Genomic DNA, 57,487 nt, shown 5'->3' with positions numbered 1-57,487 from the left:
GAGCGAGGTGGAGGCTTACATCCGCCAGGCGCTGCGGCGGAAGAATCCGGAGCGGGCGCTCGACACCAATGTCGAGTTCTTCACCGCCATCCTGCTCGATGCGCTGAAGATTCCGCGCCAGGCGTTCACGCCGATCTTCGCGGTGGCGCGCGCCGCCGGCTGGACCGCCCATGCGCGGGAGCAGCAGCGGACGGGGCGGTTGATCCGGCCGAGCTCGGCCTATATCGGGCCGAAGCCCTGAGACCTTCGACGCAACGCGCGGCAGCCTCACGCGCTGCCGCGCGTCAGCCCTTCACCACCGTCTTCAGGTAGTTGTAGGCCTTGATGATCTCGATCAGGCGATCCTCGGTGGAGCGGTCGCCGCCATTGGCATCGGGATGGTGCTGCTTCACCAGCGCCTTGTACTTGACCTTGACGTCTTCCAGCGTCGCGTCGGGACCGAGGCCCATGACCTGCAGCGCCTTGCGCTCGGCGTTGAACACCTTGCGCGTCTCGGCCTTGGGGGCCGACCGGGGATCCGGGCGCCAGCTGCCGCGGCCGTTGATCTCGGCGAATACGCTGAACGGATCGGCGGCATCGCCGAGATCGCCCTCGGCGCTGCCGGTGCCGCGCTTGGCCGACGTGTTGGCCCCCATCTTCCAGGTCGGGCGGTGTCCGGTCAGCGCATCCTTCTGATAGCGCGCGACCGCCTCGGCGTTCATCCCCGAGAAGAAATTATAGGACTGGTTGTACTCGCGCACGTGATCGAGACAGAAGTGCCAATACTCGCGCGCGTTCTCGCGTCCCTTGGGCGCGCGATGCGAGCCCTTGTTCTTGCAGTCCGGCCACTGACAGGGCTGGGCCTCCTCGCGCACCACCGGCTGCCGCGCAGCCGCCTTCTTGGGCTTGATGCGGATGGAGTCGAAGAATTTGTTTGAATCGATCGGCATGGCGGACTTTGACTACGCAACGCGAAAAGCTTCAAGTCTTGACATTGCGAATACCTCGGGCGGGGACCGCCGATTGACGAAAAATAATTTGATGCGTATTTCCAGAGACCATGCGGACCCGAGATGCTATCATCAAAAAGTTGCGCGAAGCTTTCACGCCTGAAAGCCTCGATGTTCAGGACGAATCACATCTGCATGAAGGCCATATGGGCCATCAGCCGAGCGGTGAGACCCATTTCCGCGTGTATATTGTGTCGCAGGCCTTCGCGGGCAAGAGCCGTGTCGATCGCCACCGCCTGATCAACGCCGCATTGGCAGCGGAACTTGCCGGCTCGGTGCACGCGCTCGCGCTGCATGCGAAGGCGCCGGGCGAGGCTTGATCCCAATTAGAACGCCGTGCCTGCACGGCGCGGCCGCGTCTCCTCGGTTTCGCCGCGCGGCACCGGTACGATGCGCAGCGCAGTGATGCGATTGCGCTCCCGGCGCAGCACGCGAAACCGGAAGCCGTGAAACGTGAAGCTCTGGCCGCGCTCGGGGATCGAACGCGCCTCGTGAATGACGAGACCGGCAACTGTCGTTGCTTCCTCATCCGGCAGCGTCCAGTCCATCGCGCGATTGAGATCGCGGATCGGCACTGAGCCATCGACGACGACGGATCCGTCCGGCTGCACGCGCACACCCGCGACCTGCACATCCTGCTCGTCGGAGATGTCGCCGACGATCTCCTCCAGAATATCCTCCAGCGTGACGATGCCTTCGACCTCGCCATACTCGTCGACCACGAGCGCGAAATGCGTCTTGCGCCGGCGGAACGCCTTCAGCTGTTCCGACACGGACCGCATCTCGGGTACGAACCACGGCGGCAGCGCCAGTGAAGCAACGTCGATGTGCGACACGTCGCCCTCGGCGGCGCGGATCGCACGCAGCAAGTCCTTCGCATGCAGCACGCCGATGATGTTCTCCGGCGTGCCGCGCCACAGCGGGATGCGTGTGTATTCGGTGGCGAGCACCTCGCGCACCAGTTCTTCCTGCGGCAGGTCCGCATTCACCATCACCATCTCGGTGCGGTGGACCATGACGTCGGACACCTGCAATTCGCGCAGATCGAGCAGGCCGCCGAGCATGTCGCGATCCTGCTTCTCGACCTTGCCTTCATGATGCAACAGATCGACGGCGCCGCGCAGGCGTTCGGTCGGCGACAGGATCGGCTGATTGGCCCCGACCTTGAAGCCGATCAGCCGCATCAGCCCGCGCACGATCGCTTCGATCACGGCGAGCACCGGACCGAGCACGATCACCGCCGCCCGCATCGGCCTGGCGACCGCGAGCGAGACGCGATCCGGCGCGTTGATCGCGATCGTCTTCGGCAGCACCTCGGCAAAGATCACGACCAGCGCGGTCATCACGCCGGTCGCGTAGAGCACGCCGACCTCACCGAACCAGGCGGTGAAAATACCGGTCGCCAGCGCGGAGGCGCCGATATTGGCGATGTTGTTGCCGAGCAGCAGCGCGCCGATCAGCCGTTCGCGCGTGTCGAACAGGCTCGACACCACGTCGGCATCGCGATTGCCCTGCTTCGACAGCCGCAGCATCGAGGCGCGAGAGGCGCCGGTCAGCGCGGTCTCGCTCAGCGCAAAGAAGGCGGAGGCGGCGAGGAGGAGAATGACGACGGAGAGTGTGAACCAGTCCATGACGCCGATGTCGCTCTGGAGGGAGGCAGCCGATGATCCGTTGGCACTGCTCAATACGGCGTAAAGCCCGGGATCAGCTTCTGCTGCGCAATTTGGCCTGGAGAAAGTCGCGGACCCGCGCCGGATCGACGTCGTTCGCGATGACGGCGCGGCCGATGGCTTCCATCAGGATGAAGGTCAACTTGCCGCGCTTGACCTTCTTGTCCTGCGCCATCAAGGCCAAGAGCCGGTCGGCGTCGCCGATCCCCTCCTGGGCAAAGCCGGCGATGTCCTGCAGATGGGTCGGCAGGCCGACCGCAGCAAGGTGACGCTCGATGCGCACGACGTCGTCCGGCGGCAGCATGCCGAGCTCGGCCGAGAACTGCGCCGCCAGCACCATGCCGACGGAAACGCCCTCGCCGTGGAACAGGCGGTCGGAGAAGCCGGTGACGGCCTCCAGCGCATGGCCGAAGGTGTGGCCGAGATTGAGCAGCGCGCGGTCGCCAGTCTCGCGCTCGTCGCGGGCCACGATCGCCGCCTTGGCGCGGCACGAGGTCGCGACCGCGTGCTCGCGCGCGGCGCCGCCTCTGACGATGTCGGCGTGATTGGCCTCGAGCCAGGCGAAGAAGCTGGCATCGCCGAGCAGGCCGTATTTGGCGACCTCGGCATAGCCGGCGCGGAACTGGCGCGGCGACAGGGTATCGAGCACGGCGGTGTCGGCGATCACCAGCACCGGCTGATGGAAGGCGCCGAGCAGGTTCTTGCCTTGCGGCGAATTGATGCCGGTCTTGCCGCCGACGGAGCTGTCGACCTGCGCCAGCAGCGAGGTCGGCACCTGCACGAAATCGACGCCGCGGCGCAGGATGGCGGCCGCGAAGCCGGCGAGATCGCCGACCACGCCGCCACCGAGCGCGACGACCAGATCGTTGCGTTCGATCCTGGCAGCGATCAGCGCCTCGCTGACCTTCTCCAGGCCGGCATAGGTCTTGGAGCCCTCGCCCTCATCGACCACGATCGTGGACGCCGGGATGCCCGCCTCCGCCAGGATCGCCTCGGTCGGCTTCAGCCAATGCGCGGCCACGGTACGGTCGGTGACGATGGCCGTGCGCACGCCCGGCCGCAGCGCCGCGATGCGCTGGCCGAGCGAAGCCAGCACGCCGCGGCCGATGACGATGTCATAGGCGCGCTCGCCGAGCGCGACGTCGACGATGATCGGATCGGAATGCTTCAGAGGTGCTGTCATCGGAGCGCGCCCATCGCGTGCGGAGGATCGGGTTGAACTGGATCGGGTTGCGGTCCGGCCGGCCCCGCCTCGGTCTCCGGTGACGAGAAGAACGCCTGCAGCGCCTCAATGCAGTCCTCGACAACGCGATCATGCGGCACATCGCGCGAGCAGATCGTGAGATCGGCAAGCTGGTAGACCGGCTCGCGCTCGACGAGCAGGCGAGCGACCGTGCCTTCGGGATCGGCGGTCTGCAGCAGCGGCCGGTCGGCCCGCCGCCGGACGCGGCGCATGATCACGTCGGCATCGGCCTTCAGCCAAACAGAGACCGCCTTCTCATGGATGCGCCGCCGCGTCTCCTCGCGCATGAAGGCGCCGCCACCGGTTGCCAGCACACCGGGCCCGTTTTCGAGCAGCCGGGCGATCACCCGGGCCTCGCCGTTGCGGAAATAGTCCTCGCCGCGCGATTCGAAGATTTCCGGTATGGTCATGCCGGCCGCGGTCTCGATCTCGGTGTCCGCATCGACGAAGGGCAGCCGCAACCGCGCCGCGAGCCGCCGGCCCACGGTCGACTTGCCGACACCCATCATGCCGACCAGCACGATCAGCCGCTTGCCGAGGCCTGCGAGAATAGCGGTCTCCGGAGCGGCTGGGCTTACAGCGGGTTGGGACGTGTCGGTCATATGAAGGCTTCTAACCCAGCCCCTGCTGCTTTCAAAGGCATCCTGTTCCGCGACACGCAACCGGTTCTCCCCGCGGACGTCGTTCCGGGGCGCGCGCAGCGCGAGCCCGGAACCCATACCCACAGGATGCTGTGTGAGGCAGGCTGGCTGTTGGCATCTCGCCGACGACATCGTCCTGCGGTGATGGATTCCGGGCTCGCCGCGCTGCGCGCGCCGCCCCGGAATGAGGGAGCAAGCAGAACCGACCTCCGGACGAACGGTGGAGAGCGCCGGACTTGCCAGCCGGGTGCGAACATGTTGGATGAAACTATTCCTTCCCTGGTGGCCCGCGCGACCCCGATGCCCAGCCTGTTCCGCTTCCTGACCGTGATCGCCGTCATCGTCGGCGTGGTCTATGGCGCGATCTACGCGCTGGCGAATTTCGTCAGTCCCAAATCGCGGGAGATGACGGTGACGATCCCGCCGGACAAGTTCCAGAAGAAATGATCCGGCACGCGAGCGCGAACTCAAAAGTCACACGGCATTGATTAAGCATTTTGCGCTTCTCTGAGGTGGCCGGGCGCCGCGATATCGGCCAGATTTGCAGTCACCGCTCGATGTGCCCCGGCGAATACCTCGTAGTGATTCGATCGCCTCGGACGCAGCGGATTTCACGACATGAAGGTCAAGGCCTCCGACGCCAGGCTGATGAGCCTGTTCCTCGACATGATGGCCGCCGAGCAGGGCGCCGGTCAGAACACGCTGGACGCCTATCGCCGCGACCTCACCGATCTCTCCGAATTTCTCGGCGGCAAGGCCAACAGCTTCGCCACGGCCGACACCCAGGCGTTGCGCGACTATCTCGCCGACCTCGATACCAGGGGCTTCAAGTCCTCCAGCGTGGCGCGGCGGCTGTCGGCGATGCGGCACCTGTTCCGCTTCCTGCTGAGCGAGCGCATCCGCAGCGACGATCCCGCCGCCATCCTGTCCGGCCCGAAACGCGGCCGTTCCTTGCCCAAGGTGCTGTCGATCGGCGATGTCGACCGGATGCTGACCAGGGCCAAGGAGCTCTCCGAGGTCGGCGAGGCCTCGCCGGCGCAGCGGCTGCGCGCGCTGCGGCTGTATTGCCTGCTCGAGGTGCTGTACGCGACCGGCCTGCGCGTCTCCGAGCTGGTGGCGCTGCCGCGCACCGCGGCCCGCAACGACGCCCGCATGATCGTGGTGCGCGGCAAGGGCAACAAGGAGCGGCTGGTGCCGCTGAACCAGGCCTCGCGCCAGGCGATGGCCGACTATCTCGCCGCCCTGGATGCGCTGAAGCCTGAGAAGAAGGCCAGTGCGACATTCGGCAAATGGCTGTTTCCCTCGTTCGGCGAGAGCGGCCACCTCACCCGCCAGCACTTCGCCCGCGACCTCAAGGAACTCGCGGTGGCCAGCGGCCTGCCCGCCCGGCTGGTGTCGCCGCACGTGCTGCGCCACGCCTTCGCCAGCCATCTGCTGCACAACGGTGCCGACCTGCGCATCGTCCAGACCCTGCTCGGCCACACCGACATCTCGACCACCCAGATCTACACCCACGTGGTCGAGGAGCGCCTCAAGAGCCTGGTCCGCGACCTGCACCCGCTGGCCGAGACCTGACCTCGCTTCACACCTTCCCGAAACCAAATCCGCCGGCGTGACGCCCGGCCGGCTTGACTTCGCGCCCGTCTGCCCCGAAAGAGCGCCATCCTGCCCGCGATCCCGGCGCGATGCCTGGAGGCTGGGCACCGATCGTACCCTAAGCTCCTGAAGTCGTTCGGCTTCAGGTCCGAAGGCCGAACCGATTTCGTCTCCCAGCGCTCTTCCTTCAGCTCTTCCATGCCGGATCCCATGCGCAGCTACCTCGATTTCGAAAAGCCTGTTGCCGAGCTCGATTCCAAGGTCGACGAACTCCGGGCGATGGCCGCCTCCGGCACCGATATCGGCGAGGAGGTCAGCCGGATCGAGGAGAAGGCCGGCCAGGCGCTGGCCGAGCTCTACGCCACGCTCACGCCGTGGCAGAAGACCATGGTGGCCCGCCATCCGCAGCGGCCGCACTTCACCGACTTCGTGGGCGGGCTGATCACCGAGTTCACCCCGCTCGCCGGCGACCGCAAGTTCGGCGAGGACGCCGCTCTGCTCGGCGGCTTCGGCCGCTTTCGCGGCGAGCCGATCTGCGTGATGGGCCAGGAAAAGGGCGCCACCACCGAGTCCCGGCTCAAACACAATTTCGGCATGGCCCGTCCCGAAGGCTACCGCAAGGCGGTCCGGCTGATGGAGATGGCCGAGCGCTTCGGCATCCCCGTGCTGTCGCTGGTCGATTCCGCCGGCGCCTATCCCGGCATCGGCGCCGAGGAGCGCGGCCAGGCCGAAGCGATCGCGCGCTCGACCGACGCCTGCCTGGCGCTCGGCGTCCCCAACATCGCGATCATCACCGGCGAAGGCATGTCGGGCGGCGCGATCGCGCTGACCACCGCCAACCGGGTGCTGATGCTGGAGCACGCGATCTACAGCGTGATCTCGCCGGAAGCCGCCTCCTCGATCCTCTGGCGCGACGGCACCAAGGCGCAGGAAGCCGCCAACAGCATGAAGATCACCGCCCAGGACATGCTCCGCTTCGGCGTGGTCGACACCATTCTCAAGGAGCCGGTCGGCGGCGCTCACCGCGATCCCGCGGCAATGATCGCGGCGACCGGCGAGGCGATCGCCCAGGCGCTCGACGAGCTGAAGGGCCTCGACGCCGACGCCATCCGCAAGCAGCGCCGGCAGAAGTTCATCGAGATCGGCCGCAAGCTCGGCTGACCGGGCTTGCGCTCGGGCCTCGGCGCTCGCGGTTTTGTGAGTCTTTCCAGCCGTTTGGCCGCATTTCGGCCCCGCCGACGGGGTCTGCTGTTTAGAAGTTGTTGACCAAGGCGGCCGGGGCCAGGTGGCATCGCCGGAGCGCGGGTTGCGAGGCCTGGGGTCAAAGGCTACAATTTTAATCAATGGTTTGACGGCATGACGCAGGGTCGACCCGTGATTTATCCAGCTTTCGGGCCGATCGGGTGAGATGAGACTGGGGTGTTGCGGCATGCGGGGTTTGCGGGGAGCTTTGCTTTGATCAACCGCGCTTTCGTCCGGGTTCTCCTGACCTCGGCGGCGTTGGCCGCCGGTGCGCTGCTGACCGGTTGCAACAGCGATCAGGTCGGACTCGCCACCAACGCCAAGGCCAACCAGCCGGTACCGCCGAAGCTCGTCGCGACGATGGGCGAGAAGGATATGGATCTGCAGTCGCCGATCCTGGTCCGCGTCTTCAAGCAGGAGGCCGAGCTCGAGGTCTGGAAGCAGGACCGCTCGGGCAAGTTCGCGCTGCTCAAGACCTATCCGATCTGCCGCTGGTCGGGCGATCTTGGACCCAAAGTGCGCGAGGGCGACCGCCAGGCGCCGGAGGGCTTCTACTCGATCAATCCGAGCCAGATGAACCCGCAATCGGCCTACTATCTGTCGTTCAACACCGGCTATCCGAACGCGTTCGACAAGGCGCTCGGCCGCACCGGCTCGCAGCTGATGGTGCATGGCGACTGCTCGTCGCGCGGCTGCTTCGCGATGACCGACGAGCAGATCGCCGAGATCTATGCGCTCGGGCGCGAGTCGTTCTTCGGCGGCCAGCGCGCCTTCCAGTTCCAGGCCTATCCGTTCCGGATGACGCCGGTGAACATGGCGAGGCACCGCAACAATCCGAACATGCCGTTCTGGCGCATGATCAAGGAAGGCTATGACGCCTTCGAGGTCACGCGGCAGGAGCCGAAGGTCGACTTCTGCGAGAAGAAATACGTCTTCAACGCCCAGAAGCCGCCGGGCGCGACGCATGATCCGGTGTTCGACGCCTCTGCCAAGTGCCCGGCCTATGTCGTGCCCGACGAGATCACCGCCGCCGTGCGCGACAAGCAGCAGGCCGACGAGGCGGAATATGCCAAGCTCGTCGCCAAGGGCACGCCGGTCGCCAAGCTCAACACCGGCATCGACGGCGGCATGAATCCGATCTTCGCCAGCCGCGTGCCCGGAGCCTCCACCGGCCTGTCCGACGCCGGCGAGGCGCCGGGCCTGTCGCTCGCCAACTTCCAGGCCGCGCCAGGCACGATCCCCGGTCACGTCAACCCGCCGCGCGCGCCCGGCGCCGACGAGGTCGCGATGCCGGCCAGTGCCGCGGAGGCGCCGGTGAGCGCGCCGTCGACCCGCGTGGCGGCCATCAGCGCGCCCGAGAAGCCGAGCTTCATGTCGAGCCTCGCCCGCAAGGTCGGGATCGGCGGCAATGCGGCGGCAGAGAGCACAGCGACAGCCAAGCCCGCGCCGAGCAAGACCGCAGAGGCGAAGCCCGCCGAGACCAAGCCAGCGCCGAAGCCGGTCGCGGCCAAGCCCGCCGAGACCCGGCAGGCTGCCGCGCGGCCGCCGTTCAAGCCGGCCACGAGCGAGGCGCCGGCCACCACCGCTTCGGCCCCGGCCCAGACCCAGACCCAGACCGCGCTGGTCTCCGGCGCCGTCCCGGTGCTGCAGTCGAACTCGTTCGACAGCCGGTTTTCGGGATTCAAGTAGGTAGGACGTCGGCGCCGCCATTTGCGCGACGCCGCCGGCTCGCGAGAACCGGGCCGCATGCATGACGCCACCCTCCCCTGGAGGGGAAGCACCGCGTTCGTGGTGCCATCGTGGTCAACGATCTCAAACTGCATCTGGGGATGCGCGTCTCTGTTCTCGCGGCGCATTCGGCGTCCGAGCGATGCATCGATCTCACCCTCTTCAAGACCGAGGGTGCAGGGAAGGCCGGACCTCGACTGAGGCCCGTGGCCCGCCTGCGAAAAAAATGCAGGCGGCAGGAACCACAGGTCCAGCCGGACGATCCGGCCCTCCCTGCGCGACGGTTTGAACGGCTGCTTCGCGCTCTCCCTGGGGACCGGGCTGTCTTGCCCCCATCACCGGCGAGATGCACGAGGCATCATCAGCCGGCTTGACCTCAGCGTCGGGAGGCCAGGACCACGCGACTTGACCGTACGGACCGGTGTTGTTCGTCGGCGCGATCAAGTCACGCTGCAAACCGGCCCGCCCATCACATCCCGCACTCCACGCTTCGTGACGACCGCGCAGCGCCCCTCGTCGATGAGGCGGGATGGAATGAATAGATCACGAATTTCCGAAATTGCGAAGCGGAATATTTTTGCTCACGGGACTGGACAGCCCAAATCAGCCTGAACGCGCAGGCGAAATCCGGTTTTCCGCGCCAGAGACTTTGCGGCGGATCGGGGGAATGACGCGCCCGCATTCGCGACGAGCAGCAGGACCGAGTCGCCCGACGGGCAGACACGACAGCATCGCCCAAGGCCGCACGAAGGCAGGCCGGTTGACGTTCCGGGCATCATGTCATATTAAAAGTTACATGAGACCCAACAGCCAGTTGTCCGGCATCCTCCATGTCCTGCTCCACATGGCGGAGCACGACGGTCCGGTCACCTCCGAGGCGCTCGCAGCGATGATGCAGACCAACCCGGTCGTGATCCGCAGAATCATGGCGGGGCTCCGGGACAGCGGCTATGTGCGCTCCGAGAAAGGCCATGGCGGCGGCTGGACGCTCGCCTGCGATCTGGCGGCCGTCACCCTGCGCGACGTCTACGATTCGCTCGGACGTCCGTCGCTGTTCGCGATCGGCCATCGGAGCGACAATCCCGACTGTCTCGTCGAGCAGGCGGTCAATGCGGCGCTCGACACCTCCATCCAGGCGGCCGAGACGTTGCTGCTGTCCCGTCTTGGCGCCATCACGCTGGCGGCGCTGAGCGCTGATTTCCACGACCGCCTCGAACGACGCAAGCGACCTCGCAAGGGAGACATTTGTCATGCCGGCTGACATTGCCGACGGCGCTCAGCAGTTCATCCGCGCGTTTTCCGATCCCGAATTCGTCGCGCGCTACACCGATGGTCCACGGCGCTTCGTGCCCGGTCTCGACGGGCTGCACCGCATGACGGCGGTTCTGCTGGCCGAGCGGGCGCCCGACCATGCGCGGGTGCTCGTGCTGGGCGCGGGCGGCGGGCTCGAGCTCGATGCGTTGGCCGAAGCGCACCCATCGTGGACCTTCGTCGGGGTCGATCCGGCGCCGCAGATGCTGCGACTCGCCGAACGCACGCTCGGCGCGCGGATCAGCCGGGTCGAACTGATCGAGGGCACCATCGACGCTGCGCCGGCCGGCCCGTTTGACGCGGCGACATGCCTGCTGACGCTGCATTTTCTGGCAACGCCGGAGCGTTTGCAGACAGTCCGCGCCGTGCACGACCGACTCCGCCCTGGCGCGCCGTTCGTGGTCGCCCATAGCTGCCTGCCGAAGGAGCCGACTGAGCGGGCTCTGTGGCTGGATCGCTACGCGGCCTATGCCGTTGCGTCGGGCACGGACCCCGAGCAGGCAAGGACGATGCGCGCGACCGTCGATGCCAGCGTCAACATGCTGAGCCCGGAGGACGATGAAGCGATCCTACGTGACGGCGGCTTTCGCGATGCCCGTCGCTTCTTTGCTGCGCTGACTTGGCATGGCTGGATCGGCCACGCCTGAACGGCGGCTGAGCATCACACCGATGCCCCCCTGAACGATCGCGATCAGGGCCTGCTAATGAGTTGCCCGGCCTAAGCGGGCATCCACGTATTCCCTCCCTGCGGCCACTGAAGAGGTGGATGGCCTGGCCTTGCGGACAGGCTTCGCGCCGGAGCCCTGCCACCTCTCAGCTTGCGTGACGTCGCGCACGGAGCGCGGGGACGCGATCTGCGACAAACGGCGCGTCACCCGAGGCGAGGTGACGCAACCGAGAGGAGCAGGTCATGAGCTTTTGGGATGATATCGGAGATGCCGTCAGTTCCGCCGTCGACGACGTGAAGGACGTCGCGAAGGATGTGGCGGGTGCGGTCGGCGGCGCGGCGGGCGCCGTGGTCAACACGGTCGAGCACGTCGCCGGCGATGCGGCGCATGCCGTGGGCAGCGTGGTGCACGGCATCGGCGCGCTCGGCGGCGAAGCCATCCATACCGTGGGCGGCGTGCTCGGCGCGATCGGGCATGGCGCCGAGGCGATCGGCGGCGGCCTGCTTCACACCGTCGGCGACGTCGCGTCGACCGTGGTCCATGTCGGCGGTGACGTGCTCCACACCGGCATCAACGTGGCGGGTGATCTGGCGTCCGGAGTGAGCGATCTCGCGCACGGCAATATCGATGGCCTCGTCAACGACGTGAAGCATATCGGCGGCCACATCGTCGACGGCGGGCTGAACGTCGCGGGTGACGTCGCCCATGGCGCCCTCGACGTCGCCGGCGACCTCGCGCACACCGCGGTCGGCCTCGGCGAGGCCGGGCTGGAGGCAGCGGGCGCAGTCGGCCACGGCGCGCTCGACATGGCCGGCACCATCGTCGGAACGGCCGGCGAGGTCGGCATGGACGCGCTGGACGCCGCGGGCGCGGTGGTGAAGGGCGGCTTCGACGCCGGCGTGGCGGTGGCTGACGGGGCCATCGGCGTGGTCACCGACACGGCGTCGGCGGCCGGCCACCTGATCGGCGGACCGATCGGCGAGGCGATCTCCGGCATCGCGCACGGCGCCGATGCGGTCGGCACCGGAATCGTCGACGGCGTCGGCCATTTCGTCGGCGAGGGTCTCAACGGGCTGGCGCAGACCGCGGGCGATTTGAGCCACTCGCTGGGGCAGCAGCTCGACGCGATCGGCCACGATCTGGGCTCGCTGGTCAACGACCTCAGCCATGGCGATCTCGGCGCTGCCATCGGCGATATCTTCAAGCTGGCGCAGGACGGCTTGCGCAGTGACGGCATCGCGGTCGCCCATGGCGGGTCCGAGGGCGGCAGCCATGGCGGGTTCTGGGACTCGATCGCCTCGGCGATCCAGCACGCGGGCGACAACGCCCAGGGCGGCGAAGGCTCGGGGTTGGGCTCCGGATTCGGCTCCGGTCCGCTGCACGGCGAAGGCTCGTCGCACAACCCGATCATCGTCGACAATTTCGGCGACCATGGCCACCCCGGCAACACCGGCATCGTGCCGCCGAATTTCGATCACGCGCCCGTGGCCGTGCACGATGCGCCGCACGCCGACTACAGCCACATCGTCCAGATGGACGATTCGCATCACTTCGCGATGCATGGCTGAGGCAAGCAGGACATCCCGCCGTGACCGTCACGGCGGGATGTCGCGTCAGGACCGATCGGCGCTCTGCTGGACGATGGCCGGCGGCGCGCCGGTCGCCTGCGCGCGATCACGCGGCAGGTGATCGTTCATTGCCGAGAGTGCGCACAGCGCCAGCGAGCCCCAGACCGCGGCGCTGAAATACAGCGACATCCAGGCGATCTCTTCCTTCCAGTGCTCGAACTCGTGGGTGACGGTCCAGCGGGTGGCGGAGTCGCGCAGGCCGGCGAGCGGATGCAGCAGCGGCGTGCCGGCGGCGCGCTCGATGCGCCAGCGCTTCACATACATCGGGACATCGATCACGACGAGGAAGGCGAGATAGCAGGCGATGCCGACGAGGCCCGCGATCAGCAGGCCGCGCACCACGCCATCGAACTCCGGCAGCAGCCGGCCGAGCCCGATGCCGACGAGCAGGAAGGCCACCGCCCACAGCGAGTTCTCGATCGCGTTGTAGAGGAAATTCCGGGTGACGACAGCGTACCAGGAACAGATCTCGGCGATGACGATCAGCGGCACGATGATACGGGCCATGTTCACCGCGGTCTCGGCATCGGCGATGGCGCCGAGCTGCGCGAGGATGATGGCCCACTGTGCCGCGAAGGCGATCTCGGCGATGGTCGCCACGGTGCGGCCGACGAACACGCTCGACAGCCAACTGTCGACCAGGCAGATGCGCTGCACGTCGGCGCGCGGCAGCACCGAGCGGAAGGCGCAGCCGAACACATAGGCCGCCGACAGCGCCAGCATCGAACCGGTCTGGGACGCCTGCCCCGCCGAACTGCTGCCGCCGTTGAGCTGGCGGTACAGGATGAACCAGAACACGATGTTGGCGAGGCTGACGAGCGTCAGCATCGCCCACCACAGGGCGACCGGGTTCGACAGGGCTCGCGACTGCGCACGCATCCGGGCACTCCAATTTTCATGTGAACGACATGGGATCGTATTAATTTCGTCATGGAGCGGCAACCCGTTCCGGCCACGGAAGGCGCGCAAAAGGCCGTGTGCCGGGAGGGAGGTCGGCAACCGCGCGGCGGCCCCATCCCATGCCCTGCACGGCCAGGAACTTCCGCCCTTCCTCGCCGTTCATGACGCGGCTGCGGCGTCGCGCCGCGGCCTGTCATCATCAGCCTGGAGCCGCGCAATGGCCGCAGCCCGCCATCTGCAGCGCGCGCCGCTGCTCACCTTCACCGCGATCGTTGTCGGCCTGATGGGCCTCGCGCTGCTCGCCGGCGGGGCGTGGCTCGCCGCGATCGGCGGCTCACCGTATTACCTGGTCGCAGGCCTCGCGCTGCTGGTCGTCGCGGTGCTGCTGTGGCGGCGGCATGCGGCGGCGCTGTGGATCTATGCGGCGCTGCTGCTGGGCACGATGATCTGGGCGATCTGGGAGGTCGGGTTGGATTTCTGGTCGCTGGCGCCGCGCGGCGACGTGCTGGTGCCGCTCGGCGTCTGGCTGCTGCTGCCATTCATCACGGCGCATCTGGTGGGCGACATGCGCGCGGCGCGCTGGGGGCTCGTGGCCGTGCTTGCGGTGGCCGTGGTCGTGCTCGGCGCCTCCTTGCGCGGCGATCGTTTCGGCGCCGATGGCGCGCTGCCGCAGACCGCGGCGGCGACGGCCGGCACCGATACCGCGCCAGCCGAGGCGCAGGCGGACTGGACCGCCTATGGCGCGACCAATTTCGGCACGCGCTTCTCGAGCCTGAAGCAGATCACACCCGACAATGTGAAGACTCTCAAGCTCGCGTGGGAATTCCGCACCGGCGACCGCAAAGGGCCCGACGATCCCGACGAGTTCACCAACGAGGTCACGCCGCTGAAGATCGGCGATCTGCTCTACACCTGCTCGCCGCATCAGATCGTGTTCGCGCTCGATGCCGCCACCGGCAAGCAGCGCTGGAAGTTTGGTCCACAGATCAAACATCACAAGAATTTCCAGCACATGACCTGCCGCGGCGTGGCCTATCACGAGACCAAGCCGGGCGCGGTCGACGTGTCAGGCGCGGCGGCCCCGACGGAATGCGCCAGGCGCATCTTCCTGCCGACCAATGACGGAAGGCTGTTTGCGCTCGACGCCGACAGCGGCAAGCCATGCGAGGGCTTTGGCGAGCACGGCCAGATCGATCTCAAGGCCGGCAACGAGATCACCACGCTCGGCTTCTACGAAGGCACCTCGCCGCCCGTGGTCACCGACAAGGTCGTGATCATGGCCGGCGCCGTGATCGACAACTACTCCAACAAGGTGCCGTCGGGCGCGATCCGCGGCTTCGACGTCTACACGGGCAAGCTGCTGTGGGCGTTCGATCCCGGCAACCCCGATCCCAACGAGATGCCGTCGGCCACGCATCACTTCACGCCGGGCTCGCCGAACGGCTGGAGCGTCGGCGCGGCCGACGAGGCGCTCGGCCTGGTCTACATCCCGCTCGGCTCGAGTTCGCCGGACATCTGGGGCGGCAACCGCTCGGCCGACAACGAGCGCTATGATTCGGCGCTGGTGGCGCTCGACATCGCCACGGGAAAATTGCGCTGGTCGTTCCAGAATGTGCATCATGATCTGTGGGACATGGACATGCCGTCGCAGCCGAGCCTGGTCGACATGCCCGGCAAGGACGGCGTGGTGCCGGCGATCTACGTGCCGGCCAAGACCGGCAACATCTTCGTGCTCGATCGCCGCGACGGGCATCTGCTGGTCCCCGCGCCGGAGAAGCCGGTGCCGCAGGGCGCTGCGCCCGGCGACCGGCTGTCGCCGACACAACCCTTCTCCGAACTGAGCTTCCGGCCGCGAAAGGAGCTCTCGGGCGCGCAGATGTGGGGCGCGACGATGTTCGATCAGTTGGCGTGCCGCATCATGTTCAAGCGGCTGCGCTACGAAGGGCCGTTCACGCCCCCCTCCGAGCAGGGCACGCTGGTCTATCCCGGCGATTTCGGCATGTTCGAGTGGGGCGGCATCGCCATCGATCCCGTGAAGAAGATCGCGATCGCCAATCCGCAGTCGATCCCGTTCGTGTCGCGGCTGGTGCCGCGCGGCAAGGACAATCCGGCCGAACCCAACGCCGCGCATCCGCCGGGCACCGAGCTCGGCGTGCAGCCGATGTACGGCACGCCCTACGGCGTCTCGCTCGGCATCTTCCTGTCGCCGCTCGGCATCCCCTGCATGGCGCCGCCCTGGGGCAGTCTCGCCGCCATCGACCTCAAGACCAACGCGATCGTCTGGCAGCACCGCGTCGGTACCATCCGCGACCAGGCGCCGCTGCCGCTGCCGTTCAAGCTGGGCGTACCGATGCTCGGCGGCCCGATGGTCACTGCGGGCGGCGTCGCCTTCCTGACCGGCACCATGGACGACTACATCCGCGCCTTCGACGTCAAGGACGGCCGCCTGCTGTGGCAGGACAGGCTGCCGGCCGGCGGCCAGTCGACGCCGATGACCTACGAGGCCGGCGGCAAGCAGTATGTCGTCACCGTCGATGGCGGCCACGGCTCGTTCGGCACCAAGCTCGGCGACTATGTGCGGGCCTACGCGCTGCCCGGCAACGTCGCCAGCAAATAGTCCTGCGTGTTCCAGCTCCGCAAAGAGTCGTGCATGGCGTTGGCAGTTTCGTCACGATGTCCCAGGTTCCATGGCGAAACCCAGCGCCGGCGGCCGGCGGCTTAATCATCGGCTGTCCAACCTCGTGCATGACTCAACGCGGGCAGAGGTGCTGCCCGCGTTGACGCTTCGCTAACCGCGATTCCGCGCGCGCCAAAACCCGTCCCGCCGCGGAGCGTAGCTGGCTGCGTGAGGTAAATTGCCGATGTTGACGATTCTGTCCTGCCTGCCCGCCGATCATGATCTGCGCTACGTCGCCGCCGCGCTGCTGGTCTGCGTGCTCGGCTCCCTGCTGTCGATGCGGCTGCTGGCGCGCGTCCGCCGCAACACCGGCCTGCGACGCTTCCATCTGCTGTTCCTGGCCGGGCTGGTCGCCGGCGGCACGGTCTGGACGACGCATTTTGCCGCCATCCTCGGCTATGACGCATCCGGCAACCGTTCGTTCGAGGCGGGACTCACGTTCGCTTCGCTCGGCCTCGCCGTGGTGTTTTCCTGGCTGGGCTTCTTCATCACCACGCGAACGCAGCGCGGCCCGCTGATCGAGGCCGGCGGCGCCGTGTTCGGGCTGGGCATCGCCGCGATGCATTACACCGGCATGGGCGCGCTCAATCTCGACGGCATCCGAACCTGGCACGCGCCGGCGATCTGGCTCTCGGTCGCGCTGGCGACGGGCTTCGGCGCCGTCGCCGCCAACCGCATCGCCCGTCCCGTCACGCGGTTCTGCAAATATGGCAGCTCGCTGGCGATGGTGCTCGCGATCCTGAGCCTGCATTTCACCGGCATGGCTGCGCTGACCTTGGCGCCGATGGCCGGCATCGACGCGCCCGTGCAATCGCTGTCCGACAGCGTGATGCTGATCAGCATCGTCACCGGCATCGGCCTGATCATGGCGATGGCCGCCTCGGCCTATATGATCGATCTGCAGGCGGCGCAGGAGGCTGTCGAAGGCTATCGGCAGCTCGCGTTGCAGGATCCGCTGACCGGCCTGCCCAACCGCAACGGCCTCGGCCATCGGCTGGCGCCGCTGCTGACCGACGGCGACGAGACGGCGCACCTGGTGGTGCTCGCGATCGACCTCGACCGCTTCAAGGACATCAACGACGCGCACGGCCATGCCGCGGGCGATGCCGTGCTGACGATGATCGCTCAGCGTATTGCATCGACGCTGCAGCCCGGCGAGTTCCTGGCGCGGATCGGCGGCGACGAGTTCGTCGCGGTCAAGAGCGAGATCTTCGCGCGCACCGAGGCGGCGAAGTTCGCCGAGCGGATGCGCACGCTGGTGCTGGCGCCCGTCGAGTGGGAGGAACGCAGCCTCTCGGTCGGCTGCAGCATCGGCATCGCGCTGCATCCCGACCACGGCCTCACCGCCGACGAGCTTCTCACCCGCGCCGACCTCGCGATGTACCGCGCCAAGAGTCTCGGCCAGGGCAAGATCTGCACCTATGAGCCGTCGATGGACGAGGCCAGCCGGCGCCGCGCCGAGCTCGCCATCGACCTCAAGCGCGCGCTGGTGCGCAACGAGTTCGAGCTGCACTACCAGGTGCAGAACGACACGCAGAGCGGCGGCATCATCGGCTTCGAGGCGCTGCTGCGCTGGAATCACCCGGTGAAGGGCCGCGTGCCGCCGAACGATTTCATTCCGATGGCCGAACAAACCGGGCTGATCGTCGACATCGGCGACTGGGTGCTGCGCACCGCCTGCGCCACCGCCGCGAGCTGGAGCCAGCCGTTCAAGGTCGCCGTCAACGTCGCGCCGATGCAGCTCAACCACGACCTGCCGAAGCGCGTCGCCGAGGTGCTGCGCGAGACCGGATTGGCGCCGGAGCGGCTGGAGATCGAGCTGACAGAAACGGGCATCATCGCCGACCGCCAGCACGCGCTACAGGTAATGCAGGCGCTGAAGGCCATCGGCGTCACGGTGGCGATGGACGATTTCGGCACCGGCTACTCGTCGCTGTCGACGCTGCAGGTGTTTCCGTTCGACAAGATCAAGGTCGACAAGAGCTTCATCCAGTCGGTCGAGACCAGCGTGCACGCCGCGGCGATCGTCAAGGCGACCCTGCTGCTCGGGCGCAGCCTCAACATCCCCGTGCTGGCCGAGGGCGTCGAGACCGAGCAGCACCTCGCCTTCCTGCGCGAGGAGGGCTGCAGCAGCGTGCAGGGCTTCCTGTTCGGCAAGCCGATGCCGCAGGAGGCGATCAGCCGGATGATCCGCGACGTGCCGACAGCGCCGGCGCGCGCGCCTGCCAAGAGCGCTGCGGCTGCCTGAGCAGGCGGACGTCTCAGAAAGTTCGGATGATCTTGAAATCGAGCCCGTCGGCCGCGGCGAGATGCATCGCCATGCCGGCGCGGCCCTGCCGGATCGTCACCTCGCCGCGCGCGCCGGAATAGACGATGTTGCGGCCGGCGGCAGCGAGCGGTCGCAGGGACAGCGAGCCGGCGCGCTCGGCGGCGGCCTTCAGGAAGCGCAGGCCCTCGTAGTTCGACTGGCCGACCGATCCGACCGGCGGCGCTTGGGCGCCAAACATGGCGGTGTAGCGGCTCATGAACGCGTCATTGGCCTTGGAGCCGATGCAGCTGAAATAGCCGGAAGAGGTATACAGATTCTCGGTGTTGTCGGCGCCGATGCCGAGCAGCACCGTTTCGTCCACCGCGCCGGCGAGACGCAGCGTGGTCGCGGCGAGACCCGACTCGCCGAAGGCGCGGTTGAAGGTGATGCTGTCGGTGCCGATCAGCGAGACCAGCACGACATCCGGCCGGGCGGCGCGGATGCGCGCCAGATGCGCCTGGTGATCATCCTCGCCCACCGGCACGAACTCCTCGCCGACCACCTGGCCGCCGGCCTCGGTGATGTAGGTCTTGGTCTGAAGATGCGACTGCCACGGCCAGACATAGTCGCTGCCGATCAGGTACCAGCGCCGGGCGCGCTTGTTCTCCGCCAGCCAGTGGATGGCAGGGCGCGTCTGGCTGTGCGGCGTCTCGCCGATCGCCATCACGCCGGGCGTGCGCTCGCCGCCTTCATAGACCGGCGTATACACATAGGGGATGCGGCCGCGGGTGAGCCGGCGCAGCGCCAGCCTGACCGCGCTGATATGCGAGCCCGTCACGACGTCGATATCGTCGAATTCGAGGGCATCCCTGGCGCGCTCGGCCACCTCGGCCACAGGGCCGCCGGAATCGTAGAACGACAATTCGATCTCGCGGCCGAGGATGCCGCCGCGGCGATTGATCTCGGACACCGCCAGCAGCGCGCTGTTGGTCGCGGCCGGCCCCCAGATGCCGGGCGAGCCGGAGAAGGTGAGGAAGTTGCCGATGCGCAGCCTGCTCCGGGAGCCGCGCCGCTGGAGATGGTCGGGATCGAAGGGGGCGAGTGCAGGAAGGCCGGCCCGCCGGGGCGGGCTCCTGAACAGCAGGGATGGCGGCAGACCGAAACGCCCGGCCGTGACAGATCCTGTCGAGAGCACACCCACTCCTTGGCCGCAACCGTGTCTGGCCCATTGTGGGCCGGCGGTCATACGCCGTCAAAATCAGCACGCGTTCGGCAAATATCCTATTCGAAAATGTTGAATGTTCAAGAATTGGGATGCATATAGATCGGGCAGCAACTGCCGGACATTCATTCAAGCCGGGACCGCAAGCGAAGTTCATCGTGGCCAAACCGCCCCATCCCAACACCCCCCTCACCGAACATCTCGCCTATCTGCTCGCGCAGGCCAACCGGGAGATCAACCGGCAGCTGGAATCGCGCCTCAGCACGGAAGGCGTGCCCGTCGAGCAGTGGCGCATCCTCAAGGTGCTCTCGGACGGCGAGGGACACTCGATGGGCGACCTCGCCGACGCGGTGCTGCTGAACCACCCGACCCTGACCAAGATGATCGACCGCATGGTGTCCGACTCGCTGGTCTACCGTCGCCAGGACGCCCACGACCGCCGCAAGGTGCTGATGTTCATCAGCGACCATGGCAAAGCGCTGTGCAAGCGGCTGAACTCGCTGGCGGCCAGCCAGGAAGCGCACATCCTGGAGAACTATGGCGACAAGGCCACCGGCGAGCTGAAGCGGCTGCTCGAGAATTTGATCGACGCGGCGAGCTGAGGAGGCGCTGCTTGAACGATCGATTCGCGGTGCGCGTTAATGCGCCACCTCCCCTTGTGGGAGAGGGCGCTGTATCGCACTGCGCATGGCGGGGCTCGATCCGGGTGAGCGACAGCGCGCTTCTCCCCAACTAACGCTGCAGCGCAGCGTTGCCGCGACAATTCTCCCGGAGTCCCCAATCATACCGGGATAGACGCAAGACGAATCCTCGCTCATCCTGTCCTCTCGCGATCGCGACGAACGGGCCAAAGAGCCCGCGCGCGATCACCGGCCGCATCGGCCGGACGAGGACACGACACCGGGAGGATAGGCCATGGGCATTCATCTGCTCGATCGCGCCATCGGCAGCGATTATCCGACATTCGCCAGCACCGCTGACATCCGCGCCTTCGAGCAGACGCCGTATGATGAACGCATCGCCGCTCAAAGCACCTATGAGGCGCTGAAATGCGGCGCTTCTGCCAATCCGGACGCGCCGGCGATCCAGTTTCTGCAGAATGCCGATCCGGCCGATACGCCGGTCGTGATCTCCTATCGCGACTTCGTCGCCAGGGTGACGCAGGCCGCGAACATGTTTCATGCGCTCGGCGTCGGCCCTGACGACGTCGTCAGCTTCATGCTGCCTCTGGTGCCGGACGCGTTCGTGACGCTGTTCGGCGCCGAGGCGGCCGGCATCGCCAACCCGGTCAATCCGCTGCTCGAGCCGCACCAGATCGCCGAGATTCTCGATGCCGCCAAGACCAAGGTGCTGGTGGCGCTCGGTCCCCTGCCCGGCACCGACATCTGGCAGAAGGTGGAGAAGGTGCGCGGCGGCCTCAAGCACCTCAAGGCGATCGTGCAGGTGCATGGCGGCGGCGGTGATCCTGCCAACGGCATTCATGCCTTCAACGATTTGATCGGGCCGCAGCCGAGCGATCATCTGGTCAGCGGCCGGCAGATCAAGGCGAGCGACACCGCCGCCTATTTCCACACCGGCGGCACCACCGGCACGCCGAAGCTGGTGCGGCACAGCCATGGCAATCAGGTCTATCAGGCCTGGGGCGTCAACCTGATCCTGAAGGCCAAGCCCGGCGGCACCCTGCTGTTCGGCATGCCGCTGTTTCACGTCGGGGGATCGCTGACCCAGGCGCTGCAGACGCTGTCGGCGGGCGGCTGCCTCGTCGTGCTCTCCGGCGCCGGCTGGCGCAATCCGAACGCGGTGCGCAACATCTGGGGCCTGGTCGAGCGCTTCAAGCCGGAGACGCTGTCGAGCGTGCCGACCGTGCTGGCGGCGACGCTCGCGGTGCCGCAGGGCGATGCCGACATCTCCAGCCTGCGCTACGCCGCAGGCGGCGGCTCGGCGATTCCGGTCGCGGTCGGACAGGCGATCATGGACAAGCTCAAGCTGCCGGTGATCGAAGTCTACGGCATGACCGAGACCGCGAGCGTGCACACCATGGCCTATCCGGACCAGCCGATCCGGCTCGGCTCGGTCGGCCTGCCCCTGCCTTACGCCAAGGTGCGGATCGTCAAGCTCGACGCCGATGGCCGTTACGAGCGCGATTGCGCACCGGATGAGATCGGAGTCGTCATCATGGCCGGGCCCGGCGTGTTCTCCGGCTATCTCGACGACGTCCACAACAAGGGCGCCTTCGTCCAGGGACATTGGGTGAACTCCGGCGATCTCGGCCGGCTCGATGCCGACGGCTTCCTGTGGATCACCGGCCGCGCCAAGGATCTCGTCATCCGCGGCGGCCACAACATCGATCCGGCGCCGATCGAGGAGATCCTGTTCCAGCATCCTTCGGTCGGCTTCGCCGCGGTGGTCGGCCAGCCCGACGCTTACGCCGGCGAGCTGCCGATCGGCTATGTTCAGCTCAAGCCCGGTGCTGCCGTGCAGCCGGGCGAGCTGGAGGACTGGGTGCGCGCGCGCACGCCGGAGCGCGCCGCCGTGCCGGTGCAGATCATCCCGATCGATCCGATGCCGGTGACCGGCGTCGGCAAGGTGTTCAAGCCGCAGCTGCGCTGGGATGCCGCGGCGCGCGTGTTCACCAAGGTGCTGTCGCAACTGACCGACCGCGGCATCGATTGCAGCGTCAAGGTCGGCGCCCATGGCAGCCACGGCAGCCTCGCCACGGTGACCTTGCGCAACGTGCCGGCGGAGAGCCGGGAGGCGATCGAGACCGAGGTGCACACGCTGCTGGCGCCGTTCGTGATCCGGCACGAGGTGGTGATGGGGTGAGCACCGGCAGAGCAAGAGCCCCAAGTGGGGGGCTCGGTAATTTTGCGGAATGTTGCGGTCGAACTACATGCAGTTCGACCGCTGCATGTTACCACCTCGGCGGGAAGCTGAGGAATTCTGGGAATGCTGAGAGTTCTACTGGGTACGGCGGCGATTGCCTTCACCGCCTCGACTGTGTTCGCCGCCGATCTGCCGCTCAAGGCCAGCCGCCCGGCAGCTCCCATCAAGTTCACCTGGACCGGCTGTTTCGTCGGTGGCCATCTCGGCGGACTGGTCAGCGACGATCGGACGACGAATGATCTCGGCGTCTCAAGGGACTACGATGCCGCAGGCTTTGTCGGTGGCGGCCAGATCGGCTGCGACTACCAGTTTGCGCCCAACTGGGCGATCGGCGCCGAAGCCCGCGCTTCCTGGAGCACGCTGCGAACAAGTCATCCCGGCTCAGTGCGGAACCGCATCACCGGAGCGGTCCGCCCCTCGCAATTCATCACAACGAACGATGTCCTGGCTTCAGCAACGGTTCGGCTCGGCTACATCTATGGCGAGCGTTGGCTGGTCTATGCCCGCGGCGGTGCTGCATGGACCCGCGAGCGCAATGAGGACCCGTTCATCCTGCCGGCGGGAGATGCGGTCGATCCGAGCACGACGTCGACGCGGCCCGGCTGGACCGTCGGAGGCGGTGTCGAGTGGGCCTTTGCGCCGCATTGGTCGGCGAATGTCGAATACAACTACTATGACTTCGGCACCCGCGGCATCACGATGACCAACACGGCCCCGGTCGTCAACATCACCGGCTTCGAGGTCAGCGACCGCATGCACGCCGCAACGCTCGGCGTGAACTATCGATTCTGAGACCGCGGGCTCGCACGCACGGGATTTGTTGAGGCGGACGGCTGCCGCCGTCCGTTTCTACTTTGGCTCGCCGGGCGATGCCGCGGGCCATAAGACGCCCTTCTCGACCGCCACCTTGCGCAACAGATCCGGACGATCGGAGATGATGCCGTCGGCTCCGATATCGATCAGCCGCGCCATGTCCTCGGGCTTGTTGACCGTCCACACGACGGCTCGCAAGCCGAGCGCATGCGCCTCACTGATCAGCTCGGGCGTGACATCGGCGAAATAGGGCGACCACACCTTGCCGCCGGCCGCGCGGATTGTGCGCGGCAGCGAGCCGCCGTGATCGGCGGGGTTGAAGCCGGCAGTCCAATGCGTGGCCTGTGCGAGAGAGACGTTCGGCGACCTGCCGCGCTGGATCGTCAGATACACCGTCGGAATCTCGGGCGCACGCTGCCGCACCAGCTGCAGGGTGCGCCAGTCGAACGACTGGACCATGACGCGGTCGGTGAACGCCTCCGCCTTCAGCAGATCGAGCAGCAGCGTGACGAAGCGTTCCGGATCGGGCGCCTCCTCGGGATGATGGGGATCGAGCTTGGTCTCGATGTTGAGGCGCACATGCGTGTTGCCCGCGCTGCGCACCAGATCGATGAGCTGTTTCAGGGTCGGAATGCACGGCGGAGGAACATCACCCGACAAGGCCCGCTGCTCCGGAAACTGCCTGGCGTAGTCGCTGCCTGGACGGATCTGGCCGAGGTCGTAGGACTGCACCTCCGAGAGCGGCAGCTCGATCAGCAGCGGCCCGGGCTGAGCGACGTAGTTGCCGGCGGCATCGCGGGCGAGATCCGGATTGATGCGCCGCTCATGCGAGACCACGAGCACGCCATCGCGAGTGGCACCGATATCGAGCTCGAGCGTGTCGACACCCATTGCCAGCGCAGCGGCAAAGGCCTGCAGCGTGTTCTCCGGAAACAGACCGCGGCCGCCGCGATGAGCCTCGATGTCGAAGGCCATGGCTAGGCTCCCAGCAAAAGAGAGAAGCAGGGACAGAGACAATACGAGACATCGGCGCCACATGGCGCCAGCCTATCATACCTGCACGGAGAGCCCATTCCCCTTGTCTCCGCGCGCCTTCTGAACTAGGCCTTTTCCCATCAGACCGGCAGACGATGCCTGTCGTGGATCGAGGGGAGGCGATTCCCGCGCGCGCTGCAGCGCCCGCGCCCCCATGCCCTTTGACCCTCCTTGCGAGCCTTGTTTTCCGAGTTCACGCGCGACGGACCATGCCCATGACCGACCTCCCTGTCATCATCGCCGGCGGCGGCATCGGCGGCCTGGCGACGGCGCTGACCCTGCAGCAGATCGGCGTGCCCTGCATCGTCCATGAAAGCGTGCGCGAGATGCGGCCGCTCGGCGTCGGCATCAATTTGCAGCCCAATGCGGTGCGCGAGCTCTACGACCTCGGCATCGGCGCTGCCGATCTCGACCAAGTCGGCGTCCCCGCGAAGGAATGGGCGCTGGTCGGGCTGAACGGCAACGACATCTATTCCGAGCCGCGCGGCCTGCTCGCCGGCTACGACTGGCCGCAATATGCCGTGCATCGCGGCAAGCTGCACATGCTGCTGTACAGCCGGCTGGTGGAGCGTGCCGGGCGCGACGCCGTGCGGCTCGGCAGCCGCGTCACTGGATATGACAAGAATGCCGATGGGTCGGTGATGGCCCGCGTCGAGCATGCCGACGGCTCGCGCTCCGAGCAGCGCGGGCGGCTCCTGATCGGCGCCGACGGCATCCACTCGGCGATCCGGGCGCAGATGCATCCCACGCAGCCGCCGATCCATTGGGGCGGCGCCGTGATGTGGCGCGGCGTCACCTGGGCGAAGCCGATGCGCACCGGCTCGTCCTTCGTCGGGCTGGGCACCCACCGCCATCGCGTCGTGGTCTATCCGATCTCGCATCCCGATCCGAAGACCGGACTGGCGCTGATCAACTGGATCGCGGAAGTGACGATGGACAACACCGAGGGCTGGAAGCAGACCGGCTGGTTCCGGCAGGTGCCGGTAGCTGAGTTCGCGCATCATTTCGCCGGCTGGACCTATGACTGGCTCGACGTGCCCGCGCTGATCGCCGGCGCCGACGGCGCCTACGAGAACCCGATGATCGACCGCGATCCGGTCTCGACCTGGGTCGACGGCCCCGTGGCGCTGATGGGCGACGCCGCGCATGCGATGTATCCGACCGGCTCCAACGGCGCCAGCCAGGCGATCGTGGACGCGCGCGTGCTCGGCGCCTGCCTGCTGGTGCATGGCGTGACGCCCGCCGCGCTCGCGGCCTATGACGAGAAACTGTGCGCCCCGATCTCGCAGGTCATCCTGCGCAACCGCGGCGCCGGACCGTTCGGCCTGCTCAATCTGGTGGACGAGCGTTGTGGCGGGACGTTCACCGATATCGATGACGTGATCCCGCCGGCCGAACGCGACGCGTTCATGGCCGGCTACAAGAAGGCGGCCGGCTTTGCGATCGAGCAGCTGAACGCGGCGCCGCGGACGATTGCGGAAGGGGCAAGGGTCGGCGGTCTGGCGACGATCTGAGTCCTGCGGTCAGCGACGTGATCTGAACCGGTGAACCTGAGTCGCCGAAACAGCCGCCAAGCGGGGATCGCCATGCTCCGACGATTTGGTCGACGGTCCCTGGCGGCCGCATTCCTGACGCTGACGGGTCAGACCGGCCTTGCTGCCGACTGCAGCAAGAGACCGGCAACCGCGCAACTGGTCGGCCCGATGATCATGGCCGGTTTCTTCGGGACCAAGACATCGGATCCGGGATTTCAGCAAGTCCTGTCCGATCTCGAGGAGGGGCTGATCGGCGGCGTCGTCATCCTCGGCCGCAACGTCGGAACATCGGACGATCTCACCGCGATGATCGACCGGATCCGATCATGCAAATGCGCGTCTCCTCCGTTCATCGCCATCGACGATGAAGGAGGTTCGGTCGAGCGGCTCGGATCGAATGTCGGCCTTGCGGAAACACCGTCGGCCGCAGAGGTCGCTCGCGGCTCCATCACGGCGGCGCGAAGCGCTTACACCGCGCTCGCCGAGAAGCTCGCGACGCTGCACATCAACATAAATCTCGCGCCGGTGGTGGACCTCAACACCAACCCGTCGAACCCGGTCATCGGGCAGCGGCAACGCAGCTATGGCGCCGACTCCGACGCCGTCGTGCGCTATGCGGCGGCGTTCATCCAGGCGCACCGAAAAAAAGGCATCCTGACGGTGCTCAAGCATTTTCCCGGGCATGGATCATCGACCGCCGACAGCCATGCCGGCATTGCCGACGTCACAACCACCTGGTCACCGGCAGAGTTGAAGCCGTACCGGCGGCTGATGAGGCGAGGGCTCGCCGGGGCGATCATGGTCGGACATCTGGCCAATTCCCGGCGATGGGGCGGCGTTGCCACCCAGAGCAACGGACATGCGATCGATCGCCTGCTGCGCCGCGACCTCGGCTACGACGGCGTGGTGATGACGGACGATCTCGCCATGAAAGCCATCCTCGATGCCAAGCCACCGGCCGCCGCCGCCATCGACGCGGTCAAGGCGGGTGCGGATATCATCATGTTCACCAAATTGAGCGACGCGGATCAGACCTCCGACGTCGGCCGCGAGATCAATCGCGCGCTGACCGCCGCCGTCTGCTCCGGCGAGCTCAAGGCCGGCAACCTGCAACGCTCCGCCGCGCGCATCCGAAAGTGGACGTCGGGCTGGACGCAGCACGGCCGCTCGTAAGCACAGCATCACGCGCGCGTCGCCGTGCGCTGATCTCAGCCCCATGCTGCCAGCAGGTGTGAGGCGGCATGCTGGAGCGAGCAGTGTGCGCAAGCACGCCGGCCTGCGGTTATGGATCCCGGCGTTCGCCGGGATGACGGTGGTGGGTTCGGCACACAGCTCGATGAACAGCGTCATTGCGAGCGCTGCGAGGCTATCCAGAGTCGCGGACGGGACTCTGGATTGCTTCGCTTCGCTCGCAACGACAATGGAGAGACTGCCGCGCGCAGACCCGCGCCTACGCGTACTTTCCGTGGCAGTGCTTGTACTTCTTGCCCGAGCCGCACGGGCAATCCTCGTTGCGGCCGATCTTGCCCCAGGTGGCGGGGTCGTTCGGGTTGCGCGCTTCGGCCGGGACCGGAGCTGCACCTGACGACGGCACGAGCGACACGTTGGCGAAGGCCATCTCGTCCTCGCCGGTGTTGGGATCCGCGTGGTGCGCCTGCATCGGCGGCAGCACCTGCTGCTGCTCCTCCGGCGGCACGATCTCGACCCGCATCAGCTGCGCGGTGACGGCCTCGCGCAGATGCGCGATCATGGCCTCGAACAGCGTGAAGGCTTCCGACTTGTACTCCTGCAACGGATCGCGCTGGCCGTAGCCGCGCAGGCCGATGACCTGGCGCAGATGATCGAGCATCACCAGGTGCTCGCGCCAGAGATGGTCCAGCGTCTGCAGCAGGATCGTCTTCTCGACGTAGCGCATCACGTCGGGGCCCCATTGCGCGACCTTGGCGGCCATGCGCTCGTCGGCGTGGGTCTCGATGCGCTTGAGCAGCTCCTCGTCGGCGATGCCCTCTTCCTTCGCCCATTCGTCGACCGGCAGGTCGAGGTCGAGCACGCGCTTCAGCTCCTCCTTCAGGCCGGCCACGTCCCACTGCTCGGCATAGGCATGCTCGGGCACGTGCTTGCTGACGAGATCGTCGATGAAGGCATGGCGCATGTCGGTGATCGTTTCGACGACGCTCTCGTCCTGCATCAGCTCGACGCGCTGGTCGAAGATCACCTTGCGCTGGTCGTTCTGGACGTTGTCGAACTTCAGGAGGTTCTTGCGGATGTCGAAGTTGCGCGCCTCGACCTTCTGCTGCGCCTTCTCCAGCGCCTTGTTGATCCAGGGATGGATGATGGCTTCGCCTTCCTTCAGGCCGAGCCGGGTCAGCATGCTGTCGAGCCGGTCGGACCCGAAGATCCGCATCAAATCGTCTTCCAGCGACAGGAAGAACTTGGAGCGGCCGGGGTCGCCCTGGCGGCCTGAGCGGCCGCGCAACTGGTTGTCGATGCGGCGGGATTCGTGGCGCTCGGAACCGATGATGTAGAGGCCGCCCGGCTTGGTCACGGTCTTGGCAGGCTTCGAGCCCTTGGCCGGCTCGATCTCGACCGTCTCCTCGGCCTTCAACACGATCTCGCGGAAGCGGGCGATGTCGGCCTTGATCTGCTCGATCTTGGCGGCCTTCTCGGCCTCATCAGTAATGCCACCGGTCTCCTGCTGGATGCGCATCTCCAAGGAGCCACCGAGCTTGATGTCGGTGCCGCGGCCGGCCATGTTGGTCGCGATCGTGATCGCGCCGGGCACGCCGGCTTCCGCCACGATATAGGCTTCCTGCTCGTGGAAGCGCGCGTTCAGCACTGCGAACAGCTTGGCCGGCTTGCCGGCGCGGGCCGCAGCATAGAGCTTGTCGAGCGCGCGCTCGCTGCCGAAATCGATCTGCTTGTAGCCGTGCTGCTTGAGATAGGCGGCCAGCACCTCGGACTTCTCGATCGAGGCGGTGCCGACCAGCACCGGCTGCAGGCGCGAATTCGCTCGCTCGATCTCGGCGAGGATCGCGGCGTATTTCTCCTGCTGGGTGCGATAGACCTCGTCATCCTCGTCGAGACGCGCGACCGGCAGGTTGGTCGGGATCTCCAGCACCTCGAGCTTGTAGATGTCGAACAGCTCGTCGGCCTCGGTGGCGGCCGTGCCGGTCATGCCGGCGAGCTTGGCGTACATGCGGAAGTAGTTCTGGAAGGTGATCGAGGCCAGCGTCTGGTTCTCGGGCTGTACCGGCTGGTGCTCCTTGGCCTCGAGCGCCTGGTGCAGGCCCTCCGAATAGCGCCGGCCCGGCATCATGCGGCCGGTGAATTCGTCGATGATCACGACCTCGCCGTCGCGGACGATGTAGTCCTTGTCGCGGGTGAACAGCGTGTGTGCGCGCAGCGCCTGGTTGATGTGATGGACGACGGAGACGTTCTCGACGTCGTAGAGCGAGTCGCCCTTGAGCTGGCCGGCGTCACGCAGCAGGGTCTCGATCTTCTCCATGCCGGCTTCGGTGAGCGTCACCGTGCGCTGCTTCTCGTCGACCTCGTAGTCGGTCTTGTCGAGCTTCGGCACGAAGGTGTCGATGGTGTTGTAGAACTCCGAGCGATCGTCGAGCGGGCCGGAGATGATCAGCGGCGTGCGCGCCTCGTCGATCAGGATCGAGTCCACCTCGTCGACGATCGCGAAATAGTGCCCGCGCTGGACCATGTCCTCCAGCCGGTACTTCATGTTGTCGCGCAGGTAGTCGAAGCCGTATTCGTTGTTGGTGCCGTAGGTGATGTCGCAGGCATAGGCCGCCTTGCGCTCGGCATCGTCGAGGCCGTGCACGATCACGCCGGTGGTCAGGCCGAGGAAGCCGTAGATCTGGCTCATCCAGCCGGCGTCGCGGCGGGCGAGGTAGTCGTTCACCGTCACGACGTGGACGCCCTTGCCGGCCAGCGCGTTGAGGTAGACGGCCAGTGTCGCCACCAGCGTCTTGCCTTCGCCGGTCTTCATCTCGGCGATGTCGCCCTCGTGCAGCACCATGCCGCCGATCAGCTGGACGTCGAAATGGCGCTGGCCGAGGGTGCGCTTGGAGGCCTCGCGGACGGTGGCGAAGGCCGGGACCAGGATATCGTCGAGGGTCTTGCCGTCGGCGAGCTGCGTCTTGAACTCCTCGGTGCGCGCCTTGAGCTGCTCGTCGGTCAGCTTGGCGAGCTCCGGCTCCAGCGCGTTGATGGCGTTGACACGGGACTGGTAGCCCTTGACGCGACGGTCGTTGGCGGAGCCGAATAGCTTACGGGCGAGCGCGCCGATCATTGCTGAAATCCTGCCTCTATGGGGTCTGCGTAGCAGCCGTAACTCGTGGTTTGGGTTTGCTGTTCCCGACGTGATGCACCGCAGCACCCGCGCCAGCCTCGACCTTCGGCGCCGGGCGGCGTCCGCCAGATGAGTGGGAGACAGGCAAACCAGGGTTCAACGGCCAAAAACGCAGCAAAATAAGCGCTATCGCCCTTGAAGCGACCGGGGAGAGATATGGCTGGGGGGGAACGTTGTCAACGGCGCCCGACGGCGGGCCGTCGCCGCCAACATGTCGCCGATTTCACGAAATTGACAGACTTTTCGCGTTGCCAAGGCCCGGCGATTGGGCGAGTGTCCCGGCCGCCCTGAGGCCTCCCCCTCGAGCCCCCTCTTCTCAACAAGGATTTTCCATGACCACGTCGTTCCCGGTTACGAAAACCGGCCTGCGCCTCGGCCTCGCCACCGCTCTCGCCGGAAGTCTCGCGTTGTCCCTGCTTGCCGCGCCCGCACGCGCCGCCGACGATGCCAACCCGGTGCTGGCCAAGGTGAACGGCGCCGAGATCCGCAAGAGCGACGTGACGCTCGCCGAGGAGGAGCTCGGACAGAGCCTCGCGCAGATGGATCCGGCGACGAAGGACGAGAACGTGCTGTCGTTCCTGATCGACATGAAGCTGGTCGCCAAGGCGGCCGAGGACAAGAAGGTCGCCGACACCGAGGAGTTCAAGAAGCGCCTCGCCTTCACCCGCAACCGGCTGCTGATGGACAGCCTGCTCGCCACCGAGGGCAAGGCCGCGACCACGCCGGACGCGATGAAGAAGGTCTATGAGGAAGCCGCCAAGCAGATCGGCGGCGAACAGGAGGTCCACGCCCGCCACATTCTGGTGGAGACCGAGGACGAGGCCAAGGCCGTCAAGGCCGAGCTCGCCAAGGGCGCCGATTTCGCCGAGCTCGCCAAGAAGAAGTCCAAGGATCCCGGCGCCTCGGACGGCGGCGACCTCGGCTTCTTCACCAAGGAGCAGATGGTGCCGGAATTCGCCAACGTCGCCTTCTCGCTGGAGCCGGGCAAGATCTCCGATCCGGTGAAGACCCAGTTCGGCTGGCACGTCATCAAGGTCGAGGAAAAGCGCAGCCGCAAGCCGCCGGAGTTCGACCAGGTCAAGGGCCAGATCGAGACCTACGTCACCCGCAAGGCGCAGGCCGACTACGTCGGCAAGCTGCGCGAGGCCGCCAAGATCGAGCGCCTGGACAAGCCGGCCGCGACCGACGCGGCCAAGCCGGCGGATGCCAAGCCCGCCGATGCGAAGCCGGCCGAGCCGGCGAAGAAGTAAGCGGCATCGCCACTTGGCTTGAGACGCGACATACTCACGTCATGAACAGCGTCGTCCCCGCGAACGCGGGGACCCATACCGCGTGATGCCTGAAACGGGCATGCGGCCGATACCGCGGATCACGACTAAATCCTGTGGTTATGGATCCCCGCGTTCGCGGGGATGACACCGTGGGAGTTGCAAGCCTCTCCCGTATCATTGGCTGAGATGATACAGAGCGCTTCCCGCTCATCCCTGCCGGAAGCCTCTCCGATGTCCTCAGCCGTCTCCCCGCTCGCCCCCACCGATGTCCCCGACATGCCGGCGCTCGCCGGCGTCAAGCTCGCGACTGCGGCGGCCGGCATCCGCTACAAGAACCGCACCGACGTGCTGCTGGCGCTGCTCGATCCCGGCACCACGGTGGCCGGCGTGTTCACGCTGTCGAAATGCCCGTCGGCGCCGGTCGAATGGTGCCGGGCCAAGCTGAAGGGCGGCAAGGCGCGCGCGCTGGTGGTGAACTCCGGCAACGCCAACGCCTTCACCGGCAAGACCGGCAAGCAGTCGACGGCGCTGACGGCGGCCATCGCCGCCAAGGCGGTCGGCTGCAAGCAGGACGAGATCTTCCTGGCCTCGACCGGCGTGATCGGCGAGCCGCTGGATGCGACCAAATTCGACGGCGTGCTCGAAGGGTTGGCCGGCACCGCGGCGCCTGAGGACTGGATGGGCGCGGCGCGCGCCATCATGACCACCGACACCTTCCCGAAGGTGGCGACCGCCACCGTGAAGCTCGGCAAGGCCAGGGTGACGATCAACGGCATGGCCAAGGGCGCCGGCATGATCGCGCCAGACATGGCGACAATGCTGTCGTTCATCTTCACTGATGCGCCGATCACGGCCCCCGCACTGCAGGCGCTGCTCAAGGCCGGCGTCGAGGACACCTTCAACGCGGTGACGATCGACGGCGATACCTCGACCTCCGACACCCTGCTCGCCTTCGCCACCGGCGCCGCCGCGGCGAAGGGCGCGCCGAAGATCAGCCGCGCCAGCGATCCGCGCGCCAAAGCATTCGTCAAGGCGTTCAACGCCGTGCTGGCCGACCTCGCCGAGCAGGTCGCGCGCGACGGCGAGGGCGCCCGCAAGCTGGTCGAGATCATCGTCGAGGGCGCCAAGAGCAAGCCGTCGGCGCGCAAGATCGCGATGTCGATCGCCAACTCGCCGCTGGTGAAGACCGCGATCGCCGGCGAGGACGCCAACTGGGGCCGCGTGGTGATGGCGGTCGGCAAGGCCGGCGAGCCGGCCGACCGCGACAAGCTCTCGATCTCGTTCAACGGTATCCGCGTCGCATCGAAGGGCGCGCGCGATCCGTCCTATGACGAGGCGGAAGTCTCCGAGGCGATGAAGGCGCAGAAGGTGCAGATCAAGGTCGCGCTCGGCCTCGGCAAGGGCCGCGACCGTGTGCTGACCTGCGACCTGACCAAGGAGTATGTCGCGATCAACGGCGACTACCGGTCCTGATTCCGCAACCGACCGCGGCAAGGAAGCGCGCAAATGCCGGCGTGCTTCCTGCCAAATTGATCAACTCGCGATCCGTGCGTCGGCGACCGCCTTCTGGAACAGGGCCTTCATCGCCTCGGCGATGCCCTGGGTCGGCGACACCTCGAAGTAGAATCCATCCGAGGCGCAGGCCTGCATCTTCTGCGCGATCTCGCTGTTCGGCGACGGACCGAACGGCCCCTTGTTGAAGGGATCGATCCAGCTCATGTACCAGCTGTTGGTCGGCAGCTGCAGATAGGTCGTGTAGAGCACCGCGATCTTGATGCCGCGGTTCTTGAGCGTGGTGCAGAGCGCCGGATTGATCGGCGACTGGCAGCGATTGCCGCTGGCCTTGGGCTTCAGGCAGGACGCGTTGCTCTCGTCCGCGACCCCGTCGGAGACGAAGAACAGGTATTTCAACGGCGAGCCGGTGGTGCCGTCGCCGGGCGTCGAGATTTCGTTGTTGATGGCGGGGAATACCGAGGTGAACGGCGTATCCTTGTCGGCCGTGTAGGCGTCATTGTTGCCGTAGACGCCCATCAGGTCGATGTTGCCCGCCGCGCTCTTGGCGCTGGATAGGCTCGACGACAGCGAAAACAGCGCCCGCAATCCGATCGTCTTCGACGCCGCGCCGAAATCATAGATCGCCATGCGGAACTGGTTCGTATAGGTCTGCGTCTGCTGCGCCGTGTCCATCAGCTGCTGGGTGGCGTTGCGCAGCACGTCGATCCGGGTGGTGACGTTGAGCGTCTTGGCGAGGTTGTAGTAGTTGTTGGCGTCGTTGTAGTCGTGGCAGGCGAAGGCGCATTTGTCGGAGGTCGCATTGACCATCTTGGTCACGTCCGCCGGCGTCGCCGCCACGCCCATCGACGGCGAATTGTCGAGCAGCAGATAAAAATCGATGTATCGCGGCATCGAAGCCTTGGCCGTCGACGAGCCCTGCAGGGCCATGGTCTTGAACCCGACGATGTTCATGAACATCATCGGCACGGTGGCCGAGAACGACACGGTGGCGGTCAGCACCGAGCCGGCCTTCTTCACCTCCGGCGTCAGGCTGGTCAGCGTATAGCCCGACGTGCCGGACATGTTGCCGTTGAAGATCTTTGCCGCGTCGTCGTTGCCGGCGGCAATCACGCCGTCCGAGGTCATCGTGCCCGCGGCGATGAAGGCCGGCGCGGTGCGGGACACTGCGCCGACCGAGGCAGCGTCGACAGCCGCCTGCAGCTTGGCGCGCATCTGGTTGGCGCGGCTGTAGTCGACGCCGCAGCCGACCGCGGTGATCAGCGGAACGCAGACGATCGCGAACGTCACTGCGACGTTGCCGCTGACGTCGCGGCGCAGGCGGCCGAGCAGGCTGGATAGAATTCGCATGAATGATGCCTAACAAACCATGAGGAGGCCACGGCGTTCACCCGTGAAAATACGCGGCCGGCCATTAAGGTTGGCTTATTTCAACCGTGGAAACGGGGCGCGAAACGGCCTAGGTTAAAATTCCCTCAACAGCGTGCCTGGTTCTCGGACCGGCGCATCCCTCTCGCAACCGATCGGATCATGCCCGACCTGAAACTCACGCTCGTCGTCGCCTGCGCGCTCGTCGACGCCGACAATCGTGTGCTGCTGGCGCAGCGGCCGCCCGGCAAGACGCTCGCGGGACTCTGGGAGTTTCCCGGCGGCAAGCTCGAGCCGGGTGAGCGCCCCGAAGCGAGCCTGATCCGCGAACTCGACGAGGAGCTCGGCATCACCGTGCGCGAGGCCTGCCTCGCACCGCTGACCTTTGCCAGCCACGCCTATGAGACGTTCCATCTGCTGATGCCGCTCTACATCTGCCGGCGCTGGGAAGGCGTGGTCACCGCGCGCGAGGGCCAGCAACTGGCCTGGGTGCGGCCGAACAAGCTGCGCGACTATCCGATGCCGCCCGCGGACATTCCGCTGCTGCCGCATCTGATTGATTTATTGATGTAGCTGGGACGGCGCCCAACCTCACTCGTCATGCGCGGACTTGATCCGCGCATCCATCCTCTTCCGAAGACTCTCGAAGAGGATGGATCGCCGGGTCAAGCCCGGCGATGACGAGTCTGCTTACTCGCGATCACCGGCTCCCTGGCTCCGCTTCACCGCGGCCTCCAGGCTCGCTGTCGCCGAGCCCGGCTTCAGCGGCTTCTGCTGGCTTTCGTGCGGCGCCCAGCCGGAGATCCAGATGATGTCGAAAGTGGCGCGGATGCGGCCGTCGGGATCGGCGAAGCGCTCGGCATAGATTTCGGCCATCCGCAGCAAGGTCGCACGACGCAGCGGCGTGCGGCGGCGCTCGACCAGGCTGTTGGTCGCGCCCATGCGGCGGAGATCCTGCATCAGGCCGAACGCACTGGCATAGCGCACCACGACCCGGTCGACGTCGGTGACCGGCAGAGCAAAGCCGGCACGCTGCAACAGACCGCCGACATCGCGCAGATCGGCGAACGGGACGACACGCGGCGACACACCGCCCTCGCATTCGGCCTCGGCGGCCGCGAAGGATTGCCGGAGCTCGGTCAGCGTATCGCCGCCGATCATCGCCGCAAGCAGCAGACCATCTGGGCGCAAGGCCCGGCGAACCTGCACCAGCAGGCCGGGCAGGTCATTGACGAATTGGAACGCCAGCGCCGACAGCGCCAGATCGAGCGATTGCGGCGCCAGCGGCAGCGTCTCATCCGCCGTGGCGGGCGCCGCCAGATGGGCCAGTTGCGCAACACCGCCTGTGAGATGTGGCGCCAAACCGGCGCCGGGCGTCCAGATATCGGCGGCCGCATCGAACGACCGGTTCACCGCGGCGAGGCGGTCCGCGATGTCCTCGGCGACGCGCTCCAGCAGGAACGTCTCGGGCGCGCCCGCAGCCCGCCGCTGCCGCTGCGCAAGCAGGGGACGGTCGAACAGAATGGGAGCTGTCGCGGGCTGGGTCATCGGGGCTGGTTACGCCGATCCTGGTGGCCGGGCAATGCGCCGCTTGAGCGGCGCGGGTTGCGACGCTAGCCTCAACACATGGGCGTGACGTTTGCTCCAATCAGCGTCGGACGACTTCGTACAGCCGTAGGCGCGCTGCACGGCGGTCTCGCGCATGTCGCGAAGCTCGCACTCGACGTCGCGCTCCCCACGCTGTGCATCGCCTGTCGCGAGCCGGTCGACGGCGAGGGCGTCTGTGCCGCCTGCTGGGGCAAGCTCTCGTTCATCGAGCGGCCTTATTGCCCCAAGCTCGGCATCCCCTTCGTCTACGATCCCGGTCCGGAGCTGTTGTCGATGGAGGCGATCGCGGCGCCGCCGGCCTATGCCCGCGCCCGCGCGGCGGTGCGCTATGACGAGGTCGCCCGCACCCTGGTGCATCAGCTGAAATATCAGGATCGCACCGATCTGGCGCCGATCATGGGACGCTGGATGGCCCGCGCCGGCCGTGAGCTGCTGGCCGAAGCCGACCTCGTGGTCCCCGTGCCCCTGCATTGGCGGCGCGGCTTTTCCCGCCGCTATAACCAGTCCGGCGCCCTTGCCCGGGTGGTCGCCCGCTGTAGCCGCGTCCGAATGAGCGGCGATACGCTGCGCCGTGTCCGCGCCACCGAGCAGCAGGTCGGCTTGTCGCGCGCCCAGCGCGCCAGCAATGTGCAGGGCGCATTCCAGGTATCTTCAGACCGCCTGCATGAGGTGCAGGGGCGCCGCATCGTGATCGTCGACGACGTGCTGACCACCGGCGCGACGGTGGATGCCTGCGCCCGCGCTCTGCTGCGCGCCAAGGCGGCCGAGGTCGGCGTGCTGGTCTTCGCCCGGGTTGTCGATGCCCCCCGCGCTCCCATATAATCTGTCGTTCTGAAACAGCTGAGCGCGACATGACCGCTGCGATCGAAATCTATACCCGTCCGGGGTGCGGCTACTGCACGGCCGCCAAATCGCTCCTGACCCGCAAGAACGTTCCCTTTACCGAGCATGACGCGGGCAGGGATCCGACGATTCGGCAGAAGATGTATGATCGTGTCGGCCCGGGCTCGACCTTTCCGCAGATCTTCATCGGCCAGACCCATGTCGGCGGCTGCGACGATCTCTATGCGCTCGATCGCGAGGGCAGGCTCGACGCCATGCTGGCGGGAGACAAGGCGACATCATGAGCAACGACCGCAGCTTTACCGCCGCCATGGTGCAGATGCGCACCTCGCTCCTGCCCGAGCCGAGCCTCGAACAGGGCACAAGGCTGATCCGGGAAGCGGTGGCGCAGGGCGCGGAGTACGTCCAGACGCCGGAAGTGAGCAACATGATGCAGCTCAACCGGACGGCGCTGTTCGAGCAGCTCAAGAGCGAGGCGGACGATCCCTCGCTCAAGGCCTATCAGGCGCTCGCGAAGGAGCTGGGCATCCATCTGCACATCGGATCGCTGGCGCTGCGCTTCTCGGCAGACAAGGCCGTGAACCGCTCGTTCCTGATCGGGCCCGACGGCAACGTGCTGGCGAGCTACGACAAGATCCACATGTTCGACATCGACCTGCCGGGCGGCGAGAGCTATCGCGAGTCCGCCAATTATCAGCCGGGCGAGACGGCCGTGATCTCGGATCTGCCCTGGGGCCGTCTGGGGCTGACGATCTGCTACGACGTGCGCTTCCCGGCGCTGTATCGCGCGCTGGCCGAGAGCGGCGCCTCGTTCATCAGCGTGCCCTCAGCGTTCACCCGCAAGACCGGCGAGGCGCACTGGCACACGCTGCTGCGCGCCCGGGCCATCGAGACCGGCTGCTTCGTGTTCGCCGCCGCCCAATGCGGCGTGCACGAGAACAAGCGCGAGACCTTCGGGCATTCGCTGATCATCGATCCCTGGGGTGAGATCCTCGCGGAGGGCGGCGTCGAGCCCGGCGTCATCATGGCGCGGATCGATCCCGCGCGGGTCGAGAGCGTGCGCCAGACCATTCCTTCGCTGCAGCACGGCCGCCGGTTCGGCATCGCCGACCCCAACGCGGGTCCGGACTATCTGCACCTGGTGCGGGGCTCGGCATGATTCGCTACGCGCTGCGCTGCGAGCGTGACCACACGTTCGAAAGCTGGTTCCAGAGCTCCTCGGCCTACGATTCGCAGGTGAAGCGCAAGCTGGTGGAATGCCCGACCTGCGGCTCGACCAAGATCGAGAAGGCGATCATGGCGCCGCGCATCGTCAGCAAGAAGGGCCGCGACGCGGCGCCCGTGCCTGCCGCGCCTGCTCCGGTACCGACGCCCGCCCAGGAGGTCATTCCGCCCGGATCGACGTCGCTGATGATGGCGCAGGAGCGCGAGCTGCGCGCCAAGCTCAAGGAGCTGCGCGACCACATCGTCAAGAACGCCGACGATGTCGGCGAGCGTTTCCCGACGGAGGCGCGCAAGATGCATTACGGCGAGACCGAGCACCGGCCGATCTATGGCGAGGCTTCGCTCGACGAGGCCCGCGAACTGATCGAGGAAGGCATCGAGGTCGCGCCGATCCCGGTGCTGCCCGACGACCGGAATTGACCGGCGGGGCTCGTCACTCGGCGGCAGCCGGCAGTGATGCGCGCACGATCTCGGCAATCTTTCCGGCATTGCGAGCGCCGCGAAGCAATGACGGTTGAAATGTCTCGACCTCAACTGCGACCTTCCTCCGAGAGATGAGATGTTCCCGCTCTCCTCCTCCTGGCAGCTCTGGGCCCTCCTCTCGGCTCTGTTCGCGGCCCTCACCGCCATCTTCGCCAAGGTTGGCGTCGAGGGTCTCAACTCCGATCTCGCCACGCTGATCCGCACCGCGATCGTGCTGGTGACGCTGGCGCTGATCCTGTTCGCGACCGGCCAGCTGACGAGCCCCGGCCCGATCTCGATGAAGAGCTGGCTCTTCCTGACGCTGTCGGCGCTCGGCACCGGCGCCTCGTGGCTGTGCTATTTCCGCGCCCTGAAGCTCGGGCCGGCGACGCTGGTCGCGCCGATCGACAAGCTCAGCGTCGTGCTAGTCGCCTTGTTCGGGGCCGTGTTTCTCGGCGAGCGACCGAGTCCCCAGGGCTGGATCGGCATCGCGCTGATCGCGGCCGGTGCCGTGCTGATCGCGCTCAAGGGTTGACTACACCGCGATCAGCAGCGCCACCCCGGCGACGATCAGCGCGATGCCGCCGATCTCGCGCAGCGAAACCGGCTGCTTGAACGAGTAGTACGACACGCCTTGCGCGAACAGCACCTCGATCAGCGCCAGCGTGCGGACATTGGCGGCCGCGGTCAGCGCAAACGCCAGGAACCAGAATTGCGACGCGAAGGCGCCGACGAAGCCGGCCATCATCGACGGCCGCCACAGCGACAGGATCCCGCGCAGGATGCCGGGGGCGCGCGCCAGCAGATAGACGGTGAGGAGCGCCGTCTGCACGAACAGGCCCCAGACCAGCGTGTAGGACGCCGCCGTGACGAAGGAGACGCCGTCGACGGTGATGATGGCACCGCGGAAGCCGACGGCCGACAAGGCGAACGCGGCGGCTGCGACCAGTCCGGTCACCGTCGGCTTCAACTCTGCGAAGCCCTTCTCGCCACCGGGACGCAGCGCGGTGATAACGACGCCGATGGTGGCGATCAGGATGGCGACCAGCTTCGGCAGCGAGAGCGGATCACCGAGGAAGATGAAGCCGAAGATCGCGGTCTGGATCGCCTCGGTCTTCAGATAGGCGGTGGTGACGACGAACGAGCGATCGGTCATCGCCAGCAGCATCAGCCCGGTGGCGATGATCTGGCTGAGCGCGCCGAGCAGCAGCCACGGCCAGAACACAGCAGGCGGCCATGGCAGATGGTCGCCGGTGGCCAGCAGCACCACGGTCAGGAACACCAGCGAGAACGGAAAGCCGAACAGGAAGCGGATATTGGTCGCACCCCAGGTGCCGAGCTTCGCCGTCAGCGACCGCTGCATCGCGTTGCGCGCGACCTGGCCGGCGGCGGCGACCAGGGTGAAGGGAATCCAGAGGGAGGCGATGGAGAGCATGGGGCACGGAGCGGCTATGAGGGCCGGCCACCGTGACCAGCGCGGAGCGCTCGGTCAACAGCGCACGTGGCGATTCAGCCGCATGTCAGGCTTGCAGCTCTCGCTGGATGGGCGGGCATTTTCGGCGCTTTGTGGTACGCTCGCGCCACAACAACGGTGTCGTCCCTGCGTTCGCAGGGACGACACCGGAATTTGGAGCGGCTACCTGTTGTTCTTCGCGCGCCATGCCGCGAAGTCGGCGGGCGTCTGCGGGTCGGTTGCCGGATAGAGGCCGAGGATCGAGCGGCCCTTGGCAACTTCCTCGGCAACGAAATCCTCGAACGCGGTCATCTCGAACGTCTCGTCCGCGATCTCGTCGGCGAGATGGGCTGGGATGACGATGACGCCGTCGGAATCGCCGAGGATGACGTCGCCGGGAAACACCGGGGCGTCGCCGCAGGCGATCGGGCCATTGATCTCGATGGCATGATGCAAGGTGAGATTGGTCGGCGCGCTCGGGCGCTGGTGGAAGGCGGGGATGCCGAGTCTCGCGATGTCGGCGGCATCACGGAAGCCGCCGTCGGTGACGACGCCGGCGACGCCGCGCTGCTGCAGCCGGCTGACCAGGATCGCGCCGGCCGAAGCAGCGCGCGCGTCCTTGCGGCTGTCCATCACCAGCACGGCGCCGGGCGGACAATCCTCGACCGCCTTGCGCTGCGGATGGCCGCGGTCGCGAAACACTTCGATCGTGTTGAGATCCTCGCGCGCCGGGATGTAGCGCAGCGTGAAGGCCTCGCCGACCATGGTCGGCTGCGCCGGGCTGAGCGGATGGACGTTCTGGATGCACTGGATGCGCAGGCCGCGCTTGAACAGCGCGGTGGCGACGGTCGCGGTCGAGACGGTCTTGAGCTTGTTGCGGGTGGCGGTGCTGAGTCTGGTCATGTCTTGGTCTTGCTCGCTGCGCTCCCTCCCCCTTGCGGGGAGGGGTTGGGGGTGGGGCCCACATCAATGGTGTCGCTTGGGGCTCCCCCCCTCCCCAGCCCTCCCCCACAAGGGGGGAGGGAGCGCACCTTTGTTGCGGTGATAGCTCGAATCCCAATCTCGAAGTTCCAGACTCAGGCTTCGCCTGCCTAGGAACGACAATCACTAACTAATAAATAGCCGGCTCGCCCACCGGCGCGCCGAAGCCGGTTTCCAGGAAGTCGAAGTCGCAGCCATCATTGGCCTGCCTGATGTGGCGGGCGAACATCCAGCCATAGCCGCGCTCGAAGCGCGGCGTGGGCGGCTGCCATTCGGCACGGCGGCGGGCCAGCTCGTCCTCGGGAACGTCGAGATCGATGGTGCGGGCGGCGACGTCGAGCGTGATGAGATCGCCGTTGCGCACCAGCGCCAGGGGACCGCCGATATAGGACTCTGGCGATACGTGCAGGATGCAGGCGCCGTAGCTGGTGCCGCTCATGCGAGCGTCCGACAGGCGCACCATGTCGCGGACGCCCTGCTTCACCAGCTTGGTCGGGATCGGCAGCATGCCCCATTCCGGCATGCCCGGGCCGCCCTGCGGCCCGGCATTGCGCAGGATCAGCACATGATCAGCGGTAACATCGAGATCGGGATCGTCGATCGCCTTCTTCATCGACGGATAGTCGTCGAACACCAGCGCCGGGCCGGTATGCTTGAGGAAGCGTGACTCGCAAGCCGAAGGCTTGATGACGCAGCCGTCCGGCGCAAGATTGCCCTTGAGCACGGCGAGTGCGCCCTCGCGGTAGATCGGGTTGGACTGCGGACGGATGACGTCGTCGTTGTAGACGCCGGCATCCGCGATGTTGTCACCGAGCGTACGGCCGTTGACGGTGAGGCATTCGAGATGGAGGTGCTCCGTCATCCGGTTCATCAGTCCCGGCAAGCCGCCGGCGTAGTAGAAGTCCTCCATCAGATAGGTGTCGCCGCTCGGCCGCACATTGGCGAGCACCGGCACCTTGCGGCTCGCGGCCTCGAAATCATCGAGGCCAATGTCTGCACCCGCGCGGCGCGCCTGCGCGATCACATGGATGATGGCGTTGGTCGAGCAACCCATTGCCATCGCCACCGCGATCGCGTTCTCGAACGCGGCCTTGGTCTGGATCTTCGACGGCGTCAGGTCCTCCCACACCATCTCGACGATGCGGCGGCCGCATTCCGAGCTCATCCGGATGTGCTCGGCATCGGCGGCGGGGATCGACGAGGCGCCCGGGAGGGTCATGCCGATCGCTTCCGCGATCGCAGTCATGGTCGACGCCGTGCCCATGGTCATGCAGGTGCCGTGGCTGCGGGCGATACCCGCCTCCATCGCATTCCAGTCGGCGTCCGACAGCTTGCCGGCGCGGCGCTCGTCCCAGTATTTCCAGGCGTCGGAGCCGGAGCCGAGCGTCTTGCCTTTCCAATTGCCGCGCAGCATCGGCCCCGCGGGAAGATAGATCGCCGGCAGGTTCATGCTGGTGGCGCCGAGCAGCAACGCCGGCGTGGTCTTGTCGCAGCCGCCCATCAGTACCACGCCATCGACGGGATGGCTGCGCAAGAGCTCCTCGACATCCATCGCCAGCATGTTGCGATAGAGCATCGTGGTCGGCTTCAACAGCGACTCCGACAGCGACAGCGCCGGCAGCTCGATCGGGAAGCCGCCGGCCATCAGCACGCCGCGCTTGACGTCGTCGACGCGCTGCTTGAAGTGCATGTGGCAGGGCTGCGCATCCGACCAGGTGTTGACGATGGCGATGACCGGGCGGCCCTTCCATTCCTCCTGGGCGTAGCCCATCTGCATCACCCGCGAGCGGTGGCCGAAGGAGCGGAGATCGTCGGGCGCGAACCAGCGCGCGCTGCGCAGCTGATCGGGTTGCTTGCGGTCGGTCATGATTGGGTGCCCCAGGTCAGCACGGTCTTGCGCTCGATGGTCCGGAAGATCAGGTTCTCGACCACGAGACCGATCAGGATCACGGTCAGGAGGCCGGCGAACACCGCCGGGATTTCGAGCAGGTTGCGGTTCTCGAAGATGAACCAGCCGAGACCGCCCTGGCCAGAGGAGACACCGAAGACCAGCTCCGCGGCAATCAGGGTGCGCCAGGCAAAGGCCCAGCCGATCTTCAGGCCGGTGAGGATGGCCCCGAACGCCGCCGGGATCAGGATGCGGATCACGTAGGAGAAGCCGGTGAGGCCATAGTTGCGGCCGACCATGCGCAGCGTGTTCGACACGCTCTTGAAGCCCGAATGGGTGTTGAGCGCGACCGGCCACAGCACCGAATGGATCAGCACGAACACGAGACTGCCGCTGCCGAGCCCGAACCAGATCAGGGCCAGCGGCAACAGCGCGATCGCCGGCAAGGGATTGAACATCGCCGTGATCGTCTCGAGGAAATCGGTGCCGATGCGGGTCGAGATCGCGAGCACAGTCAGGATCGCCGCGAGAACGATGCCGGCGGCATAGCCCATGAACAGCACCTTCAGCGAGGTCCAGACGCGCATCGGAATGGTGCCGTCGCGGACCTTCTCCCACAGCGCCGCGATGGTGTCGGAGAAGGTCGGGAACAGCAGGGGATTGTCGAGATAGCTGCCATAGGCCTGCCAGATCGCGGCGAGCAGGACAATGATCAGGGTCTTGCGCACGAAGCCGTCGTTCCACAGCAGCTCGAGCACGCCGAGCTTGCGCGCGACATCTGCAGGCGCGGCGCTCGCGGCCGACGTATCACGCAGGATGATCTTGGCTTCAGCCATGGGCGCCGTCCTCAATGCGTCGTTGCGGGTTCGGAGAACAAGAGATCATGGATCTGCTTCTCCAGGCGCGCCGCGCTGCCGTCCTCGGCCGACACCTTGTCGACGTCGATGACCTCGGCCTTGACCCGGCCGGGATGCGGCGACAGCAGCAGGATGCGGTTGCCGATCTTGATCGCCTCCGCGATCGAATGCGTCACGAACAGCACCGTGAACTTGGTCTCATTCCAGAGCTGCAGCAGCTCGTCCTGGCAGGTCCGCCGCGTCAGCGCATCGAGCGCCGCGAACGGCTCGTCCATCAGCAGGATGTCCGGCTCCATCGCCATGCCCCTGGCAATTGCGACGCGCTGCTTCATGCCGCCCGACAGCGTGTGCGGATAGGCATCGACGACGCGCGTCAGCCCGACCTTTTCGATGTAGGCGCTGGCGCGGCTCTCGGCCTCCTTGCGCGGCATGCGTCGCGCCGTCAGCAGTGGAAACATGACGTTGGCGAGCACGGTCTTCCAGGGCAGCAGCTGGTCGAACTCCTGGAAGATCATCATGCGGTCGGCGCCGGGCCCGGTGATCTCGCGGCCGTTGATGCGCATCCGGCCTTCGCTCGGCTTGATGTAGCCGCCGACCGCCTTCAGCAAGGTCGACTTGCCGCATCCCGACGGCCCCAGCAGCACGAAGCGGTCGGAGCGGTCGACGGAGAAGCCGACCCGCTCCGTCGCGGTGATCACCGCGCTGGAGGTCTTGTAGCGGAGGGTGACGCCATCGACGTCGAGCAGCGCGGACATCAGTTGCCCTTCAGATCATGCGCGACCGGCAGATAATAGTCGGTCCAGGCCTTGGGCTGGGTCTTGATGGTGCCGATCTTGGCGAGATGGGCGGCGAACTTCATCGTGCCCTGCGGCTCCAGATTCCATTCCATCATGCCGGGCTCCTTGAGCCAGGCAAGCAGGTCCTCGACCGAGGTCTTGTCGCCGGTGATCTCCTTGTAGATATCAACCGCCGCTTTCGTATCGCTACGGATGAAGTCCTGCGCTTCCTTGGTGGCGTCGCGCACCGCCTGGATGATCTTCGGATTGGCGTCGGCGAACTTCGTCGTGGTGAAGAACTGCGCCTGGCTGAGCGGCCCGCCCATCACGTCGGCCGAATTCAGCACGACATGCGCACCGGGCACGTTCTTCAATTCGAGGAACGTGTAGGGCGGGATCGAGAAATGATTGTGCACCTCGTGCTGCGGATTCGACAGCGCCGTATAGGCGTCGGGGTGACCGAGCTGCACGGTGTTGGCGTCGAGTTTGTTCCACTGATCGGCGCCGAACGCCTCGGCGGCCGCGATCTGCAGCACGATGGCTTGGGTCGAGACCTTCACGGTCGGCACCGCGATCTTGTCGCTGGGGCCAAAATCCTTGATCGACTTGATGTTGGGATCGCGGCTGATCAGGGTCATCGGCTGCGCCGAGGTCGCGACGATGCCCTTCACGCCACCGCGGGTGCGATCCCACAGCAGCAGCAGATTGCCGGTGCCGGTGTTGAGGATGTCGACGCTGCCCGACAGCAGCGCATCGGTCTGCGCGCCGCCGCCGGAGAAGGTCAGCCATTTGGTGGTGACGCCGGGCACGCCGAGCGCGGCAGCATGCTTCTCGATCAGCTTGTTCTTCTCGATGATGTGGCTCGGCATGTAGAAGATGCCGGGCTGGCGCGACAGCGAGATTTCGGTCTTCTGCTGGGCCTGCGCGGCGTCATTCCAGGCCGGCGCGACCAGCAGCGCGGCCAGCAGGCCGGCGGCTCGTGCGGCCGAGCGCGCGAACTTCTCGAACATGGGACATCCCTCCTCGCGTGCCGGCTCCTTCTTGACGGCCGGCGGGGAGATGCACTAATGCATTAGTGCATCTCTGACAAGGGCTGTTCTCCCCCTGCGACATTCGAGCCGGACGTCCGACCCCATGGCATTGCCTGCGACGCCTGCTGCGGTTCTACCGCCCGAACGGCTCGATCCGAGCCGGCGCGCGGCACCGCAGGTCTTCGAGCGGTTGCGCGACCAGATCATCGCCCTGGCGCTGCCACCGGGAGCACCATTGTCGCGGCCGGCGCTGCAGGCCGAGTTCGGCCTCAGCTCGACGCCGATCCGCGACGCGCTGATGCGCCTCGCCGAAGAAGGCCTCGTCGACGTGTTCCCGCAGCACGCGACCCTGGTCAGCCGCATCGATGTTGGTCGGGCGCAGCAGGCGCAGTTCCTGCGCCAGGCGCTGGAGCTCGAGATCGTGCGCCTGCTCGCGCTGCGGCCTGCGACGGCCCCGATCGACGAGCTGAACGCGCTGATCGCCCAGCAGCGGCGCTTCGCCAGGGACGGCGACTTCGCGTCATTCACGGTGGTCGACAACGCATTCCACGAGCGGCTCTACACCGCCGCGGACAAGCACGAGCTGTGGACCCTGGTGCGGAGCCGCAGCGGTCACATCGACCGGCTGCGCCGGCTGCATCTGCCGTCCCCCGGCAAGGCGCAGACGATCCTGCGCCACCACAAGCAGATCGTCGACGCGATCGCCGCGGGCCGCCCGGACGACGCGCAGACGCATCTGCGCGAGCACCTGACCGGCACGCTGAGCGACCTCGCGACCATTCGGGGCCGCTGGCCGGACTATCTCAGCGGCTAGTGGCACGCCGATACGAGCAAAACAGGAGCCCTGGCAAATCGTCCATCACCCAGATTAATCGAATGTGAAGCGTTCCAGCCTTACAACCACGGCGCGAATGCCTCAAATGCAGGCAAGAACGCCGTTCGAGCACACGCCTCGCTCCCGCAACGCAAGGCGCCCGGATTGTCTCCCGATTGGCGCGTCCGGAACAGCGGTGTCTGCCCGCGTCCCATCCTGCATGTGACTTGTCCGGCGAAACGCTTGCGGCGCGCCGCGAATTGGGCAAAACCTTACAACTGACCGTTGGTCTTGCTGCCAGCCAATCGGGAGATGCGGAGCGTGGCGAAGATTCTGGTCGTGGACGACGATCCGCTCATGCAGCTGACAATTCAGCGCGTGCTCGAACGGGCCGGTCACGTCGTCGGCATCGCCGGCGACGGCCAGAAGGCGCTCGTCCGCTTCAAGAGCGAGAGCTTTGACCTGGTGATCCTGGACATCTTCATGCCGGGCATGGACGGGCTGGAGGCGATGCGCATGATCCTCAGGCACACGCCGGGTGTTCCGATCATCATGACCTCGGGACGTTCCCACACCCCGGCCTCGATGTCTGAGCCCGACTATCTTACCATGGCCACCAAGCTCGGAGCGGTTTCCGCGTTGCCCAAACCGTTCAAACCGGCAGCCCTCCTGACGATGGTTTCCGAATGCCTGGCATCGGCAGGCGATCGGGCTACTCGACCCCGGCCAGGCCAAGATGCTGTTCCGAAATCCTGACGGCCGAACCGAAGGGCTGCTGCTCAGCAGCGCGCAGCGCGCGAGCGAGGCTTCGCGGTTCGGCGGGCGCCTCACGCTGACGACGCGGCTGGCGATCGCGATGATCCTGCTGGTCGCGATCGCGGTGTTCGCCGTCGGCTGGCTCGGCTATCGCAGCCTCGAGCGGGCGCTGTTGCCGCGCGCGCTCGATAGAATCGAGTCGCATTCGCGCCTGATGGCGACCGAGCTCGAAAACTATGTCGGCAGCGCCCGCAACGACATCAACGGCTATCGCGCCTCGCCGAATCTGGCAACATTGATACGCACACTGAAGACGGGGGCTCCCGATCCCCGCGAAGGGCTGCCGGCGCAGTCGTGGCGCGAGCGGGTCGCAACGCGCTACTTCGCCGAGCTGCAGGCCAAGCAGACCTACGCGATGATCCGCCTGGTCGGGATCGAGAACGATTATCGCGAGTTGATCCGGGTCGACCGGCTCGGGCCGGGCAACACGGTGCGGATCGTTCCGGAGAACGAGCTGATCACGCGCGGCGAGCGCAACTACATCAAGGAGACGCTGAGCCTGCCGCCCGGCGGCATCCGGCTGTCGCCGATCATTCTCGACGGCAACACGACGGACCCCAACACCGGCGTGCCGATGCTGTGCGTCGGCACGCCGGTGTTCGGGGCGGACGGCAAGCCGTTCGCGATCCTGATGGTCGATCTCGACATGCGCCCGGTGTTCGCGCATCTGCGCACGGCGGCCCGCCCGGGCGCACAGCTCTATGTCGTGAACGCCCGCGGCGACTATCTCTTCCATCCCGAATCAGACCGGGAATTCGCCTCGAAACGCGGCCGATCGACGCGATGGCAGGACGATTTTCCGACGCTCGCAGGCGCAACCGGCAGCGCCGAGGGTTTCGCGCAGATCCTGCACGACGAGGCCGATCGTCCCGGCGGCGTCGCCTTCGCGCCGGCGCTGCTCGCGGGACAAGAATGGGTGGCGGTGATCGAGACGATCCCGAACACCGCCTTCATGGCGCCCGCCCTCGCCATCCGCAAGACGGCGATCGAGGTCGGCCTGATCGCGATGCTGTGCGCGGCCGCGCTCGCCTTCGTGGTCGCGCGCTCGCTGACGCGGCCGATCAACCAGCTCACCCAGGCCGTCGAGGGCGTGGGGCGCGGCGAGACGGTGAACATCCCGCTCGAGGCGGTCGGCGAGACGGGCGTGCTGGCGCGCGCTTTCGCCCGCGTGCTGGACGAGGTTCGCACCAAGACCGCCGAGCTCGAGCGCGAGGTCCAGGAGCATTACCTGACCGAAGCGGCGCGCGACCATTTCGCCGCCCGCGAACGGCTCTACAGTGCCGCGGTGGAATCGTCGAACGACGCGATCGTGACGCTGTCGCTGGACGGCACCATCACCGCCTGGAATCCGGCAGCCGAGGCCATGCTGGGCTACTCCGCCGAGGAGGCCGTGGGCCGCCTTGCCGATTTCCTCGTGCCGCCCGAGCGCATGCCCGAGGCCCAGGACTTCCTCGTGCGCGTGGCGCGCGGCGAGCGGATCCAGCATTTCGAGACGGTGCGGATCCGCAAGGACGGTGAGCTGGTCCAGGTCTCGCTCAGCGTCTCGCCGATCAAATCACCGACGGGCCAGATCATCGGCGCCTCCAAGATCGCACGCGACGTCACCGAGAGCCGTCGGACCGAGCTGGCGCTGCGCCAGCAGACCGAGGAGCGGCGGCGCATCTTCGAGACGTCGCAGGACCTGATCCTCATCACCGACCGCAATGGCATCCTGATTCAGGTCTCACCGAGCGTGGAGACGATTCTCGGCTATACGCCAGCCGAGATGATCGGCCGCAGCGGCGCGGATTTCATCCACTCGGACGATCTGCTCAAAGCACGCGAGGAGCTGCGCGCCTCGCGCCTCGGCCTTCGGGCTCGCACCTCCGACTGCCGCTACGTCCACAAGGACGGCCGCGTGGTGACGCTGTCCTGGACCTCGAACTGGTCGGAGCCGGTGCAGCGCCACTTCTTCATCGGCCGCGACATGACCGAGAGCCGGCTGGCGCAGGAGACGCTGCGGGAAAGCGAACAGCTCGCCCGCAACATCATCGAGACCGCGCTCGATGCCTTCGTCCAGGTCGACGACAACGGCGCCATTCTCAACTGGAACTCCCAGGCCGAGAAGATCTTCGGCTGGTCGCGCGCCGAGATCATCGGCAAGGACGTCTTCGACGTCATCACGGTCGGGGATGTCGGCGAGGAGCTGCGCGCCGCGCTCGGCCGTATCCTGATGACCGGACAAGCGAGCGCGCTCGGGGGCGGCCGCCGACGCGAGGTCATGGTGAAGCGGCGTGACGGCCGCGAGTTCAAGGCCGAGCTCAGCGTGACCGCGCTGAAGACCCGCAACGGTGTCGTGCTGAACGGCTTCTTCCGCGACCTCACCGACAAGATCGCGACCGAGGAGCGGATCCGCCAGTCCGAGAAGATGGAGGCGATCGGCCAGCTCACCGGCGGCATCGCACACGACTTCAACAACATCCTCACCGTGATCACCGGCACGATCGAGATTCTCGCCGCGGCCGTGGCCAAGGAGCCGCAGCTCGCCGCGATCACCAGGATGATCGACGAGGCCGCCGCCCGCGGGGCCGATCTCACCCAGCATCTGCTCGCCTTTGCGCGCCGTCAGCCGCTGCAGCCGCGCGAGGTCGACGTCAACACGCTGATGATCGACACGGCCAAGCTGCTGCGGCCGACGCTCGGAGAGCAGATCGAGATCGAGTCCGTCTTCCAGGACGAGACCTGCGTGGCGCATGTCGATCCGAACCAGCTCGCCACGGCGGTCATCAACCTCGCGCTCAATGCCCGCGACGCGATGCTGAATGGCGGCAAGCTCATCCTGGAGACCGGCTGGGCCGACCTCGACGAGAACTACGCAAGTCTCTACGACGACGTGCGGCCCGGTCGCTACGCGATGATCGCGGTGAGCGACAGTGGCAGCGGCATTCCCGCCGCCATCATCGACAAGGTGTTCAATCCGTTCTTCACCTCGAAGGGGCCGGGCAAGGGGACGGGGCTCGGATTGTCGATGGTGTACGGCTTCGTGAAGCAATCGGCCGGCCACATCAGGATCTACAGCGAAGAGGGCCACGGCACCACGATCCGGATGTACCTGCCGCCGGGCAGCGAAGAAGCGATCACGCAGCCATCGGGCGCCGCGCCGGCGATCCAGGGCGGCCAGGAGACGATCCTGGTGGTGGAGGACGACCGGCTGGTGCGCGGCTACGTTCTCGCCCAGCTCCATGCGCTGGGCTACGCGACGCTGGAGGCGGCCAATGCCGCCGAAGCGCTGGCGATCACCAATGCCGGAGAGCGGTTCGATCTACTCTTCACCGACATCATCATGCCGGGGACGATGAACGGCCGCCAGCTCGCATCCGAGATCCAGCGGCTTCGTCCCACGCAGCGGGTCCTGTTCACCTCCGGCTATACCGAGAATGCCGTGGTGCATCACGGCCGGCTCGACGAAGGAATTCTTCTGTTGCCGAAACCGTACCGCAAATCCGAGCTGGCCAGGATGATCCGCAAGGCGCTCGCCGCGACCGAGGCTTGAAAAGCGAGGCTTGACCAATGCGGCCTGACCGACGCGGCCTGCGCCTGCGATTGCCGCTGCTCCAGAGCGCGGCCACGTGCGGGCGGCCCGGCCATCGGCTCAATTGGCGCGCGACGCCGTCATCACGATGCGGATCAGATCGGCCGCGTTGCGCGCGCCGAGCTTCTTCATGATGTTGGCGCGGTGATCCTCGATCGTGCGCGGGCTGATGCCCAGCGTGCGCCCCGCCTCCTTGTTCGAGGCCCCCGCCGTGAACTGTTCCAGGACCTCGCGCTCGCGCCGCGTCAGCGGCTCGCGGCCGGGGAAATGCAGCGAGCCGATCTTCGGCGAGGCATTCTCCTTCTGCCGCCGCGCGAACGCGCCAATCGCCTCGTTCAGACGGGCCACGATCTCACTGCCGCGGAACGGCTTCTCGATGAAGTCGAGCGCCCCGTTCTTGATCGCATTCACGGCCATCGGGATGTCGCCCTGGCCTGAGATCATGAAGATCGGAGCCGGATAGTCCTCGCCGTGCAATTCCCTGAGAATGTCGAGACCGGACTTTCCGGGGATGTGCACATCGAGCAGGATGCAGGCCGGTGTCCTGCTCCGCGCCACCGCCAGGAGCGCGGCGCCGTCCGCAAAACAGATCACTTCATACCCACCTGCCGACAAGACCATCGAGAGGGTGTCGCGCACGGCTGGGTCGTCATCGACGACAAAAATCTCACCGCGGGAAGTTGTTTGTTCGGCCATGGGCGATTGCTCTTGCAAAGGAGAAGAAACAATGAAAGCGCGTCTTATGATACCATACTCGTCGGGTGCTTTGGGCACCCGTATTTGTACGGTTTATGATCCTAACCCACAAGTAGTAGCTGCAGATCGGTGATCGCCTTCACGAGACCACGATCTGGACACGATCTCAAGGCAGTCGTCTCGAGCAGCATGCTGCCCTGCAAAACACATCAACGCCGATAGCATCATGATCGACATCAAACTCTGATCGCATCAGCGTTGCCGACGTGCACCACGCCGAACAGACATGCTCGGCGCCAGACGCGTGCACGGCTCTCTGTCCACGAAAATCTGCACGGCATTTGACACAAGACGTACAGGCGTCAGCCGGCCTTGCCCTCGTTTTGATCAGAGATCGGCGGGATTTGGACGTTGCACAGGATTGTGCACTCCGGACGGCGGCTTGCGCCGATGCGGCTCTCTCAGGACCGATGCTTCGCGGCAACACTTTCGGCTGCGACGCCGCCCCAGGTGTGAACCACGGGCAGGCCGAGCGCAGTCTTGCCGAGATTGGCCAGGCAGATGCGCAGCGCCGCCAGATCGACTGGCTTCGGCAGGCTCTGCAGGTCGATTCCGAGCGAGCGCGCGAACAGCCGGGCCTCAATTCGCTTGGCCGCGTCCATGCCGCTGATCACGATCACGGAACCGGCGAAGCGGGTATCTGCGATGACCTTGAGGACCTCGGTCCCGTCGCCATCCTCGAGCATGAGATCGAGCGTCACGCAGTCAAAGCGCTTGTTGCGCACCTCGCGGATCGCATCGCTGCACGTGGCCGCGACCGTCACGGCGTGGCCGGCCTGCTTGGCCGCCAGCGCGATCAGCGTCCGCTGCGCGGCGTCGTCGTCGACGACCAAGAGCTGCAGCGCGCGCCGCTCGCCATCATCGGCGCGCTCCGACCGGCTGGATGCAAGTTCCGAACTCATGACCGGCATTGGCCGTCCCTGGAAATTTGACCGACGTCATTGTCTTACACGTCCGAGCCTGCGGCGACGTAAAGCGGCTCTCCGAAAAACCGCCACCCGTCTTAGGACTTGCGCAGGACCCGGGCTGGCGCGTCTCTTCGTCGCTCCGCGCGCGGAAGCTTCCCAAGCCGCGGGCGAGCAATGCGCCGTGCCGCCGGAAGGCGAACTAGTTGACGGTCGCTTCCTGGCCGGCGGAGGCGTTGCCACGTTTCTTCTTGTTCTTTCCCTTGATGAACTGGATGTCCATCTCGGAGCCGTTGACCCGGACCAGCTCGCAGCGGCGGTAGGCGAGCCCCGTCGAGGACAGCAGCAGAAAGAACTCCTTCAGGTTCAATCCCTGGATCGATCCTTCGACCGTCAGCACCGCGTCGTTGTCCGAGATGGCGTTGAGCTGGCAGTCCCTGCGCCAGGTCCCGTCGATGCCCATGATGCAGACATCGTAGCCGCGGCTGAAGGTGACGCGCTCCGTACCTTTGTTGTCGTCAGACATCTTCGCGTCCTGCTCTATTGGGCTGCCGAAACATCTAGTTGCCCGCGGCCGCGATCCTGGGCATTCCCGGAGCCGGCGCCTTCGCCGCGGAAACGATCCCGCTCGGGCGATACAGGCCACGCCGGTCCGTAAGGGGCTTGAACACGTCGGTGAGGCCGACGACGGTCTCCGCGGCGCCGAGAACGAGGAAGCCGTCCGGCTCCATCAACTTGGCGAGCCGGCCGAAAATGTTGATCTTGGTGTCCTGGTCGAAATAGATCAGCACGTTGCGGCAGAACACGACGTCGAACGTGCCGAGCTGGGAGAAGTCGTGCAGCAGATTGAGCTGGCGATGCTGGACCATGCCGCGCACGTCGGAATTGATCTGCCAGAGTTCGCCCGCCTGCTTGAAATATTTGACCAGAAGCTGGATCGGCAGCCCGCGCTGCACCTCGAACTGGCTGTAGAGACCCGCCTTGGACTTCTCGAGCACCTCCTGGGAGAGATCGGTGGCGATGATCTCGATGCGCCATCCACTGAGCGCAGATCCCATCTCCTTGAGCGACATCGCCAGCGAATACGGCTCCTGGCCGGTCGAGCAAGCGGCGCACCAGATCCGGATCGACTTGCGGTTGGCGCGCGCCTTGAGGAGCTCCGGCATGATCACGTCGCGAAAATGATCGAACGGGACCTTGTCGCGGAAGAAGAACGTCTCGTTGGTCGTCATCGCTTCGACGACCTGGCTGATCAAGGCGCTCGACCCGTCCTTCAGCTTCTGGACGAGATCGCTGATGCTGGCCAGGCCGGCCTTGCGCGCGAGCGGAAGCAGGCGGCTCTCGATCAGATATTGCTTGTCGGCAGACAGATCGAGACCCGATTTGTCTCGAAGCAGTTTGCGCAGGAACTCATAATCGGGCTGGTTCACGGGCGGCCTCTTCTGGGCAGACGAAGGGATCAGGCGGATTCGGCTGACAGCGCCTGGATGAGACCGACTTCCTGGAATTTGGCGGCGACGATTTCCTTGTCGAACGGCTTCATGATGTATTCGTTGGCGCCGGCGTTGAGCGCGCGCGAGATGTGATCGATGTCATTCTCGGTGGTGCAGAACACCACCTTCGGGCCTTCGCCGCCCGGCAGCCGGCGCAGGCGCCCGAGGAAATCATAACCGTCCATGACGGGCATGTTCCAGTCGAGCAGAATGGCGTCCGGCAGGCTCTTGGTGCAGATCTCGAGCGCCCGCTCGCCATCCTCCGCCTCGACGACGGAAAAGCCCAGCTCCTCCAGGATACGGCGTGCGATCTTGCGCACGACGCTGGAGTCATCCACGACCAGACAGCTCTTCATTGTTGTCTCCCCTATGGGACGGTTGACGGGCTAGGCGGCGATTGCTGCCTTCGGCAGGAGTTCGAGCACGCGATCGACGTCGAGAATGACCATCAGCTGGCCGTCGAGGCGGTGCACGCCGCCGGCGAATTTCGCCATGCGCGGGTCGAGGTTGACGGGGTTCTCCTCCCGGCCCTCCTCGGGCAGCCGCAGCACCTCGCCGATCTGGTCGATCAGGAGACCATAGGACTCGCCGCGCAGATCGACGCCGACCGCCATCGGCGGCTTGCCGTCCTCGGCGCGGGCAAGGCCGAGCCGCGCCCGCATGTCGACGACGGTCACGATGCGGCCGCGCAGGTTCAGGACGCCTGCGATCTCCGCCGATGACAGCGGCACCCGCGTCACCCGCTCCGGCATGAACACGTCCTGGACCCGGGAGATCGGCAGGCCGAACAGCTGGCCGCCGATCATCGCGGTGACGTATTCGACGGCGGCGCCCTCGGTGGTTTCGATCTTGCTGCTCATCGCACGCTACTCCTGTCCGCTTGCTGTCACGCGGCCCGCCGGTTGGCTTCGGCGCGGGCCCGTTCCTCGATCTGTTCCTTCAGCGCCGCGATCAGGCCGGGCCGGTCGAACTTGGCGATGTAGTCGTAGAGACCCGCCTGGCGGCCGCGCTCGATCGCCGCCGGCGACACCAGCGACGACACCGCGATGACCGGCATCTGGTTCAGGTTCTGGTCGGCGCGGATCGCCTCGGTGAACTCGAAGCCGTTCATCTCCGGCATCTCGATGTCGGTGACGACGATGTCGAAGCTGTGCCCGGAGCGCAGCGTGGCCAGGCCCTCGAGCGCCGAGGCCGCGGTGCGCACCTTGTAGCCGGCCGACTTCAACACCGGCGCCAGCATGTTGCGGAAGAACGGCGAGTCGTCGACCAGCAGCACCGACTGCGTCTGCGACTCGGTGGCCATCTCCTTGCGGATGAACCAGTCGGCGAACGCCATCGGCAGGAAGTGGCCGACGTCGATCACCTCGGTCGCCTGGCCCTTGATCACCGCCGAGCCGAGGATGCCGTCCTTGGCGCCGGAGACCTGGATGTTGAGCCGCTCCTCGACGATGTCGATGATCTCGTCGACCACGAGGCCCATCGCGCGGGTCTCGTCGGCGAACACCAGGATCGGCTGCGAGCCCGACGTCTGCACCGACACGCCTTCCATCTGCACCAGGGGCATCAGCTGGTCGCGATACTGCACCATGTAGCGGCCGTTGGAGATCTCGATCTTGTCGGCTGCGATCTCCTCGAGCCGCGTGACCAGCGCCAGCGGCACCGCCTTGGGCTGCGCCGTGCCGGCGCGGAACACCAGGAGCGAGGTGAGCTGCTCGCCGCCGATGGCGTGATGCGCGGCGTGCTCGTCCGACACCGCCTGCGAGGCCGAGCCGGCGGCGCCGAGCGCCTTCGCAATGCCGTTCGGATCGATGATCATGATCACGGCGCCGTCGCCCAGGATGGTGTTGCCCGAGAACATGTCGATGTGACGCAGCTTGGTCGACATCGGCTTGACCACGATTTCCTCGGTGTGGAACACGCAGTCCACCACGATGCCGAAGGTCTGGTTGCCGACCTGCGTCACCACGATGAAGCCGTTCTCCGGATCGGTCGACGAGCCGTCGTCGATCTTCAGGAGCTTCTTCAGATGCATCAGCGGCAAGAGCTTGTTGCGCAAGCGCAAGACCGCGGTGTCCTTGATGCGCTCGATGCGGTGCTCGGAGTTGGCACGCGCGCGCACCAGCTCGACGACCGACAGCTGCGGGATCGCGAAGCGGTCGCCGCCGGCTTCGACGATCAGCGCCGAGACGATCGCGAGCGTCAGCGGGATCTTGATGGTGACCGAGGTGCCCTCGCCGACCACCGACTTGATGTCGATGGTGCCGCCGATCTGGTCGATGTTGGTGCGCACCACGTCCATGCCGACGCCGCGGCCCGAGACCGAGGTGACGGCGGCCGCGGTCGAGAAGCCCGGCTCGAAGATAAACTTGTGGATCTGCGCTTCGGTCATCTTCTCGAGCTCGGCCTCGGTGACGAGGCCGTTCGCCAGGGCCTTGGCCTTGATGCGCTCGGTGTTGAGGCCGCGGCCGTTGTCGGCGATGCAGATGATGATATGGCCGCCTTCATGATAGGCGGAGAGCCGGATCGTGCCCTGCTCGGCCTTGCCGGCCGCGGCGCGCTCGGCCATCGTCTCCAGGCCGTGATCGGCGGAGTTGCGCACCATGTGGGTGAGCGGGTCCTTGATCAGGTCGAGCACCTGGCGGTCGAGCTCGGTGTCGGCGCCGTGCATCTCGAGCTCGATCTGCTTGCCGAGTTCGGTCGCGAGGTCGCGGACGATGCGCGGCAGCTTCTGCCAGGCATTGCCGATCGGCTGCATGCGCGTCTTCATGACGCCCTCCTGCAGCTCGGCGGTGACGTTGGACAGCCGCTGCAGCGGCACCTTGAACTCGGTGTCCTCGTTGCGGCGGGCGATCTCGAGCAGCTGGTTGCGCGTCAGCACCAGCTCGGAGACCATCGTCATTAGATGTTCGAGCGTGTCGACGTTGACGCGGATCGACTGGTTGGCGACCTTGTCGTTCTCGTGCACCTCGCCGTCGGCATTGGCCTTCGGCCGCGCCGCCTTCTTCGGCTCGGCCTTGGCCTCTGCTTCCGCCTTGGCAGGCCCGGCCTTGGCGACCGGCGCCGGGGCAGCGGGTTTGGGCTCAGGCGCCTTCTCATGCGCGGGCGGCATCTCGATCGCGGTCTCGCGGAAGGCGCGCTCCAGCTCGTCGAGCGACACTTCGCCCGGACGCAGCGGACGCTCCAGCGTCTGGTCGATCAAGGAGCCCTGCGTCACCGCGGGCTTGGGCGGCGGTTCGGGCGCCGCGGGCGCGAGCGGTGGCGCGGCCTCGCCGGCGGCCATGGCCGCCATGCCGCGCTCGACCATGGCTTCGAGCTCGCTGATGAGGTCGCGGTCCTCGCCCTCGGGCTCGGCCTCGTTGGCCTCGAGCTGTCCCAGGATGTCCTTGATGCGGTCGATGGTGGTGAGGATCAGCGTCACGGCCTCGCCGGTGACCGGCATGCCGTCGCGGAATTTGCCCATCAGGGT

50 protein-coding genes (1 of these 50 cut by a window edge) are annotated in these 57,487 nt (G+C 66.5%); 27 read left to right on the top strand and 23 right to left on the bottom strand.

Annotated elements, in window-relative coordinates:
• Positions 1–241 carry the 3' portion of a citrate synthase/methylcitrate synthase gene (locus ACQR1F_RS14900; protein ID WP_434907403.1) on the top strand. It extends 848 nt beyond the left edge of the window, so only the last 241 of its 1,089 coding nucleotides appear in the window; its start codon lies off the left edge, out of view; its stop codon occupies positions 239–241.
• Between the two features lie 43 nt (positions 242–284).
• Here the strand turns inward: ACQR1F_RS14900 and ACQR1F_RS14895 are convergent, their stop codons facing one another.
• Entirely contained in the window at positions 285–929 is a 645-nt protein-coding gene (locus ACQR1F_RS14895) for a J domain-containing protein (protein ID WP_315800591.1), read from the bottom strand.
• A 110-nt stretch (positions 930–1,039) separates the two neighbouring features.
• Here ACQR1F_RS14895 and ACQR1F_RS14890 point away from each other — a divergent pair, with 110 nt between their 5' ends.
• Positions 1,040–1,309, top strand: coding sequence for a BolA family protein (locus tag ACQR1F_RS14890; RefSeq protein WP_315800592.1), 270 nt, complete (start codon positions 1,040–1,042; stop codon positions 1,307–1,309).
• Positions 1,310–1,315: 6 nt separating this feature from the next.
• Here the strand turns inward: ACQR1F_RS14890 and ACQR1F_RS14885 are convergent, their stop codons facing one another.
• The 3 genes from ACQR1F_RS14885 to ACQR1F_RS14875 form a co-directional block, all read right to left on the bottom strand.
• A complete protein-coding gene (locus ACQR1F_RS14885) occupies positions 1,316–2,620 on the bottom strand; it encodes an HlyC/CorC family transporter (RefSeq protein ID WP_315800593.1) in 1,305 nt (434 codons plus the stop codon).
• A gap of 73 nt (positions 2,621–2,693) precedes the next feature.
• Positions 2,694–3,842, bottom strand: coding sequence for a 3-dehydroquinate synthase (aroB, locus tag ACQR1F_RS14880; protein ID WP_316216835.1), 1,149 nt, complete (start codon positions 3,840–3,842; stop codon positions 2,694–2,696).
• Positions 3,839–4,504, bottom strand: coding sequence for a shikimate kinase (locus ACQR1F_RS14875; RefSeq protein ID WP_434898410.1), 666 nt, complete (start codon positions 4,502–4,504; stop codon positions 3,839–3,841). The genes aroB and ACQR1F_RS14875 overlap by 4 nt, the downstream gene beginning before the upstream one ends.
• Positions 4,505–4,843: 339 nt before the next feature.
• On the opposite strand from ACQR1F_RS14875, the gene ACQR1F_RS14870 reads away from it, so the two are divergent.
• The 7 genes from ACQR1F_RS14870 (at position 4,844) to ACQR1F_RS14840 (ending at position 12,656) form a co-directional block, all read left to right on the top strand.
• Positions 4,844–4,990 (top strand): histidine kinase, encoded by a 147-nt coding sequence (locus tag ACQR1F_RS14870; protein WP_315800919.1) that lies wholly within the window; start codon positions 4,844–4,846, stop codon positions 4,988–4,990.
• A 171-nt stretch (positions 4,991–5,161) separates the two neighbouring features.
• The gene (gene xerD / locus ACQR1F_RS14865) at positions 5,162–6,118 is read left to right on the top strand and encodes a site-specific tyrosine recombinase XerD (RefSeq protein ID WP_315800596.1); all 957 of its coding nucleotides are present in this window, start codon (positions 5,162–5,164) and stop codon (positions 6,116–6,118) included.
• A gap of 219 nt (positions 6,119–6,337) precedes the next feature.
• Entirely contained in the window at positions 6,338–7,300 is a 963-nt protein-coding gene (locus tag ACQR1F_RS14860) for an acetyl-CoA carboxylase carboxyltransferase subunit alpha (RefSeq protein ID WP_315800597.1), read from the top strand.
• Between the two features lie 294 nt (positions 7,301–7,594).
• Positions 7,595–9,070 (top strand): L,D-transpeptidase family protein, encoded by a 1,476-nt coding sequence (locus ACQR1F_RS14855; RefSeq protein ID WP_434913360.1) that lies wholly within the window; start codon positions 7,595–7,597, stop codon positions 9,068–9,070.
• A gap of 835 nt (positions 9,071–9,905) precedes the next feature.
• Positions 9,906–10,370, top strand: a complete 465-nt coding sequence (locus ACQR1F_RS14850; RefSeq protein ID WP_434913359.1) for an Rrf2 family transcriptional regulator — start codon at positions 9,906–9,908, stop codon at positions 10,368–10,370.
• Positions 10,360–11,067, top strand: a complete 708-nt coding sequence (locus ACQR1F_RS14845) for a class I SAM-dependent methyltransferase (protein ID WP_434913358.1) — start codon at positions 10,360–10,362, stop codon at positions 11,065–11,067. Before ACQR1F_RS14850 ends, ACQR1F_RS14845 begins: the two co-directional genes overlap by 11 nt.
• 263 nt (positions 11,068–11,330) lie before the next feature.
• Positions 11,331–12,656, top strand: coding sequence for a hypothetical protein (locus tag ACQR1F_RS14840; RefSeq protein ID WP_434913357.1), 1,326 nt, complete (start codon positions 11,331–11,333; stop codon positions 12,654–12,656).
• Positions 12,657–12,701: 45 nt separating this feature from the next.
• Here ACQR1F_RS14840 and ACQR1F_RS14835 read toward each other — a convergent pair whose 3' ends face one another.
• Positions 12,702–13,595, bottom strand: coding sequence for a hypothetical protein (locus tag ACQR1F_RS14835; RefSeq protein ID WP_315800602.1), 894 nt, complete (start codon positions 13,593–13,595; stop codon positions 12,702–12,704).
• A gap of 238 nt (positions 13,596–13,833) precedes the next feature.
• On the opposite strand from ACQR1F_RS14835, the gene ACQR1F_RS14830 reads away from it, so the two are divergent.
• Both ACQR1F_RS14830 and ACQR1F_RS14825 read left to right on the top strand, forming a co-directional pair.
• Positions 13,834–16,233, top strand: coding sequence for a membrane-bound PQQ-dependent dehydrogenase, glucose/quinate/shikimate family (locus ACQR1F_RS14830; protein ID WP_434913356.1), 2,400 nt, complete (start codon positions 13,834–13,836; stop codon positions 16,231–16,233).
• Positions 16,234–16,477: 244 nt separating this feature from the next.
• Positions 16,478–18,541: a putative bifunctional diguanylate cyclase/phosphodiesterase gene (locus tag ACQR1F_RS14825; RefSeq protein ID WP_315800604.1), complete on the top strand. Its 2,064-nt coding sequence runs from the start codon at positions 16,478–16,480 to the stop codon at positions 18,539–18,541.
• A gap of 13 nt (positions 18,542–18,554) precedes the next feature.
• On the opposite strand, the gene ACQR1F_RS14820 is transcribed toward ACQR1F_RS14825, so the two are convergent.
• Positions 18,555–19,736 carry a substrate-binding domain-containing protein gene (locus tag ACQR1F_RS14820; RefSeq protein WP_434907398.1) on the bottom strand — a complete coding sequence of 394 codons (1,182 nt, stop codon included), beginning with the start codon at positions 19,734–19,736 and terminating at the stop codon, positions 18,555–18,557.
• A 185-nt stretch (positions 19,737–19,921) separates the two neighbouring features.
• On the opposite strand from ACQR1F_RS14820, the gene ACQR1F_RS14815 reads away from it, so the two are divergent.
• The 3 genes from ACQR1F_RS14815 (at position 19,922) to ACQR1F_RS14805 (ending at position 23,438) form a co-directional block, all read left to right on the top strand.
• Positions 19,922–20,365 (top strand): MarR family winged helix-turn-helix transcriptional regulator, encoded by a 444-nt coding sequence (locus ACQR1F_RS14815; protein ID WP_315735215.1) that lies wholly within the window; start codon positions 19,922–19,924, stop codon positions 20,363–20,365.
• A gap of 313 nt (positions 20,366–20,678) precedes the next feature.
• On the top strand, positions 20,679–22,586 hold the full coding sequence (locus ACQR1F_RS14810) for an acyl-CoA synthetase (protein WP_434913355.1): 1,908 nt from the start codon (positions 20,679–20,681) through the stop codon (positions 22,584–22,586).
• A 123-nt stretch (positions 22,587–22,709) separates the two neighbouring features.
• Positions 22,710–23,438 carry an outer membrane protein gene (locus tag ACQR1F_RS14805; RefSeq protein ID WP_434893263.1) on the top strand — a complete coding sequence of 243 codons (729 nt, stop codon included), beginning with the start codon at positions 22,710–22,712 and terminating at the stop codon, positions 23,436–23,438.
• A 57-nt stretch (positions 23,439–23,495) separates the two neighbouring features.
• Here ACQR1F_RS14805 and ACQR1F_RS14800 read toward each other — a convergent pair whose 3' ends face one another.
• On the bottom strand, positions 23,496–24,434 hold the full coding sequence (locus tag ACQR1F_RS14800) for a glycerophosphodiester phosphodiesterase (protein ID WP_434913354.1): 939 nt from the start codon (positions 24,432–24,434) through the stop codon (positions 23,496–23,498).
• A gap of 275 nt (positions 24,435–24,709) precedes the next feature.
• Between ACQR1F_RS14800 and ACQR1F_RS14795 the strand changes: the two genes are divergently transcribed.
• On the top strand, positions 24,710–26,008 hold the full coding sequence (locus ACQR1F_RS14795) for a flavin-dependent oxidoreductase (protein ID WP_434890413.1): 1,299 nt from the start codon (positions 24,710–24,712) through the stop codon (positions 26,006–26,008).
• A gap of 72 nt (positions 26,009–26,080) precedes the next feature.
• Complete coding sequence (locus ACQR1F_RS14790; RefSeq protein WP_434913353.1) at positions 26,081–27,202, top strand: glycoside hydrolase family 3 N-terminal domain-containing protein; 1,122 nt, start codon at positions 26,081–26,083, stop codon at positions 27,200–27,202.
• A 277-nt stretch (positions 27,203–27,479) separates the two neighbouring features.
• Here the strand turns inward: ACQR1F_RS14790 and secA are convergent, their stop codons facing one another.
• Positions 27,480–30,332: a preprotein translocase subunit SecA gene (gene secA / locus ACQR1F_RS14785; protein WP_434873405.1), complete on the bottom strand. Its 2,853-nt coding sequence runs from the start codon at positions 30,330–30,332 to the stop codon at positions 27,480–27,482.
• A gap of 392 nt (positions 30,333–30,724) precedes the next feature.
• On the opposite strand from secA, the gene ACQR1F_RS14780 reads away from it, so the two are divergent.
• Together ACQR1F_RS14780 and argJ are read left to right on the top strand one after the other, a co-directional pair.
• Complete coding sequence (locus ACQR1F_RS14780) at positions 30,725–31,642, top strand: peptidylprolyl isomerase (protein WP_316216846.1); 918 nt, start codon at positions 30,725–30,727, stop codon at positions 31,640–31,642.
• Positions 31,643–31,894: 252 nt separating this feature from the next.
• On the top strand, positions 31,895–33,136 hold the full coding sequence (gene argJ, locus ACQR1F_RS14775) for a bifunctional glutamate N-acetyltransferase/amino-acid acetyltransferase ArgJ (RefSeq protein ID WP_434840282.1): 1,242 nt from the start codon (positions 31,895–31,897) through the stop codon (positions 33,134–33,136).
• Positions 33,137–33,196: 60 nt separating this feature from the next.
• Here argJ and ACQR1F_RS14770 read toward each other — a convergent pair whose 3' ends face one another.
• A complete protein-coding gene (locus tag ACQR1F_RS14770) occupies positions 33,197–34,525 on the bottom strand; it encodes a TadE/TadG family type IV pilus assembly protein (RefSeq protein WP_434848539.1) in 1,329 nt (442 codons plus the stop codon).
• 180 nt (positions 34,526–34,705) lie between these two features.
• Between ACQR1F_RS14770 and ACQR1F_RS14765 the strand changes: the two genes are divergently transcribed.
• Positions 34,706–35,116, top strand: a complete 411-nt coding sequence (locus ACQR1F_RS14765; protein WP_172184528.1) for a (deoxy)nucleoside triphosphate pyrophosphohydrolase — start codon at positions 34,706–34,708, stop codon at positions 35,114–35,116.
• A 117-nt stretch (positions 35,117–35,233) separates the two neighbouring features.
• Here the strand turns inward: ACQR1F_RS14765 and ACQR1F_RS14760 are convergent, their stop codons facing one another.
• Complete coding sequence (locus tag ACQR1F_RS14760) at positions 35,234–36,091, bottom strand: methyltransferase domain-containing protein (RefSeq protein WP_316182891.1); 858 nt, start codon at positions 36,089–36,091, stop codon at positions 35,234–35,236.
• A 78-nt stretch (positions 36,092–36,169) separates the two neighbouring features.
• Between ACQR1F_RS14760 and ACQR1F_RS14755 the strand changes: the two genes are divergently transcribed.
• The 5 genes from ACQR1F_RS14755 (at position 36,170) to ACQR1F_RS14735 (ending at position 39,215) form a co-directional block, all read left to right on the top strand.
• The gene (locus ACQR1F_RS14755; RefSeq protein ID WP_434846552.1) at positions 36,170–36,973 is read left to right on the top strand and encodes a ComF family protein; all 804 of its coding nucleotides are present in this window, start codon (positions 36,170–36,172) and stop codon (positions 36,971–36,973) included.
• Between the two features lie 29 nt (positions 36,974–37,002).
• Positions 37,003–37,278 carry a glutaredoxin 3 gene (grxC, locus tag ACQR1F_RS14750; RefSeq protein WP_316216850.1) on the top strand — a complete coding sequence of 92 codons (276 nt, stop codon included), beginning with the start codon at positions 37,003–37,005 and terminating at the stop codon, positions 37,276–37,278.
• On the top strand, positions 37,275–38,153 hold the full coding sequence (locus ACQR1F_RS14745; RefSeq protein ID WP_316182888.1) for a carbon-nitrogen hydrolase family protein: 879 nt from the start codon (positions 37,275–37,277) through the stop codon (positions 38,151–38,153). The genes grxC and ACQR1F_RS14745 overlap by 4 nt, the downstream gene beginning before the upstream one ends.
• Positions 38,150–38,638, top strand: coding sequence for a DUF1178 family protein (locus ACQR1F_RS14740; RefSeq protein WP_434913352.1), 489 nt, complete (start codon positions 38,150–38,152; stop codon positions 38,636–38,638). Before ACQR1F_RS14745 ends, ACQR1F_RS14740 begins: the two co-directional genes overlap by 4 nt.
• Positions 38,639–38,777: 139 nt before the next feature.
• Positions 38,778–39,215, top strand: coding sequence for an EamA family transporter (locus tag ACQR1F_RS14735; protein ID WP_316216851.1), 438 nt, complete (start codon positions 38,778–38,780; stop codon positions 39,213–39,215).
• Here ACQR1F_RS14735 and ACQR1F_RS14730 read toward each other — a convergent pair whose 3' ends face one another.
• The 6 genes from ACQR1F_RS14730 to ACQR1F_RS14705 form a co-directional block, all read right to left on the bottom strand.
• Positions 39,216–40,115, bottom strand: a complete 900-nt coding sequence (locus ACQR1F_RS14730; protein WP_315800622.1) for an EamA family transporter — start codon at positions 40,113–40,115, stop codon at positions 39,216–39,218.
• 201 nt (positions 40,116–40,316) lie between these two features.
• The gene (locus tag ACQR1F_RS14725) at positions 40,317–41,036 is read right to left on the bottom strand and encodes a ribonuclease activity regulator RraA (protein ID WP_316239163.1); all 720 of its coding nucleotides are present in this window, start codon (positions 41,034–41,036) and stop codon (positions 40,317–40,319) included.
• Between the two features lie 208 nt (positions 41,037–41,244).
• Positions 41,245–42,981, bottom strand: coding sequence for an L-arabinonate dehydratase (araD, locus tag ACQR1F_RS14720; RefSeq protein ID WP_434913351.1), 1,737 nt, complete (start codon positions 42,979–42,981; stop codon positions 41,245–41,247).
• Entirely contained in the window at positions 42,978–43,838 is an 861-nt protein-coding gene (locus ACQR1F_RS14715) for an ABC transporter permease (protein ID WP_315800625.1), read from the bottom strand. The genes araD and ACQR1F_RS14715 overlap by 4 nt, the downstream gene beginning before the upstream one ends.
• A gap of 11 nt (positions 43,839–43,849) precedes the next feature.
• Entirely contained in the window at positions 43,850–44,614 is a 765-nt protein-coding gene (locus tag ACQR1F_RS14710) for an ABC transporter ATP-binding protein (protein WP_434913350.1), read from the bottom strand.
• Positions 44,614–45,645 carry an ABC transporter substrate-binding protein gene (locus tag ACQR1F_RS14705; RefSeq protein ID WP_315800627.1) on the bottom strand — a complete coding sequence of 344 codons (1,032 nt, stop codon included), beginning with the start codon at positions 45,643–45,645 and terminating at the stop codon, positions 44,614–44,616. Before ACQR1F_RS14705 ends, ACQR1F_RS14710 begins: the two co-directional genes overlap by 1 nt.
• Before the next feature lie 124 nt (positions 45,646–45,769).
• On the opposite strand from ACQR1F_RS14705, the gene ACQR1F_RS14700 reads away from it, so the two are divergent.
• From ACQR1F_RS14700 to ACQR1F_RS14690, 3 genes are all read left to right on the top strand, one after another.
• Positions 45,770–46,480: a GntR family transcriptional regulator gene (locus ACQR1F_RS14700; protein WP_315800628.1), complete on the top strand. Its 711-nt coding sequence runs from the start codon at positions 45,770–45,772 to the stop codon at positions 46,478–46,480.
• A 321-nt stretch (positions 46,481–46,801) separates the two neighbouring features.
• Positions 46,802–47,236: a response regulator gene (locus tag ACQR1F_RS14695; RefSeq protein ID WP_315800629.1), complete on the top strand. Its 435-nt coding sequence runs from the start codon at positions 46,802–46,804 to the stop codon at positions 47,234–47,236.
• Positions 47,217–50,828: a PAS domain S-box protein gene (locus tag ACQR1F_RS14690; RefSeq protein ID WP_434913349.1), complete on the top strand. Its 3,612-nt coding sequence runs from the start codon at positions 47,217–47,219 to the stop codon at positions 50,826–50,828. Before ACQR1F_RS14695 ends, ACQR1F_RS14690 begins: the two co-directional genes overlap by 20 nt.
• A 99-nt stretch (positions 50,829–50,927) precedes the next feature.
• Here ACQR1F_RS14690 and ACQR1F_RS14685 read toward each other — a convergent pair whose 3' ends face one another.
• From ACQR1F_RS14685 to ACQR1F_RS14655, 7 genes are all read right to left on the bottom strand, one after another.
• Positions 50,928–51,563 carry a response regulator transcription factor gene (locus tag ACQR1F_RS14685; protein WP_315717165.1) on the bottom strand — a complete coding sequence of 212 codons (636 nt, stop codon included), beginning with the start codon at positions 51,561–51,563 and terminating at the stop codon, positions 50,928–50,930.
• Between the two features lie 461 nt (positions 51,564–52,024).
• On the bottom strand, positions 52,025–52,534 hold the full coding sequence (locus ACQR1F_RS14680) for a response regulator (protein WP_315800631.1): 510 nt from the start codon (positions 52,532–52,534) through the stop codon (positions 52,025–52,027).
• A 196-nt stretch (positions 52,535–52,730) separates the two neighbouring features.
• On the bottom strand, positions 52,731–53,054 hold the full coding sequence (locus tag ACQR1F_RS14675; protein ID WP_315800632.1) for a PilZ domain-containing protein: 324 nt from the start codon (positions 53,052–53,054) through the stop codon (positions 52,731–52,733).
• Between the two features lie 34 nt (positions 53,055–53,088).
• Entirely contained in the window at positions 53,089–53,958 is an 870-nt protein-coding gene (locus ACQR1F_RS14670; RefSeq protein ID WP_315800633.1) for a CheR family methyltransferase, read from the bottom strand.
• A gap of 29 nt (positions 53,959–53,987) precedes the next feature.
• On the bottom strand, positions 53,988–54,377 hold the full coding sequence (locus tag ACQR1F_RS14665) for a response regulator (protein ID WP_315716971.1): 390 nt from the start codon (positions 54,375–54,377) through the stop codon (positions 53,988–53,990).
• A gap of 30 nt (positions 54,378–54,407) precedes the next feature.
• Complete coding sequence (locus ACQR1F_RS14660) at positions 54,408–54,881, bottom strand: chemotaxis protein CheW (RefSeq protein ID WP_315800634.1); 474 nt, start codon at positions 54,879–54,881, stop codon at positions 54,408–54,410.
• A 26-nt stretch (positions 54,882–54,907) separates the two neighbouring features.
• Positions 54,908–57,487: hybrid sensor histidine kinase/response regulator (locus ACQR1F_RS14655; RefSeq protein WP_434913348.1), on the bottom strand; the 2,580-nt coding region annotated here is incomplete at its 5' end.

The sequence above is a fragment of the Bradyrhizobium sp. HKCCYLS3013 genome (genome assembly GCF_051167615.1).
Classification (GTDB): Bacteria; Pseudomonadota; Alphaproteobacteria; order Rhizobiales; family Xanthobacteraceae; genus Bradyrhizobium.
This window is presented reverse-complemented; position numbering and strand designations above follow the sequence as displayed.

Coding starts and splice junctions, on each gene's coding strand:
- ACQR1F_RS14895 (WP_315800591.1), bottom strand. CDS start 929: ATGCCGATCGATTCAAACAAATTCTTCGACTCCATCCGCATCAAGCCC.
- ACQR1F_RS14890 (WP_315800592.1), top strand. CDS start 1,040: ATGCGGACCCGAGATGCTATCATCAAAAAGTTGCGCGAAGCTTTCACG.
- ACQR1F_RS14885 (WP_315800593.1), bottom strand. CDS start 2,620: ATGGACTGGTTCACACTCTCCGTCGTCATTCTCCTCCTCGCCGCCTCC.
- aroB (WP_316216835.1), bottom strand. CDS start 3,842: ATGACAGCACCTCTGAAGCATTCCGATCCGATCATCGTCGACGTCGCG.
- ACQR1F_RS14875 (WP_434898410.1), bottom strand. CDS start 4,504: ATGACCGACACGTCCCAACCCGCTGTAAGCCCAGCCGCTCCGGAGACC.
- ACQR1F_RS14870 (WP_315800919.1), top strand. CDS start 4,844: ATGCCCAGCCTGTTCCGCTTCCTGACCGTGATCGCCGTCATCGTCGGC.
- xerD (WP_315800596.1), top strand. CDS start 5,162: ATGAAGGTCAAGGCCTCCGACGCCAGGCTGATGAGCCTGTTCCTCGAC.
- ACQR1F_RS14860 (WP_315800597.1), top strand. CDS start 6,338: ATGCCGGATCCCATGCGCAGCTACCTCGATTTCGAAAAGCCTGTTGCC.
- ACQR1F_RS14850 (WP_434913359.1), top strand. CDS start 9,906: ATGAGACCCAACAGCCAGTTGTCCGGCATCCTCCATGTCCTGCTCCAC.
- ACQR1F_RS14845 (WP_434913358.1), top strand. CDS start 10,360: ATGCCGGCTGACATTGCCGACGGCGCTCAGCAGTTCATCCGCGCGTTT.
- ACQR1F_RS14840 (WP_434913357.1), top strand. CDS start 11,331: ATGAGCTTTTGGGATGATATCGGAGATGCCGTCAGTTCCGCCGTCGAC.
- ACQR1F_RS14835 (WP_315800602.1), bottom strand. CDS start 13,595: ATGCGTGCGCAGTCGCGAGCCCTGTCGAACCCGGTCGCCCTGTGGTGG.
- ACQR1F_RS14830 (WP_434913356.1), top strand. CDS start 13,834: ATGGCCGCAGCCCGCCATCTGCAGCGCGCGCCGCTGCTCACCTTCACC.
- ACQR1F_RS14825 (WP_315800604.1), top strand. CDS start 16,478: ATGTTGACGATTCTGTCCTGCCTGCCCGCCGATCATGATCTGCGCTAC.
- ACQR1F_RS14810 (WP_434913355.1), top strand. CDS start 20,679: ATGGGCATTCATCTGCTCGATCGCGCCATCGGCAGCGATTATCCGACA.
- ACQR1F_RS14805 (WP_434893263.1), top strand. CDS start 22,710: ATGCTGAGAGTTCTACTGGGTACGGCGGCGATTGCCTTCACCGCCTCG.
- ACQR1F_RS14800 (WP_434913354.1), bottom strand. CDS start 24,434: ATGGCCTTCGACATCGAGGCTCATCGCGGCGGCCGCGGTCTGTTTCCG.
- ACQR1F_RS14795 (WP_434890413.1), top strand. CDS start 24,710: ATGACCGACCTCCCTGTCATCATCGCCGGCGGCGGCATCGGCGGCCTG.
- ACQR1F_RS14790 (WP_434913353.1), top strand. CDS start 26,081: ATGCTCCGACGATTTGGTCGACGGTCCCTGGCGGCCGCATTCCTGACG.
- secA (WP_434873405.1), bottom strand. CDS start 30,332: ATGATCGGCGCGCTCGCCCGTAAGCTATTCGGCTCCGCCAACGACCGT.
- ACQR1F_RS14780 (WP_316216846.1), top strand. CDS start 30,725: ATGACCACGTCGTTCCCGGTTACGAAAACCGGCCTGCGCCTCGGCCTC.
- argJ (WP_434840282.1), top strand. CDS start 31,895: ATGTCCTCAGCCGTCTCCCCGCTCGCCCCCACCGATGTCCCCGACATG.
- ACQR1F_RS14770 (WP_434848539.1), bottom strand. CDS start 34,525: ATGCGAATTCTATCCAGCCTGCTCGGCCGCCTGCGCCGCGACGTCAGC.
- ACQR1F_RS14765 (WP_172184528.1), top strand. CDS start 34,706: ATGCCCGACCTGAAACTCACGCTCGTCGTCGCCTGCGCGCTCGTCGAC.
- ACQR1F_RS14760 (WP_316182891.1), bottom strand. CDS start 36,091: ATGACCCAGCCCGCGACAGCTCCCATTCTGTTCGACCGTCCCCTGCTT.
- ACQR1F_RS14755 (WP_434846552.1), top strand. CDS start 36,170: ATGGGCGTGACGTTTGCTCCAATCAGCGTCGGACGACTTCGTACAGCC.
- grxC (WP_316216850.1), top strand. CDS start 37,003: ATGACCGCTGCGATCGAAATCTATACCCGTCCGGGGTGCGGCTACTGC.
- ACQR1F_RS14745 (WP_316182888.1), top strand. CDS start 37,275: ATGAGCAACGACCGCAGCTTTACCGCCGCCATGGTGCAGATGCGCACC.
- ACQR1F_RS14740 (WP_434913352.1), top strand. CDS start 38,150: ATGATTCGCTACGCGCTGCGCTGCGAGCGTGACCACACGTTCGAAAGC.
- ACQR1F_RS14735 (WP_316216851.1), top strand. CDS start 38,778: ATGTTCCCGCTCTCCTCCTCCTGGCAGCTCTGGGCCCTCCTCTCGGCT.
- ACQR1F_RS14730 (WP_315800622.1), bottom strand. CDS start 40,115: ATGCTCTCCATCGCCTCCCTCTGGATTCCCTTCACCCTGGTCGCCGCC.
- ACQR1F_RS14725 (WP_316239163.1), bottom strand. CDS start 41,036: ATGACCAGACTCAGCACCGCCACCCGCAACAAGCTCAAGACCGTCTCG.
- araD (WP_434913351.1), bottom strand. CDS start 42,981: ATGACCGACCGCAAGCAACCCGATCAGCTGCGCAGCGCGCGCTGGTTC.
- ACQR1F_RS14715 (WP_315800625.1), bottom strand. CDS start 43,838: ATGGCTGAAGCCAAGATCATCCTGCGTGATACGTCGGCCGCGAGCGCC.
- ACQR1F_RS14710 (WP_434913350.1), bottom strand. CDS start 44,614: ATGTCCGCGCTGCTCGACGTCGATGGCGTCACCCTCCGCTACAAGACC.
- ACQR1F_RS14705 (WP_315800627.1), bottom strand. CDS start 45,645: ATGTTCGAGAAGTTCGCGCGCTCGGCCGCACGAGCCGCCGGCCTGCTG.
- ACQR1F_RS14700 (WP_315800628.1), top strand. CDS start 45,770: ATGGCATTGCCTGCGACGCCTGCTGCGGTTCTACCGCCCGAACGGCTC.
- ACQR1F_RS14690 (WP_434913349.1), top strand. CDS start 47,217: ATGCTGTTCCGAAATCCTGACGGCCGAACCGAAGGGCTGCTGCTCAGC.
- ACQR1F_RS14685 (WP_315717165.1), bottom strand. CDS start 51,563: ATGGCCGAACAAACAACTTCCCGCGGTGAGATTTTTGTCGTCGATGAC.
- ACQR1F_RS14680 (WP_315800631.1), bottom strand. CDS start 52,534: ATGCCGGTCATGAGTTCGGAACTTGCATCCAGCCGGTCGGAGCGCGCC.
- ACQR1F_RS14675 (WP_315800632.1), bottom strand. CDS start 53,054: ATGTCTGACGACAACAAAGGTACGGAGCGCGTCACCTTCAGCCGCGGC.
- ACQR1F_RS14665 (WP_315716971.1), bottom strand. CDS start 54,377: ATGAAGAGCTGTCTGGTCGTGGATGACTCCAGCGTCGTGCGCAAGATC.
- ACQR1F_RS14660 (WP_315800634.1), bottom strand. CDS start 54,881: ATGAGCAGCAAGATCGAAACCACCGAGGGCGCCGCCGTCGAATACGTC.